The organism is Cupriavidus sp. 22TCCZM01-5 (assembly GCF_057798915.1).
Genome location: NZ_JBYOJR010000022.1, coordinates 1 through 57,671, shown reverse-complemented (window position 1 = coordinate 57,671; position 57,671 = coordinate 1). Strand labels below are relative to the sequence as shown.

At 65.1% G+C, this 57,671-nt stretch carries 48 protein-coding genes; 30 read left to right on the top strand and 18 right to left on the bottom strand.

Annotation, left to right across the window (positions count from 1 at the left end; all coding sequences use genetic code 11):
- Positions 1-39: 39 nt before the first annotated feature.
- Positions 40-1,596, top strand: coding sequence for a histidine ammonia-lyase (gene hutH, locus AC3FNH_RS20155; RefSeq protein ID WP_488721343.1), 1,557 nt, complete (start codon positions 40-42; stop codon positions 1,594-1,596).
- Between the two features lie 90 nt (positions 1,597-1,686).
- Positions 1,687-3,069 carry an amino acid permease gene (locus tag AC3FNH_RS20150; protein WP_276102138.1) on the top strand — a complete coding sequence of 461 codons (1,383 nt, stop codon included), beginning with the start codon at positions 1,687-1,689 and terminating at the stop codon, positions 3,067-3,069.
- A 351-nt stretch (positions 3,070-3,420) separates the two neighbouring features.
- On the opposite strand, the gene dmpG is transcribed toward AC3FNH_RS20150, so the two are convergent.
- The 5 genes from dmpG to AC3FNH_RS20125 form a co-directional block, all read right to left on the bottom strand.
- A complete protein-coding gene (gene dmpG, locus AC3FNH_RS20145) occupies positions 3,421-4,446 on the bottom strand; it encodes a 4-hydroxy-2-oxovalerate aldolase (protein WP_488721342.1) in 1,026 nt (341 codons plus the stop codon).
- An 11-nt stretch (positions 4,447-4,457) separates the two neighbouring features.
- Positions 4,458-5,360 carry an acetaldehyde dehydrogenase (acetylating) gene (locus AC3FNH_RS20140; protein WP_488721341.1) on the bottom strand — a complete coding sequence of 301 codons (903 nt, stop codon included), beginning with the start codon at positions 5,358-5,360 and terminating at the stop codon, positions 4,458-4,460.
- A gap of 35 nt (positions 5,361-5,395) precedes the next feature.
- Positions 5,396-6,178 carry a 2-oxopent-4-enoate hydratase gene (gene dmpE / locus AC3FNH_RS20135; protein ID WP_488721340.1) on the bottom strand — a complete coding sequence of 261 codons (783 nt, stop codon included), beginning with the start codon at positions 6,176-6,178 and terminating at the stop codon, positions 5,396-5,398.
- A gap of 74 nt (positions 6,179-6,252) precedes the next feature.
- Positions 6,253-7,815 carry a DUF1302 domain-containing protein gene (locus AC3FNH_RS20130; RefSeq protein ID WP_276102134.1) on the bottom strand — a complete coding sequence of 521 codons (1,563 nt, stop codon included), beginning with the start codon at positions 7,813-7,815 and terminating at the stop codon, positions 6,253-6,255.
- Between the two features lie 136 nt (positions 7,816-7,951).
- Positions 7,952-8,740: an SDR family oxidoreductase gene (locus AC3FNH_RS20125; protein ID WP_488721339.1), complete on the bottom strand. Its 789-nt coding sequence runs from the start codon at positions 8,738-8,740 to the stop codon at positions 7,952-7,954.
- A 125-nt stretch (positions 8,741-8,865) separates the two neighbouring features.
- Between AC3FNH_RS20125 and AC3FNH_RS20120 the strand changes: the two genes are divergently transcribed.
- The 5 genes from AC3FNH_RS20120 (at position 8,866) to AC3FNH_RS20100 (ending at position 11,900) form a co-directional block, all read left to right on the top strand.
- Positions 8,866-9,738, top strand: coding sequence for an alpha/beta fold hydrolase (locus AC3FNH_RS20120; RefSeq protein WP_488721338.1), 873 nt, complete (start codon positions 8,866-8,868; stop codon positions 9,736-9,738).
- Between the two features lie 36 nt (positions 9,739-9,774).
- A complete protein-coding gene (locus AC3FNH_RS20115) occupies positions 9,775-10,560 on the top strand; it encodes an SDR family NAD(P)-dependent oxidoreductase (protein ID WP_488721337.1) in 786 nt (261 codons plus the stop codon).
- 17 nt (positions 10,561-10,577) lie between these two features.
- Positions 10,578-10,955 carry a nuclear transport factor 2 family protein gene (locus tag AC3FNH_RS20110; RefSeq protein ID WP_276102130.1) on the top strand — a complete coding sequence of 126 codons (378 nt, stop codon included), beginning with the start codon at positions 10,578-10,580 and terminating at the stop codon, positions 10,953-10,955.
- Positions 10,956-10,976: 21 nt separating this feature from the next.
- On the top strand, positions 10,977-11,600 hold the full coding sequence (locus AC3FNH_RS20105; protein ID WP_276102129.1) for a TetR family transcriptional regulator: 624 nt from the start codon (positions 10,977-10,979) through the stop codon (positions 11,598-11,600).
- Positions 11,601-11,687: 87 nt separating this feature from the next.
- Positions 11,688-11,900 (top strand): hypothetical protein, encoded by a 213-nt coding sequence (locus AC3FNH_RS20100; protein ID WP_488721336.1) that lies wholly within the window; start codon positions 11,688-11,690, stop codon positions 11,898-11,900.
- 12 nt (positions 11,901-11,912) lie between these two features.
- On the opposite strand, the gene AC3FNH_RS20095 is transcribed toward AC3FNH_RS20100, so the two are convergent.
- Positions 11,913-12,392, bottom strand: a complete 480-nt coding sequence (locus AC3FNH_RS20095) for an SRPBCC domain-containing protein (RefSeq protein ID WP_276102127.1) — start codon at positions 12,390-12,392, stop codon at positions 11,913-11,915.
- A gap of 541 nt (positions 12,393-12,933) precedes the next feature.
- Here AC3FNH_RS20095 and AC3FNH_RS20090 point away from each other — a divergent pair.
- Positions 12,934-14,118, top strand: coding sequence for a helix-turn-helix transcriptional regulator (locus AC3FNH_RS20090; protein WP_488721335.1), 1,185 nt, complete (start codon positions 12,934-12,936; stop codon positions 14,116-14,118).
- 234 nt (positions 14,119-14,352) lie between these two features.
- Complete coding sequence (locus AC3FNH_RS20085; RefSeq protein WP_276102125.1) at positions 14,353-16,032, top strand: FAD-binding protein; 1,680 nt, start codon at positions 14,353-14,355, stop codon at positions 16,030-16,032.
- A 77-nt stretch (positions 16,033-16,109) separates the two neighbouring features.
- Here AC3FNH_RS20085 and AC3FNH_RS20080 read toward each other — a convergent pair whose 3' ends face one another.
- Positions 16,110-16,907: an SDR family NAD(P)-dependent oxidoreductase gene (locus AC3FNH_RS20080; protein WP_488721334.1), complete on the bottom strand. Its 798-nt coding sequence runs from the start codon at positions 16,905-16,907 to the stop codon at positions 16,110-16,112.
- A gap of 219 nt (positions 16,908-17,126) precedes the next feature.
- Positions 17,127-18,296, bottom strand: a complete 1,170-nt coding sequence (locus AC3FNH_RS20075; RefSeq protein WP_488721333.1) for a helix-turn-helix transcriptional regulator — start codon at positions 18,294-18,296, stop codon at positions 17,127-17,129.
- Positions 18,297-18,607: 311 nt separating this feature from the next.
- Between AC3FNH_RS20075 and AC3FNH_RS20070 the strand changes: the two genes are divergently transcribed.
- The 7 genes from AC3FNH_RS20070 to AC3FNH_RS20040 all read left to right on the top strand — a co-directional run bounded on the left by AC3FNH_RS20070 (position 18,608) and on the right by AC3FNH_RS20040 (position 25,814).
- On the top strand, positions 18,608-19,696 hold the full coding sequence (locus tag AC3FNH_RS20070) for a 3-ketosteroid-9-alpha-monooxygenase, oxygenase component (RefSeq protein ID WP_488721332.1): 1,089 nt from the start codon (positions 18,608-18,610) through the stop codon (positions 19,694-19,696).
- A 13-nt stretch (positions 19,697-19,709) separates the two neighbouring features.
- Entirely contained in the window at positions 19,710-20,534 is an 825-nt protein-coding gene (locus AC3FNH_RS20065) for an SDR family NAD(P)-dependent oxidoreductase (RefSeq protein WP_488721331.1), read from the top strand.
- A gap of 47 nt (positions 20,535-20,581) precedes the next feature.
- Positions 20,582-21,412 carry an SDR family NAD(P)-dependent oxidoreductase gene (locus tag AC3FNH_RS20060; protein ID WP_488721330.1) on the top strand — a complete coding sequence of 277 codons (831 nt, stop codon included), beginning with the start codon at positions 20,582-20,584 and terminating at the stop codon, positions 21,410-21,412.
- A 32-nt stretch (positions 21,413-21,444) separates the two neighbouring features.
- Positions 21,445-22,098: a nuclear transport factor 2 family protein gene (locus AC3FNH_RS20055; RefSeq protein ID WP_488721329.1), complete on the top strand. Its 654-nt coding sequence runs from the start codon at positions 21,445-21,447 to the stop codon at positions 22,096-22,098.
- A gap of 33 nt (positions 22,099-22,131) precedes the next feature.
- Positions 22,132-23,244, top strand: coding sequence for an alkene reductase (locus tag AC3FNH_RS20050; RefSeq protein ID WP_276102118.1), 1,113 nt, complete (start codon positions 22,132-22,134; stop codon positions 23,242-23,244).
- Positions 23,241-24,851: a FadD3 family acyl-CoA ligase gene (locus AC3FNH_RS20045; protein ID WP_488721328.1), complete on the top strand. Its 1,611-nt coding sequence runs from the start codon at positions 23,241-23,243 to the stop codon at positions 24,849-24,851. The genes AC3FNH_RS20050 and AC3FNH_RS20045 overlap by 4 nt, the downstream gene beginning before the upstream one ends.
- A 165-nt stretch (positions 24,852-25,016) precedes the next feature.
- Positions 25,017-25,814, top strand: coding sequence for a class I SAM-dependent methyltransferase (locus AC3FNH_RS20040; protein ID WP_276102117.1), 798 nt, complete (start codon positions 25,017-25,019; stop codon positions 25,812-25,814).
- Between the two features lie 85 nt (positions 25,815-25,899).
- On the opposite strand, the gene AC3FNH_RS20035 is transcribed toward AC3FNH_RS20040, so the two are convergent.
- From AC3FNH_RS20035 to AC3FNH_RS20015, 5 genes are all read right to left on the bottom strand, one after another.
- Positions 25,900-27,753, bottom strand: coding sequence for a sensor domain-containing diguanylate cyclase (locus tag AC3FNH_RS20035; protein ID WP_276102116.1), 1,854 nt, complete (start codon positions 27,751-27,753; stop codon positions 25,900-25,902).
- A gap of 365 nt (positions 27,754-28,118) precedes the next feature.
- The gene (locus tag AC3FNH_RS20030; protein ID WP_488721327.1) at positions 28,119-30,569 is read right to left on the bottom strand and encodes a spermine/spermidine synthase domain-containing protein; all 2,451 of its coding nucleotides are present in this window, start codon (positions 30,567-30,569) and stop codon (positions 28,119-28,121) included.
- A gap of 32 nt (positions 30,570-30,601) precedes the next feature.
- Positions 30,602-31,384 (bottom strand): protein-L-isoaspartate(D-aspartate) O-methyltransferase, encoded by a 783-nt coding sequence (locus AC3FNH_RS20025; RefSeq protein ID WP_346348616.1) that lies wholly within the window; start codon positions 31,382-31,384, stop codon positions 30,602-30,604.
- A 145-nt stretch (positions 31,385-31,529) separates the two neighbouring features.
- Complete coding sequence (locus tag AC3FNH_RS20020; protein ID WP_488721387.1) at positions 31,530-33,521, bottom strand: thioredoxin domain-containing protein; 1,992 nt, start codon at positions 33,519-33,521, stop codon at positions 31,530-31,532.
- A 320-nt stretch (positions 33,522-33,841) separates the two neighbouring features.
- Entirely contained in the window at positions 33,842-34,561 is a 720-nt protein-coding gene (locus AC3FNH_RS20015; protein WP_488721326.1) for an SDR family oxidoreductase, read from the bottom strand.
- Between the two features lie 191 nt (positions 34,562-34,752).
- On the opposite strand from AC3FNH_RS20015, the gene AC3FNH_RS20010 reads away from it, so the two are divergent.
- The 11 genes from AC3FNH_RS20010 (at position 34,753) to AC3FNH_RS19960 (ending at position 44,461) form a co-directional block, all read left to right on the top strand.
- Positions 34,753-35,223: an SUF system Fe-S cluster assembly regulator gene (locus AC3FNH_RS20010; protein ID WP_276103299.1), complete on the top strand. Its 471-nt coding sequence runs from the start codon at positions 34,753-34,755 to the stop codon at positions 35,221-35,223.
- A gap of 30 nt (positions 35,224-35,253) precedes the next feature.
- Positions 35,254-36,702 carry a Fe-S cluster assembly protein SufB gene (sufB, locus tag AC3FNH_RS20005; RefSeq protein WP_133098054.1) on the top strand — a complete coding sequence of 483 codons (1,449 nt, stop codon included), beginning with the start codon at positions 35,254-35,256 and terminating at the stop codon, positions 36,700-36,702.
- Positions 36,703-36,753: 51 nt separating this feature from the next.
- Positions 36,754-37,524, top strand: a complete 771-nt coding sequence (sufC, locus tag AC3FNH_RS20000; RefSeq protein WP_488721325.1) for a Fe-S cluster assembly ATPase SufC — start codon at positions 36,754-36,756, stop codon at positions 37,522-37,524.
- On the top strand, positions 37,521-38,852 hold the full coding sequence (gene sufD / locus AC3FNH_RS19995) for a Fe-S cluster assembly protein SufD (RefSeq protein ID WP_488721324.1): 1,332 nt from the start codon (positions 37,521-37,523) through the stop codon (positions 38,850-38,852). The genes sufC and sufD overlap by 4 nt, the downstream gene beginning before the upstream one ends.
- Entirely contained in the window at positions 38,849-40,117 is a 1,269-nt protein-coding gene (locus tag AC3FNH_RS19990; RefSeq protein WP_488721323.1) for a SufS family cysteine desulfurase, read from the top strand. The genes sufD and AC3FNH_RS19990 overlap by 4 nt, the downstream gene beginning before the upstream one ends.
- Entirely contained in the window at positions 40,117-40,563 is a 447-nt protein-coding gene (sufU, locus tag AC3FNH_RS19985; RefSeq protein WP_488721322.1) for a Fe-S cluster assembly sulfur transfer protein SufU, read from the top strand. Before AC3FNH_RS19990 ends, sufU begins: the two co-directional genes overlap by 1 nt.
- Positions 40,564-40,567: 4 nt before the next feature.
- A complete protein-coding gene (locus AC3FNH_RS19980) occupies positions 40,568-40,936 on the top strand; it encodes an SUF system Fe-S cluster assembly protein (RefSeq protein ID WP_276102107.1) in 369 nt (122 codons plus the stop codon).
- A 1-nt stretch (position 40,937) separates the two neighbouring features.
- The gene (locus AC3FNH_RS19975) at positions 40,938-41,252 is read left to right on the top strand and encodes a Rieske (2Fe-2S) protein (protein WP_488721321.1); all 315 of its coding nucleotides are present in this window, start codon (positions 40,938-40,940) and stop codon (positions 41,250-41,252) included.
- A gap of 72 nt (positions 41,253-41,324) precedes the next feature.
- Complete coding sequence (locus AC3FNH_RS19970) at positions 41,325-42,404, top strand: TonB-dependent receptor (protein WP_488721320.1); 1,080 nt, start codon at positions 41,325-41,327, stop codon at positions 42,402-42,404.
- 267 nt (positions 42,405-42,671) lie between these two features.
- The gene (locus AC3FNH_RS19965) at positions 42,672-43,208 is read left to right on the top strand and encodes a hypothetical protein (protein WP_488721319.1); all 537 of its coding nucleotides are present in this window, start codon (positions 42,672-42,674) and stop codon (positions 43,206-43,208) included.
- A gap of 188 nt (positions 43,209-43,396) precedes the next feature.
- Entirely contained in the window at positions 43,397-44,461 is a 1,065-nt protein-coding gene (locus AC3FNH_RS19960; protein ID WP_488721318.1) for a VWA domain-containing protein, read from the top strand.
- Between the two features lie 226 nt (positions 44,462-44,687).
- Here the strand turns inward: AC3FNH_RS19960 and AC3FNH_RS19955 are convergent, their stop codons facing one another.
- The 4 genes from AC3FNH_RS19955 to AC3FNH_RS19940 form a co-directional block, all read right to left on the bottom strand.
- Positions 44,688-45,002 carry a hypothetical protein gene (locus AC3FNH_RS19955; protein WP_488721317.1) on the bottom strand — a complete coding sequence of 105 codons (315 nt, stop codon included), beginning with the start codon at positions 45,000-45,002 and terminating at the stop codon, positions 44,688-44,690.
- A gap of 98 nt (positions 45,003-45,100) precedes the next feature.
- The gene (locus AC3FNH_RS19950) at positions 45,101-46,261 is read right to left on the bottom strand and encodes a helix-turn-helix transcriptional regulator (RefSeq protein ID WP_276102102.1); all 1,161 of its coding nucleotides are present in this window, start codon (positions 46,259-46,261) and stop codon (positions 45,101-45,103) included.
- Between the two features lie 172 nt (positions 46,262-46,433).
- Positions 46,434-47,351: a helix-turn-helix transcriptional regulator gene (locus AC3FNH_RS19945; RefSeq protein WP_276102101.1), complete on the bottom strand. Its 918-nt coding sequence runs from the start codon at positions 47,349-47,351 to the stop codon at positions 46,434-46,436.
- Between the two features lie 221 nt (positions 47,352-47,572).
- Positions 47,573-50,326: a UPF0182 family membrane protein gene (locus tag AC3FNH_RS19940; protein ID WP_488721316.1), complete on the bottom strand. Its 2,754-nt coding sequence runs from the start codon at positions 50,324-50,326 to the stop codon at positions 47,573-47,575.
- 319 nt (positions 50,327-50,645) lie between these two features.
- On the opposite strand from AC3FNH_RS19940, the gene AC3FNH_RS19935 reads away from it, so the two are divergent.
- The 3 genes from AC3FNH_RS19935 to AC3FNH_RS19925 all read left to right on the top strand — a co-directional run bounded on the left by AC3FNH_RS19935 (position 50,646) and on the right by AC3FNH_RS19925 (position 55,984).
- Positions 50,646-53,906 carry an AfsR/SARP family transcriptional regulator gene (locus AC3FNH_RS19935; RefSeq protein ID WP_488721315.1) on the top strand — a complete coding sequence of 1,087 codons (3,261 nt, stop codon included), beginning with the start codon at positions 50,646-50,648 and terminating at the stop codon, positions 53,904-53,906.
- 120 nt (positions 53,907-54,026) lie between these two features.
- Positions 54,027-55,412, top strand: coding sequence for an FAD-binding oxidoreductase (locus AC3FNH_RS19930; protein WP_488721314.1), 1,386 nt, complete (start codon positions 54,027-54,029; stop codon positions 55,410-55,412).
- Positions 55,413-55,630: 218 nt separating this feature from the next.
- A complete protein-coding gene (locus AC3FNH_RS19925; protein ID WP_276102097.1) occupies positions 55,631-55,984 on the top strand; it encodes a hypothetical protein in 354 nt (117 codons plus the stop codon).
- Positions 55,985-56,313: 329 nt separating this feature from the next.
- On the opposite strand, the gene AC3FNH_RS19920 is transcribed toward AC3FNH_RS19925, so the two are convergent.
- Positions 56,314-56,844, bottom strand: a complete 531-nt coding sequence (locus AC3FNH_RS19920) for a tyrosine-type recombinase/integrase (RefSeq protein WP_488721313.1) — start codon at positions 56,842-56,844, stop codon at positions 56,314-56,316.
- Positions 56,845-57,671: the final 827 nt, after the last annotated feature.

The window sequence follows — 57,671 nt, the reverse complement described above, 5'->3', positions numbered from 1 at the left end:
GACCGGCGTGATGCGCCACGCTTCCCAGTGAATCTGAACATGTCTTATCAAGCAAACCTGTCGGCCACCGCCCTCCATCTGCAACCCGGTGAGCTGACGCTCGCGCAACTGCGTGCCGTGCATCAGCATCCGGTCAGGATCACGCTCGACGAGCGTGCCTTCGCGGCCATCGACCGCAGCGTGGCGTGCGTGGAGAGCGTCATCTCCGAGGGCCGCACGGCCTATGGCATCAACACCGGCTTCGGCCTGCTGGCGCAGACGCGCATCGCACGCGAGGATCTGGAAAGCCTGCAGCGCTCGCTGGTGCTCTCGCATGCGGCCGGCGTGGGCGAGCCGATCGATGACGCCCTGGTGCGCCTGATCATGGTGCTCAAGATCAACAGCCTGGCGCGGGGGCTGTCCGGCATCCGCCGCAAGGTCATCGACGCGTTGATCGCACTGGTGAACGCCGAGGTGTACCCGCGCATCCCGCTGAAGGGCTCGGTTGGCGCCTCGGGCGACCTCGCGCCGCTTGCCCACATGTCCCTGCTGCTGCTCGGCGAGGGCCAGGCGCGCCATCGCGGCAAATGGCTGCCCGCACGCGAAGCGCTTGCCCTTGCCGATCTGCAACCGCTCACGCTCGCCGCCAAGGAAGGGCTTGCATTGCTCAACGGCACGCAGGTATCCACCGCCTATGCCCTCCAGGGCTTGTTCCAGGCAGAAGACCTGTTCGCCGCGGCAAGTGTCTGCGGCGCGCTGACCGTCGAGGCGTCGCTCGGCTCGCGTGCTCCGTTCGATCCACGTATTCACGCGGCGCGTGGCCAGCGTGGCCAGATCGACTCGGCTGCGATCTACCGCCAACTGCTGGGGCCGACCAGCGAAATCGGCCAGTCCCATGCGAGCTGCGAGAAGGTGCAGGATCCCTATTCCCTGCGCTGCCAGCCGCAAGTCATGGGCGCCTGCCTGACGCAGATCCGCAATGCGGCGGACGTCCTTGGCGTCGAAGCGAACTCGGTTTCCGACAACCCGCTGGTGTTTGCGCAGGAAGGAGACATCATCTCGGGCGGCAACTTCCACGCCGAGCCGGTGGCCATGGCGGCGGACAACCTCGCGCTGGCGCTGGCCGAGATTGGCGCGCTGAGCGAGCGGCGCATTTCGCTGATGATGGACAAGCATATGTCGCAGCTGCCGGCGTTCCTTGTCGCCAATGGCGGCGTCAACTCCGGCTTCATGATCGCGCAGGTCACGGCCGCGGCTTTGGCGTCGGAGAACAAGGCGCTGGCACACCCCGCCAGCGTCGACAGCCTGCCCACCTCCGCGAACCAGGAAGACCACGTGTCCATGGCACCCAACGCCGGCAAACGGCTTTGGGAGATGGCCAGCAACGTGCAGGGCATCCTTGCCATCGAATGGCTCGCCGCCTGCCAGGGACTCGATTTCCGCGAGGGGGCAAAGACTACCGACGCGCTCGAGCGCGCGCGCGGGCTGCTGCGACAGTCAGTGCCGTTCTACGACAAGGACCGCTACTTCGCGCCGGACATCGAAGGTGCCAGCGCACTGATCGCCGAGCGCCACCTCACGGCCCTGCTGCCTGCGGGCATGCTGCCGAGCCTCTAAGAACAGGCCACCTATACCGGCGCGGAGCGGGCGAAGATCCGCGCGCCATGGGACCGTCGGTTCCCATCCCGATATCTTTCAGGAGACAGCTTGAAAAACCTGCAACGCAACCTCGGCGCGCGGCATATCCGCTTTCTTGCGCTTGGCTCGGCCATTGGCACGGGCCTGTTCTACGGCTCGGCATCGGCCATCCAGCTCGCTGGCCCCGCCGTCATTCTGGCCTATATCCTGGGCGGCGCAGCCGTCTACATGGTCATGCGCGCGCTCGGCGAAATGGCGGTTCGCGAGCCGGTATCAGGCTCCTTCGGGCGCTATGCAAGCGAGTACCTCGGCCCGCTCGCGGGCTTTCTCACCGGATGGACCTATATCCTCGAGATGATCATCGTCTGCCTCGCGGACGTGACCGCATTCGGCATCTACATGGGATTCTGGTTCCCCGAAGTTCCGCAATGGATATGGGTGCTCGGCATCGTCATGCTGATCTGCGGGTTGAACCTGTGCAACGTGAAGGTGTTCGGGGAACTGGAGTTCTGGCTTGCCTTGGTGAAGATCCTCGCCATCGCCGCGATGATCATCGGCGGCACCCTGATCCTGTTCCTCGGGGTCCAGATGAATGGCGAACACTCTCCGGGCCTGACCAATCTGTGGGCGCATGGCGGCTTCCTCCCGCACGGCGTTGGAGGACTGATTGCCTCGCTGGCCGTGGTGATGTTTGCGTATGGCGGCATCGAGATCATCGGCATCACCGGCGGTGAAGCCAAGAACCCGGAGAAGGTCATCCCGAGGGCGATCAACGCCGTGCCGGCGCGGATCCTGCTGTTCTACGTACTGACGATGACCGTGCTGATGGCAATCTTTCCGTGGACCGGCATTGGCGGTCAGGGCAGCCCGTTTGTACAGATCTTCTCCGGGCTGGGCATCAAGTCCGCCGCGGCGATTCTGAACCTGATCGTGATTTCCGCCGCCATCTCGGCAATCAACAGCAACATCTTTGGCGCCGGACGGATGATGTTCGGCATGGCGGAGCAGGGCCAGGCACCGCGCATCTTTGCGACCACCTCGCGTCACGGTGTGCCCTGGGTGACGGTGCTGGCGATGGCCGCCGCGCTGCTCGGCGGCGTGGTGCTGAACTACCTGATTCCCGAGCAGGTGTTCGTGATCATTGCATCGATCGCGACCTTCGCGACCGTATGGGTCTGGCTCATGATCCTGCTGTCCCAGGTTGCCATGCGGCGCCGCCTGTCGGCCGAGGAAGTTCGCGCCCTCAAGTTCAAGGTGCCGATGTGGCCCGTCGGTCCGGCGCTTGCGATTGCCTTCATGCTGTTTGTAATCGGCGTGCTGGGCTATGTCGAAGACACGCGCGTGGCGCTCTATGTCGGCATGGGTTGGGTTGCGCTGCTGTCACTCGCCTGGTATCTCCGGGCCAAGCCGCAGGATGACCGGATTCTTGCCCAGGAGACCAGCGCATCGTGATGCCGGTTTGACAGACATGATGTGTTCACGGTCTGGCAGGTCCGGCAGGGCGCTCACCTCCGGCGTCAAGTCGGAGGCGACGCCCGGCGACTGGGAATCGAATTCGTGCCTAAGGCGCTTTTTTGGGGCTTTCGGCGGATCGTGGGAATGGGGAAGGGTTGGGTTTTTCGTGCTTGGCAGGCGCCGCCACAAAACCCCCGCCGGCGACGCCGTCGAAACAGCAGCGCCCGCCAAGCACGCCAACCCCGTCATCCCCCATTCCCCGCAATCCAGCGAAGAACCTTTTTTCGTCTCGGATGCGCGGGATGGCGGTGCCCGGCACCGCATGGCCGCCGGGCAGGATCCCGCTACTTACGCCACCAACAGTCCACGCTCGCGCGCCAGCGTGATCGCCGTGTCCTCGATCATGTCTTCCTGTCCGCCCACCAGCCGCTGGCGCCCCAGTTCGACCAGGATCTCGCGCGCGGGAATGCGGTACTTGGCCTCGGCGCGCTTGGCGAACAGCAGGAAGGACGAATACACGCCGGCATAGCCCAGCGTGAGCGCGTCGCGGTCGATACGGATCGGGTGGTCCATGATCGGCACCACCAGGTCCTCGGCCACGTCGGCAATGCGGAACACGTCGACGCCGGTCTCAATGCCCATGCGCTCGCACACGGCCACCAGCACTTCCATCGGCGTGTTGCCGGCACCGGCGCCCAGCCCCGCGGCGGCGGCGTCGATGCGGTTCGCGCCGCACGCAATCGCGGCCAGTGAATTGGCCACGCCCATGGCGAGGTTGTGGTGGCCATGGAAGCCCAGCTCGGTCTCGGGCCGCAGCGCCTGCCGCACGGCGGTCAGCTTCTCGGCGACGTCGTGCGGCAGCATGTGGCCGGCCGAGTCGGTGATGTACAGGCAGTTGGCGCCGTAGCTTTCCATCAGCAGCGCCTGCTGCACCAGCGTCTGCACCGGCGCCATGTGCGCCATCATCAGGAAGCCCACCGTATCCATGCCCAGCTTGCGCGCCATGCCGATATGCTGCTCGGAGACGTCCGCTTCGGTGCAATGCGTGGCGACGCGGATGGTATGCACGCCAATCTCGTGCGCCATGCGCAGGTGGTCGACGGTGCCGATGCCGGGCAGCAGCAGCGCCGAGACGCGCGACTGCTTCAGCTCGCCCAGCACCGCGCGCAGGTATTCCTCGTCGCTGTGCGCGGGAAAGCCGTAGTTGACCGAGGCGCCGCCCAGGCCGTCGCCGTGGGTCACTTCGATCAGCGGCACGCCGGCGGCATCCAGGCCGCGGGCGATGCCCTTCATCTGTTCCAGCGAGATCTGGTGGCGCTTCGGATGCATGCCGTCGCGCAGCGTCATGTCGTGCAGGGTGATGCGTTGGCCCATGGCGTGGCTCCTCAGGCGGCAGTGGTTTCAGGGACGGCCAGCATCGCGGCGGCGATGCACTCGGCGGTGCGAGCCGCCGAGGCGGTCATGATGTCGAGGTTGCCGGCGTACTTCGGCAGGTAGTCGCCCAGCCCCTCCACCTCCAGGAAGATCGACACGCGCTGGCCGTCGAACACGGGGCCGTTCTTGAGCGTATAGCCCGGCACGTACTTGCGCACTTCGGCAATCATGTCGTGCACGGACGCGGTGATGGCGGCCACGTCGGGCGCGTCGTCGGTCAGGCAGTGGATGGTGTCGCGCATGATCAGCGGCGGCTCGGCCGGGTTGATCACGATGATGGCCTTGCCCTGGCGCGCGCCGCCCACGGCCTCGATCGCGCCCGCGGTGGTGCGCGTGAATTCGTCGATATTGCGGCGCGTGCCGGGACCGACCGAGCGCGACGACACCGTCGCGACGATCTCGCCATAGGCCACCGGCTGCACGCGCGACACGGCGTACACCATGGGGATGGTGGCCTGGCCGCCGCACGTGACCATGTTGACGTTCATCTCGTTGCTGCCGATATGGGCGTCGAGGTTGACCGGCGGCACGCAGAACGGCCCGATCGCGGCCGGCGTCAGGTCGATCACGCGCACGCCGCGCGCGGTGAGCCTGGCCGAGTGCTCGGCGTGGACGTAGGCCGAGGTGGCATCGAAGGCGATGCGGATATCGTCGGCTTCCAGGTGCGGCAGCAAGCCGTCGATGCCGTCGCTGGTGGTCTTCAGGCCCAGCTCGCGCGCTCGCGCGAGGCCTTCGGAGGCGGCTTCTACGCCCACCATCCAGACGGGTTCCAGGATGTCGCTGCGGCGCAGCTTGTAGAGCAGGTCGGTGCCGATATTGCCGGGCCCGATCAGGGCGCATCGGATCTTGTTCATGGTGCCTCGCCTCGCAAGTAGAGTGAATCGGAAAGTCAGCAGAACATGGCGCTGCAGCCGCCGATGCCGCTGATGCGCATGGACAGCCGGTCGCCGGCCTGCACGGGAATCAGTGCCGCCAGCGAGCCGGACAGGATGGTTTCGCCGGCCAGCAGCGGAATGCCGAAGCTGCCCAGCGTGTTGGCGAGCCACGCCACCGCGTCGGCGGGATGGCCCAGCGCGGCGCTGCCCAGGCCCGTGGCCACGCATTCGCCGTTCTTTTCCAGCACCATCTCGCATGCGGCCAGGTCCAGCGCCTGCGGGCTGACGCGCTCGTCGCCAAGTACGTAGACGCCGCATGAAGCGTTGTCGGCCACGGTGTCCTCGATGCGGATGCGCCAGTCGCGGATGCGCGAGTCGACGATCTCGAAGCACGCTGCCACCGACTCGGTCGCATCGAGCACGTCGTCGCGGGTCACGCCGGGGCCGCGCAGGTCGCGCCGCAGGAAGAAGGCGATCTCGCCTTCGGCGCGCGGCTGGATCAGCGTGTCCGTGGGGATGGGCTGGCCCGCGGCGTAGTGCATGCTTTGCAGCAGGATGCCGAAGTCGGGCTGGTGCACGTCCAGCATCTTCTGCACCACCTCGCTGGTCACGCCGATCTTCTTGCCGGTGACGCGGTCACCGGCGGCCAGCCGGTGCGCGACAAAGCCCTGCTGGATGCGATAGGCGTCGCGCACGTCCAGCGCCAGGCCGCGGCCGCTGAGAGGCGGCACGGGCGTTCGCGCGACGAGTGCTTGGTGGAGTTCGTTGCTGAGCGTGGAGATCAGGTCGGCATTCATGGCGGGAGAAGTCGGGTGGCGGTGCCGCGGCAACACGTGGTGATGTGCCGCGGCAACACGGGGTGATGCGTGCGTCAGAACGAGTACTTGGCGTTGAAGGCCACGTAGTCGCGGTCAGCCAGCGGGCGGTTGGCAATGCTCGCGCCGCCGATGAACGCGGCGTAGGTCAGGCCGAGTTCCAGGTTGTTCAGGTACTTCAATGTCACGCCCACGCTGGCGCGCTTGTCGCCATAGCCCATCAGCGTGCCGAAGGCGCCGGCCACGGACGACTGACCGCTGAACTGCTGCGCATAGGTGAGCGGCACCGTCAGGTCCCAGCCGTCGAACACATTGTTGTAGGTCAGCGACCAGCCGACCTGGAACGCCGCCGAATTGCGCGTGTTGGTCAGCTGGCTGAAACCCATCACCGAATCCACGCCCAGCACGTGCAGGTAGGCGATTTCACCGAGCAGAGACTGCGAGTTGGCCAGGAAGGTCGGGCCGATCGAGTAGATCGCCGACAGCTGCCCCTGCAGGGCACGTCCGGGCGACGCGGTGGGCGAGCCGGCCACGTTCACCAGCATTGGGATGCCGTCCTTGTAGCTGATTTCACCGGCGATATTGGCGCCAAGCACTTGCGTGGAGAAGCTGGCGCCGGTCAGGTTGATGCCGCTGAAGTATTTCTGCTGGTACTGCAGCGAGGGGAAGAGCGAGGTCACGACGCTCGGGTTCTTGTCGTGATAGCGCAGCTGGTAGAGCCCGATCTCGGTGTCTTCGAACACGCGGAAGCGCGTGCCGATGCCCCATTGTCCCCAGTCCGACGGACTGATGTCGGGGCCACGCGGGATACGGAAGCCGGGCCCGATAATGAATTCCGCGCCGGGGCCGACCACGTCGCTGGTGCTGAAGTAGCTGCCCGGTGCGAAGAGCTGGTTCGCCTTGTAGGTGAACTGGTAATAGCCCATCAGGCTGAACGACGGCGTGACCTGCAGCTGCAGCGATGCCTGTGGCACCGGCAGCAGGATGTCCTTGACCTCGGCGCCCGGCACGAAGGCCTTGGTGGCATCGGCGGGCCCCTGCGCACCGGCGATGTTGGCGAAGAACAGGCTCTCGCCCCATGCCACCACCTGGTTGCCCAGCTTGAAGCTCAGCTGCGAATCGCCGATCGGCGTGGTGCCGTAGACATAGGCGTCGAGCAGTTGCGCGCGCTGCTCGTGATAGTCGCGCGCCGAGCCGGTGAACTCGTTGAACGGGCCGCTGTGGTTGACGGTGAAGGGCGCATTGTTCGAGTTGGTGCCGCTGTAGGCCCAGTCGTAGAACACGCTGCCGCGCACCAGGGCACCGAAGGCGTCGTGCCTGACATGCGCCTCGCCCAGCAGCGAGACGCGGTTCGCGGTCATGTCGCCACGCTTGAAGTTGCGGTCGCCGTCGTCGCCGTTGATATTGGCGGGGCTCAGCAGCGTGTTGCTCTGGTGGCCGGTACGGACCGCCGCGCCATAGGATGCGGTTACGCTGTAGTCGAGCGTGGTGTCGTGGCCGAGATCGATGGTTTCGCCGGCGCGGGCGGCCGGCGCGAGCAACGTTGCCAGCGCCGCGGCGGCGGCGATCGGCCGTAGCATGCTGCGTCGTTTCACTGGGCCGCTTGGTGTTTGGTGCATGGTGGTCTCCCCTTGGTTTCGGTGGTGGTTCATGGCCTGGCACTTCGAATGGCGCGCATCTGGCCGCAAGCGTAGAGAGGGGGAGCCATGCACAAATCGGCAGAATGGACTAGGCGATTTCCCTACGGGAAGCCGTTCAGCCGCGATTGACCGACGCCGTGTCGAGGAAGGCCGGACGTTCGCCGCCGCCATCGAGCACGAGGTTGGCGCCGGAGACGTACGAGGCCTGTGGCGAGGCCAGGAACAGGCAGGCGCTGGCGATATCGTCAGGCTGTGCGAGACGGCCCAACGGCACCGTGGCGGCTGTCGCGCGCAGCGCCTCGGGGTCGCCGTAGTGCTGCTGCTGCGAGGTTTCGGTCAGCACCAGCCCCGGGCTGACCGCAGCCACGCGCACCTTGGGCGCCCATTCCACTGCGAGCGAGCGCACGGCATTGAGGATGCCGGCCTTGGCGGCACCATAGGCCGCCGTGCCCGGCGACGGGCGCAGCGCGCTGATGCTGCCGACGAACAGCTGCGTGCCGCCGCCGACCTGCTGCTGCATGCGTGCATTGGCGCGCTGCGCGAGTTGCAGGGGAGCCACCAGGTTGAGCCGGATCACCGATTCCAGCAGCCGTGGGGAGGCATCGGCCACCAGCGCATAGGGTGAGCCGCCGGCGTTGTGGACCACCACATCGAGCGTGGGGCTGTGCTGCGCAATCCGCGCGAGCATGGCGTCGGCCTGTTCGATGTCGCGAATGTCCGCTGCGATGAAACGGGCGGTGCGGCCCGCCGCGTGCGGCAACTCGCCGTCGTGCGCGGGCGCGGTGCGTCCGCAGACGAAGACCTGCGCGCCGGCGCGCAGGAAGGCTTCGCTGATGGCCCGGCCGATGCCGCGCATGCCGCCGGTGACCAGCACGGTCTGGCCGCTGTAGTCGAATCCTGTCATGGGTTCCCCTGGTGCATGGAGCGCCCATCGTAGGAGAAGTGGCGATGCCGTTCGTAGTCCGAATGAACGATGCCCGGCGTGCCGGCGCTGCGCAAGATGCGTCCCATCACACCGGAGACGCCCCTATGTCCGCTACGTCACAAACAACGCCATCCTCGCCGCATCCGAACCTGCCGGTCGGGCGCTTCATCACCACGTCGGCGGGCCTGCGGCTGCACTGCCTCGACTCGGGCAGCGGAGAACCGGTGGTCTTTATCCACGGCAGCGGGCCGGGCGCGAGCGGGCACAGCAACTTCCGCCATAACGCGCCGGCGTTCGAGCAGGCGGGCTTCCGCACGGTGGTGGTGGACCTGCCCGGGTATGGGCTGTCGTCCAAGCCGGATGATGTCGAGTACACGCTGGACTTCTTCGTCGCCGCGCTGCGCGAGCAGTTGCTGGCACTCGAGCTGCCGCGCTGCGTGCTCGTGGGCAATTCGCTCGGCGGCGCCATCGCGCTGCAGTACGCGCTGGACTTCCCGGAGCATGTCAGCCGCCTGGTGATGATGGCCCCGGGCGGCGTGGAGGAGCGCGAGACCTATTTCCAGATGGAAGGCATCCAGCGCATGGTGTCGCTGTTCACCGGCGGCCACATGAACCCGGACACCATGCGCCAGCTGCTGCAACTGCTGGTGCACGATGCCAGCTTGGTCACCGACGCGCTCGTCGACGAACGCATGGCGGTGTGCCGCGAGCAGCCGCGCGAGGTGCTGGCGACCATGAAGGTGCCCAACCTGACCGCGCGGCTGGGCGAGATCCGCTGCCCGGTGCTGGGCTTCTGGGGCACCGAGGACCAGTTCAATCCCGCCTCCGGCGCGATGAAGTTCCTGAGCGGTTGCGCCGATGCCCGCTTTGTCATGATCAACCGCTGCGGCCACTGGGTGATGGTCGAGCACGCGGCCTATTTCAATCGCGAATGCCTCGGCTTCCTGGCCGATACGGGGCAAAGCCGCGCGGCATAATTGGCACGCGCAACCAACAAGACAACAGGAGACATCGTGGAATACCCGTACAACCTGTTCGACCTGCGTGGCAAGGTAGCCGCCATCACTGGTGCCGCGCGCGGCATTGGCGCCGAGACCGCACGCGTGCTGGCTGCGGCCGGCGCGAAGGTCGCGGTGCTCGATGTGCTGGAAGCGGACGGCAAGGCCACCGCCGAAGCGATCCGCGGCGCGGGCGGCGAGGCGGCCTTCTGGAAGCTCGATGTCACCAGCGAAGGCGAGGTGGCACGCGTGCTCGACGAGGTCGCGGCCCGCTTCGGCGGACTTGGCATCCTGGTCAACAACGCCGGCATCGAAGGCCCGAACGCGCCCACCCACGAGGTGACGCTGGAGCAATGGCAACAGGTGATGGCGGTGAACGTGACCGGCACCTTCCTGTGCACCAAGCATGCGATCGCGCACATGGAGCGCGCGGGCAGCGGCGCCATTGTCAACGTGTCGTCGATGTACGGCATTGCCGCCGGCCCGGACGTACCCCCTTACCATGCGTCCAAGGCGGCGGTGCGGATGATGGCCAAGACCGATGCGATGCTCTACGCGGCCAAGGGCATCCGCTCGAACTCCATTCATCCTGGCTATATCCGCACGCCGATGCTCGAACACGTGGCCCAGGCATCGGGGCAGGGCGAAGCGCTGTTCGACTACCTCGGCGGGCTGACCCCGATCGGCAAGGTGGGCCAGCCGCGCGATATCGCGGCTGGCATCCTCTATCTGGTGTCCGATGCCGGACGCTACGTTACCGGCGCCGAGCTGGTCATCGACGGCGGCTACACCGCACGCTGAGGGACAAGGAGACACGCATGCCCGATAGCACAGCGATGAAAGCCACGCTGCTCGACTATGTCGAGCGCTTCAATGCCGGCGATGCCGAGGGCGTCGCCGCGCTTTACGCCGACGATGCCACGGTGGAGGACCCGGTCGGGGCGCAGCCGATCGCCGGCAAGCCGGCCATCCTGGCCTTCTACCGGCACGCCACTTCTCTGGGCGCGCGACTGGAGGTGGCAGCCCAGCCGCGCGGCTCGCACGGCAATGCCGCCGCGCTGACCTTCTCGGTCCACGCGCATCTGGAAGGCCGGCCGGCGCGCATCGACGTGACCGACATCATGACGTTCGCCACGGACGGGCGCATCCAGAGCATGCGCGCCCACTGGGGGCCGGACGACGTGCACTTCCTGTAACGCGCCGCCGCGAGCCCGCCGATGGTCCGGCGAACCCGCGACGATGCCGTGGCCACGCGCGCGCGCATCCTGGACAGCGCGCAGCAGCTGATGCACCAGCGCGGCCTGCATTGCGTCACGCTTGAAGACGTGGCCCGCGCCATCGGCATGACGCGCGGCGCGGTCTACGCCCATTTCCGCTCGCGCGCCGCGTTGCTGGGCGCGCTGCTGTCGTGCGCGGAGGCCGATTTCGCTGCGCGGCTCGCGCCACTGGCCGATGGGAAGCGGGCCCGGCCCGGCGCGCTGGAGCCGGCGCTGGCAGCCTTGCTCGATGGCGATGCCATCGCACGCCACGTCAGCCTGCTGGTGGCCCTGCTGCAACATAAATGCTGCACCGCCTGCGAACTGTGCCCGCTGCGCGAGCGTGTCCTGACAGGCATCGACCGACTGCGCGGCGCTTGCGCCGACCTGTTGCCCGAGCCGGCGCTGGCCGGGCTGCTGCTGGCGCACCTGTGGGGCCTGCTGAGCGCGCACGCCTTGCAGCTGACGTCCGCTGGCTTGTCGGGCGCGGCGCCGGCGCTGGCCACCCTGTACCTGGGAGCGGGTGTGCAACACGGTGCCTCTGTCCGGCAGGATGCACCCGAGTGCATTCGGGACACCCCCTAGTCTGGTCGGACGAAGAGGTCGCGGCAGCCCACGCCTACGATGGTGTCAAAGACCTTGACACCCGAAAAGGGGGCGGAGGAGACAGCGATGAAGCGGCTCGGATTTCGTTGGGTGGCCGCCCTGGCCGCGGTGCTCGCTGGCGCGGGCGTGTCCTGGATGTCTGTCGCGGACGGCGAGGATGATGTACCGGCTGCCGAGGTGTCCCTGTCCGGTGTCGCTGCCGACGGCTGTGACGATGCCTGTGCGCGCAGCCGCGGCGCGGCGGCCTTGCTGGTATTGAGCCAGCGCCCGCCGCAATGACCGTGCCGGCGGTCAGCGCCGGCCGGCCTGCCGCTCGACGTGGAGCGCCTCGGCGCGTGCCTTGACGTCCCGCGCCACCTGGTCGAAGCCCTGTTTTACCCAGCCGCCGTGCTCGCGCATGATGGTGTCCGCGTTCAGGCCGAGGAACAGGTCGGTGGTGAAGTAGCGGGTACGGTTCTGGCCGATCGCCTCGACATACTGGTCGCGGCGCGCGGCGTCCTTGTTGTCGTCGGTGGCTCGCTGTTCCCACGACAGCAGGCGTTCAGGTTCCCAGGCGATCAGGGTTTCATTGACGGGGATGATCTGCCCGGTGCCGGGAATGCGGACCTGCATGCAGACCATGTCGCCGAGCCGGCCGGTGGTCTCCAGTCCCGGGCAGAACGTGTTCCATGCCGCGTAGCGTGGAAAGTCGGTCAGCACCTCCCATACCAGCGATGCCGGCGCATCGATCTCTACGGTGATCGAGGTCACGAGGTTTTCCGCCTTGGCCATTGTTTGCTCCTTCCTGTCATTCATTTTGGGAGTCTCAACACTAGGGCCGGGAGCCTGGCCCGCGCATACTCCGAACGGACGAGTCTGCGTGGACGAAGCGGGTGGGGCGGCGATGGGGCATAGTGATGGCATGCTCAGCGAGTCTCCAGCTGCTGTGAGCTTGGTGCCGGCCGGCGGTGGTGGCCGGTATTTTTTTTGGTTTTTTGCCGGATTGCGGGGGATGGGGGATGGGGTTATGGTTCTTGGCAGGCGCCGCTGTTTCGCCGGCTACGCCGGCGAAACAGCGGCGCCTGCCAAGCACGACAACCCCACCCCTTCCCCCCTTTTTGAACTGCGACAAAGCCTCGGCCGTGCGCGCGTGTCCGACTCCTTTAGTCCGTTCGGATTACGTTCACTGGATTCTGTGAATTAAGCTCGCGCCGGTCGCGGGAATGAGGGAAACCGGCTCCTATAATCCACGACGACATAAGTGCCTGCAGAGCATCTGTATCAAGGCCAGGGCCTCCCCCGGCCGAGGTGAAAAAGACGGAGACAAGAGGAAATGCTGATGGAGGTGCCCCAGAATCCGGCGACCGCCGGACCCTTCGCGCAACTGGATCTGTCGCCTGCGGATTTCAGTGTGCTTCTCGGACAGATTTACCAGGGTCCGATGGAGAAGGTGCCGTGGGGAAAAGCGCTCGAGCTGATACGCCGGCAACTTCGCGCGAACTATGTCACGCTGATCTTGCGCTCGCCGGCCGCGGATCGTGCCGGCCTGATGGTGAATGCGTCCGAGCACGGTACGACGCAGCCCGGCGAGGCTTCCTACAACAGCTACTACTATTCGCTCGATCCCTTCGTCGGGCTGCCGTCCAATCGCGTGGTCACCATCGACGAGCACCTGGGGCCGGCTGCGTGGTGTAGCAGCGAGCTTTACCAGCAGTTCCTGCATCCTCTTGGCGTACGCTTCGTACTCGGCGCGGACTTGCGTACGGACGATGGCGTGGAGTGCCGATTGCGCGTCTCGCGCAATATGGACGCACCGGATTTCAGTCAATCCGAAAAGGCGCTGTGCACGGCATTGCTGCCACATCTGAAGCGCGCCGTGGACTTGCATTCGCGCATGGACATGGTCGAATCCGAGCGCAATGTCTGTGCCGGAGCCATCGACCGGATGCTGGTCGGCATGGTCATGATTGACGAGTCGGGCACTATCATCAAGACCAACGCCGCGGCGGACGAGATTCTGGCCGCGCGCGATGGCATCCGGATCGCCATGGGAACGCTGGAAGTGAACTATGGGCAGGAGAACCGGAAATTCCAGCGCCTGCTGCGCCAGTCGATGGCGGCGCACCGGGGCGCGGCGATGGCGGGGACGGAAGCCATGTCGGTCACGCGTCCGTCCGGCAAGGCCCGGCTGGGCCTGCTGATACGCACCGTACCGTTGAGCGAGTGGTCGGAAGACAACCGGCGCCGCCCCGCGTGCGTGGTCTTTATCCGCGACCCCGAGCGCAAGTCCCGGCCTTCGCGTGACATGGTGCGACAGTTGTTCGATTTCACGCCGGCCGAGACCGAGCTCGCCTTGCAGCTCGCCAATGGGCTGACGCTCGATGAGTCGGCGGAAGAACTCGGCATCAGCAAGAACACGGCACGCGCGCATCTGCGTGCGATCTTCTCGAAGACAGGTGTCACGCGGCAGGCGAAGCTGGTACGGATGCTGCTGGGCAGCGTGATATCGCTCGGCTGACCGGCCTGCCGTTTTCGGCTTCCGACCAAGCCATGCCGGGGGGCGGAAACTTGCGTGCAGGGGCGTCCATAGTCCCATCAGACGATGGCGCCCGCCCATACCGATGCAACCATGAATGCCGGTCAGGCACAAGCCACCATACAAGACACCAACGAGGAGACCGCAGTGCCGCGCCGGCACCGCTGCGTCCCCTGTGTGCAGGATCACGCCGCATCCATATGCGGGGAGAAAGTCATGACAACACTGGATGGATCCACTACGCCGATTGCCGCGCCACTGCGGCTCGCCAACCCGGACGCCTTCGCCTGGCAGGCACGCTGTGACGCGGTCATCGTCGGCTTCGGGGCGGCCGGCGCCTGTGCCGCGCTCGAAGCGGCGACTGGCGGGCGCAAGGTGATCGTGGCAGAGCGCTTTGAAGGCGGCGGTGCCAGCATCAAGAGCGGCGGCGTGGTCTATGCCGGCGGCGGCACGCCTTACCAGGCCGCGGCCGGCTATCACGACACGCCCCAGGCGATGGCGGACTATCTGCGCCAGGAGGTCGGCGACGTAGTCAGCGAGTCGGCACTGCAGTCATTCTGTGCGCGCAGCCGGGACATGCTCGGCTGGCTGGAGGGGCTTGGGGCGGAGTTCTCGGCGGCCATGCCGCCGCGCAAGACGTCGTACCCGGCGCAGCCGTATTACCTCTATTACTCGGGCAACGAGGCGGTGCCGGCCTACGCGCGCTTCGCGCAGCCCGCACCACGCGGACATCGCACCAAGGGGCGTGGCATGTCGGGACGCGCGCTTTACGGCGTGCTTCAGCGTGCGGTGCAGGGCAGCGCGAACGTCTCCGTGCTGCGCCATACGGCGGCGCGCAGGCTGATCACGGATGCCGCCGGCGCGGTGATCGGCGTCGAGCTGTGGCAAGTGCCACCCGGACGGCTGCAGCGCAGGCATGCGCGCCTCGCACGCTGGGCGGATCAGGTGCACAACATGGCGCCGGCGCTGGCCGATGCGCTGCGCGCGCGGCTGCTGCGGCTGGAACTGCGCCATGCCCGCCCGTACGCGGTACGCGCCGACGCGGTGGTGCTGGCCAGCGGGGGCTTTATCTTCAACCAGCAGATGGTGGCGCGGCACGCGAGCAAGTACCGTCTGAACTGGCGCCTCGGCGCTACCGGTTGCGACGGCAGCGGCATCCGGCTTGGCCTGTCGGCCGGAGGCGAGGCACGCCACCTGGAGCGTGTATCGGCATGGCGCTTCATCAATCCGCCCTTCGACTGGGCGCGCGGCTGCGTGGTTGACGCACGCGGCGTGCGCATCGGCAATGAAGAGGTCTACGGCGCCACGCTCGGACATGCGATGTGCGAGCACCACGAGGGCCGGGCCTGGCTGATCCTGAACCGCAAGCTGGCACGCGCGGCGTTGCGTGAATGCCTGAGCGGGAAGCTGTGGGCCTTCCAGGCCGTGCCAGCCGCGTTGCTGATGCTGGCCGGCGGCCATCGCGCTGCTTCGGTGGACGCGCTCGCGGATCGCCTCGGCATGCCCCGCGCCGCGCTGCAGGCAACGCTCGCCGACTATAGCGCCGCGGCGCGCGGTGAACGGCCCGACCCGGCAGGCAAGTCCTCCGCCATGTGCGCGCCGCTCGACGAGGGGCCGTGGCTTGCCGTCGATATTTCGGCGCACAGCCGCGTTTTCCCCTGCTCCTCGATCACGCTGGGCGGGCTGCGGGTCAACGAAGAGAACGGACAGGTGCTGTCCGCATCGGGAGCGCCGGTCGCCGGGCTGTATGCCGTGGGCCGCAGCGCGGTGGGACTGGCGTCAAACCATTACGTGAGCGGCTTGTCGCTGGCCGACTGTATCTGGTCCGGGCGCAACGCTGGCCGGCATATTGCCGCGTGTCAGCGTACGCAACCCTCGGAGGCGGTTTCGGCGTGAGCCGGCGCAAGGGCTGAGAGCCTGTCCTGCTGCACGCGCGAAGGCGCGGGCAGCAAGCCAGGGCGGGACGTTCCGATTCAGCGCTGCGAGGGAATGTTGCCACCGTCGACGACGAGTTCGGTGCCGGTGACGTAGCTGGCCTCGTCGGACATGAGGAAGCGAACCACGCGCCCGATTTCCGCGGGCGTGCCGAGGCGGCCGAGCTGAATGCGGCGCTCGAAGGTGCCCGCAGGCAGGGCGTCGATGGCAGGCTGGAGCATCGGCGTGTGGATCTGTCCGGGAGACACCGCATTGATGCGGATGCCGTCGCGGCCGAGGCTGTCGGCAAGCGAGCGCACGAGCGACAGCAGGCCGCCCTTGGAAGCGGAGTAGGCCGGGATCAGCGCGTTGCCCAGCGTGGCATTGATCGACGCGATGCCGACCACGGCGGCGCCGGCCTGGGCGCGCAGGTCAGGCAGCATGGCCTGCACCAGCAGTGCCATGGCGCGCAGGTTGACGTCAAGCACGGCGTCCCAGCGGGCCTGCGTCAGGCCGTCGATCCCGCTCTGATCCACCACGCCGGCGGCATGCACCATGCCGCCCAGCGCCGGCAGCGCCGCGCGGGTGCGTGCGAGCGCGTCGTCGATGCCGTCGGGGGCCCGCAGGTCGATGCCGATCCCGCAGGTCGGCACGTCATAGCGCTCGGCCAGCGTGGCGGCGACCGCACGCGCCTTGTCCTCCTGGATATCCCAGACGGCCACGGGCCGCCCAATGGCGGCCAGGGCCGCCGCGCAAGCCTCGCCGATGCCGGAGGCGCCGCCGGTTACCACGACCGCGCTGGCCGGTGTGTTGAGGGCCACGCGCATGTCATTCGCGGCAGGATGTTGGATGGTCACTTGGTATGTCTCCCGTCATGGTTGGTCAACCGCTGCGACAGATGCGATAGATCCGATAGATGCGACAAATGCGGCTGATGTGCGCATTGTTTCGGGTGACGCCGCAGGCAACATAGTCCGAACTGACTAAAACCGCGGCATCGGGGGCCAATTTCCCGTCATGGCGCCTGTGCGGCCGTCCCGTCGGCATGCCGGTGCGCCCGACACGCCGCACATGCCTCAGCCGAGCGGAATGATGCTGTGCAGGACGGTCTGTACCAGCGCCGCCTGCCGCGTCACACCAGTCTTGGCGAACACGGCGCGTAAGTGCGCGCGCGCTGTATTGCGGCGGATGTCGAGTTCCTGCGCGGCTTCGTCCAGCGACAGGCCCTGGGTCAGCAACAGCACCACGGATGCCTCCGCCCGGGTGAACTCGAACATATTGCGCAGCAGATCGGCTGACGCCAGCGCCTTTTGCTCCGGGTCGCGGATCAATACCGCCACGGCGGGCTGGCGTGGTTGCTGCGACCACGTTTGCGCGGCGATGGGGCGCACCAGCAGCCCCAGCTTGGCGCGGCCGCCCTTGCGCGGCACGGAGAGCCCGATCGGTATGCCCGGCTGCACCGACTCGCGCAAGGTCGTGGCCTGGCGGACCAGGGCCTGCAGCTTGCGGTTCTCCTGCGGAGAGTCGATGGCCAGCTGGCCATTGCAGACCAGGAGGCCGTCTTTCTCCGCGAGCAGTTCGTCAGCCATGCCGTTGGTGGTGAGGATCTGGCCGGCATCGTCCAGGACCACCGAGCCGATCAGCAGGCGGTCGACGGTGCCGGCGTAAAGGCGCCGTTCGGACTCGGTAGTGTTGAGGTTCGCGTGGATCCGCACCGCGCGCTGCAGGTGCGGCACGATGCGCTGGCAAAGTGCCTTGTCGGTATCCGAGAAATCCTCGCCTCCGTGCGGGCGGCATATCCGCAGGCGGCACTCCTCTCCCTGCTCGGCGCGAATGTCCACGCCCATGATCCGCAGGACATCGTAGGGCTTGTTGAAGAAGCGATAGATCTCACTCTCCAGCCACCTCGCTTCGCCGATCAGTTCATAAACCGTCAGGACGCGGCCGGTCGGCAGGTTGACAAAGGGATCGATTGCGTAGAAATGCTGCGCGTAGGCGCCAGTGCCGACCGTGGTATCGACCGCGCTCGAAGTGATCATCAGGCCGGGCGATGTGTCCGACGGCGGGCGCAGAACCAGCGTCACGTAGTTGGCGTCCAGCAGGTGTCGCAGGGCGTCGAGCAACGACTGCCACGGGATCTCGAGCAGCGGGCCCTCGTACACCAGGCCGATCAGATCGCTGATCTCGTCCATGTCGAGCGCGGACTGGCCGGGACGCCGGGCGTCGATCCAGGAGGGGCGTGTCATCGGTCTTGTCTCAAGTCTGCCGTGCAATGGCCGCTTCGGTGTCGCACCAAACCGGTCCTTCGGTGCCACCGCCCTGCGGTTGGCCGGAAATCATAGCGGCTTGTCGGTGCGGTCCGCAGTGGGTGTTTCCCCGGACCCCGGGCACGGCGACGCCCGTCGTGTAACGAAATGTCGTCCCAACAGACTAGCTTTGGGCCTGGCGGCGTCATGTCGATCGCAAATGCGTCGAATCTAGTCCGTCAGGACCATGCCCGCGGGCTGGCCCTGTCAAAACAATACGGCCGTGTGCAATCAGTCATCACGGAGCAGACATGGAAGCGCAGCAAACCTCGCAGACAACCCCGCCGGCCAGTCGCTATGCCCGCGGCTGGCATTGCCTCGGGCAAGCCTCGGACTACAAGGACGGCAAGCCTCACCGGCTGGAAATCTTCGGTACGCGCCTGGTGGCGTTCACCGGGGAGGACGGGCGCATCCGCATCCTCGACGCATGGTGCCCGCACATGGGCGCGGACCTGGCCCTGGGCGAAGTGAAGGGCAATGCCATCGTGTGCCGCTTTCATGGCTGGCATTGGAACGGCGAAGGTGGCTGCGAGCACGTGCCGTGCGCCAAGCGCATTCCGCCCAAGGCACGCACCCGTGCGTGGACAGTCTGCGAGCAGAACCACCTGCTGTTCATCTGGCACGACTCCGAAGGCGCGCCGCCGCCGCCCGAGGTCGCGGTACCGCGCATCAATGCCTGCTTCACCGGCGAGTGGACCGGCTGGACGATCCGCAAGATGGTGATCGGCAACCATTGCCGCGAGCTGGTCGACAACCTGGCGGACGTCGCCCATTTCGGGCCGGTGCACGGTTCGCCCGCCGTCTATTTCTGCAACACGTTCGACCGCCACATCGGCTACCAGATGTTCCGCGGCGAGCAGAGCGAACTGCTTGGCAGCGGCCTGGTTGCGGACAGTGCGTACTTCGGGCCGGCCTATCACGTGACGCGCATGACCGCGGAAGTGGACGGCGGGACCATTGACACCATCCTGCTCAATTGCCATGTGCCGATCGATGCGCAGAGCTTCGAACTGCGCTATGGCGTCATGGTCAGGAAGGTGCCGGGGCAGTCGGAGGAGCAGAACCAGAAGATGGCGCAGGCCTATGTCGAGCAGGCGCAGGCCTCCTTCTTCCAGGACGTGGAAATCTGGCACAACAAGATCCGCGTCGACCGCCCGGTGCTCAGCGACGCCGACGGTCCGGTCTATCAGCTGCGCGAATGGTATCGCCAGTTCTACACCGACGTGGCTGACCTGCCTGCCGACCTGGACCGCAAGAAGGTCTTCGAGCGGCGCGACGGCACCTGGCGCACGCTTGAAGAGGTGCCGCCGGAAGCCGTGAGCAAGCTGCACCTGATCTGATCAAGGAGCGTTCATGCGACTGGAAGGAAAGGTGGCGTTGGTCACCGGCGCCGGATCCGGCATGGGGCGAGCCATGGCCGAGCGCTTCGCAGCCGAGGGGGCGGCGGTAGTCGTCGTCGATCGCGATGGGGGGGCCGCGCAGGCGACGCTCGATCGGATCGGCAACGCGCATGGCATGGCGCGCGGCTGCGACGTCGCGGACAGCGCGGCGGTCGCGGCCCTGTACGACGCGCTCGCGCGGCGCTGGGGGCGGCTCGACATCCTTGTCAACAATGCCGGCATCGGGCAGGTGCCCGGAGACGGCTTCGAGCACTATCAGGCGCGCGCGGCCGAGCGCGGGCGGCAACTGGCGGCCGGTGAAACCCCCACGGTCTATACCGACATGATCGTCGACCTCAACGATGCCGGATGGCAGCGCGTGGTGGACGTGAATCTCAATGGCACGTTCTATTGCACGCGCGAGGCGGTGCGGCTGATGACGCGCGCCGGCGGTGGCGGCGCCATCGTCAATATCGCCAGTGTCTCCGCGCTGAGCGGAGAAGGTCCTCTCAGCTACTGCGCGTCAAAGGCGGCCGTGCTCGGCCTGACCCGATGCCTGGCGCGCGACCTGGGCCCGCGAGGGATCCGTGTCAATGCGATCTGCCCGGGCCCCACCCGCACGCCGATGATGCAGTCGATCAGCGAGGAATGGGCGCGCAGCCTGGAGCGTGCGATCCCCCTGGGCCGCATGGCCGAGCCAGAGGAGATTGCGGCGGCGGCACTGTTCCTGGCGAGCGGGGACGGCATGCAGATGACCGGCCAGACGCTGTCCGTCAGCGGCGGCATGGCCATGATTTGATGGCGCGGGCACGAGGACAACGCAGGAAGGATGCAACGGAGAAAAGCATGCAAGTAAATGGACGTTTGCAGGACAAAGTGGCGCTGATCAGCGGCGCCGGCACGGGAATCGGCGCCGCCACGGCAGCGCGCTTTGCGGCGGAAGGGGCAAAGGTGATGCTGTGCGGGAGGCGCGAGGCGCCGCTGCGCGCGGTGGCCGAGGAGATCCTGTCGCGCGGCGGCGAGGCCGCGTGGATTCAGGCCGATGCGACCAGCGAGGCGGACGTGGAGCGCGCGGTCGCACAGACCGTGGCTCGCTTCGGTGGCCTGCACATCATGGTCAACAACGCTGTCAACTATACCTGGGGCGTGCTCGACGAGGTCAGCACCGGGGCCTGGCGGCAGTGCCTGAGCGGAAGCCTGGACGTGGCCTTCTTCGGCACGCGGGCGGCGCTGCGCGTGATGAAGGCGGCAGGGGGCGGCGCCATCGTGAACCTGGGTTCCGTGGTGGGCCTGCTCGGCAGTCCGGGACTGTCGGCTTATGGCGCGGCCAAGGCCGGGGTGCTCAATTTCAGCCGCGCCGTGGCGCTTGAGGGCGCGGTCCACAATGTACGCGTCAACGTGGTGATTCCGGGAGTCGTCTGGAGCGAGGGCACGCGCGAGGCACTTGCCAGCGAGGAAATGGCCCGCGGCACCGCGCGCTCGGTGCCGCTGGGACGAGTCGGCGAGCCGCAGGAAGTCGCCGGCGCCATCCTGTTCCTGGCCTCGGACGAGGCATCGTATATCACCGGGCAGAGCCTGGTAGTCGATGGCGGCAAGACCTGCCGGCTCGATGTGGGGGCTACCGACTATGTGTCGCAAACCTCGGCCGAGCGGCGCGCCGAGCTGCAGGCAAGTTGAGCGTATCCCCCTGAATGACCTTGGAGATGCAAGTGACAACAGACATGGCGCTGGACCCGGCGCACACGCAATCGCTGCAGGCGCGGCTCGACCGGCTGGAGTCGATCGAGGAAATCCGCATGTTGCCGGCCAAGTATGCGCTGGCGCTCGACATGCGCGACCTTGACGCCTGGACCAGCCTGTTTCCGCACGATGTGGCGGTCGGCAAGGACCAGGTGGGCCGCGAACACCTGCGGCGCTGGATCGACGACACGCTGCGCAATCAGTTCACCGTGACGTCGCACCACATCGGCGGACACATCATCGAGTTCCAGGATGCGGGCCACGCGAGCGGCGTGGTGTACTCGAAGAACGAGCATGAGACCGGCCCGGAATGGGTCAATATGCAGATGCTCTACTGGGATGACTACGAGCGCATTGGCGGGCGCTGGTATTTCCGTCGCCGTCTGCCATGCTATCTCTACGCCAGCGACCTGAACAAGCCGCCCATCGGCGACAGGAAGATGCGCTGGCCGGGCCGTGAGCCATACGAAGGTTCCTGGCATGCGCTGTGGCCGTCGTGGAAGGCGTTCTGGAATGCCAAGCCGGGCGAGCTGATGCCAGGCGTCGCGGAGCCGGTGCCGCTGGATCAGTTTCTTGCCGCGATGCGCCGAGGATCTTCGCTGCCGAAAGTGCGCACGCGCTGACGCCATGCCGATACCGAAAGAGGAGTTTCAGAGATGAGCGCCAGCCTGTTCGAGCCGCTCCGGCTCGGCGACATTGCCCTCGCCAACCGTATCGTGATGGCGCCGATGACGCGCAGCCGCGCCGGCGCGGGCGATCTGCCCACCGATCTGCACCAGGCCTACTACGCACAGCGTGCCGGAGCCGGGCTGATCGTCGCCGAAGGCACCTATCCGAGCCGGCATGGCAAGGGGTATTGCCGCACTCCGGGCATCGAGACCGTGGCGCAGATCGATGCCTGGCGCGAGGTGACCGGCGCGGTGCGGAGCCAGGGCGCGGCGATGGTGTTGCAACTGATGCATGTGGGGCGCATCGCGAGCCGCCATAACAAGGCGGCGGACGCGCAGACGGTGGCGCCTTCGCCGATCCGCGCGCGCGGCACCATCTATGCCGACGGCCATGGCCTGGTTGAGATGGACACGCCGCGGACGCTGGCTGGGGACGAAATCGCGGCCGTGATCGACGAGTACGGTCAGGCGGCCGCCAATGCGATGGCGGCCGGCTTCGACGGCGTTGAACTGCATTGCAGCAGCGGCTACCTGCCGATGCAGTTCCTGCTAGCGTGCGCCAACCAGCGCAACGACGGCTACGGTGGTTCGCTGACGGCGCGTCTGCGCTTCGTGGTGGAAGCGCTGGAGGCCATGGCCGGGACGATCGGCGCGGGGCGCGTGGGCTTGCGCATCTGTCCCGGCAACCCGTTCAACGACATGCACGATGATGACCCGGCCGCCACGTATGGCGCGCTGCTCGATGCGGTTTCGCCGCTCGGGCTGGCCTACCTGCACGTGAGCCGCTCGCCCGATCGCGCGCTCGATGCCTTCGCGCTGGCGCGCCGGCATTTCGCTGGCGCGCTCATCGTCAATGATGGCTTCGACGGCGCGAGCGCCGCGCGCGCGCTGGCCGGGGGCATTGGCGATGCGGTTTCGTTCGCGCGCCATTTCATCGCCAATCCTGATCTGCCTGCGCGCCTGCGGCACCATGCTGCGCTGGCAACGTTTGATCGCACGCTGCTTTATACGCCCGGCGCGCGTGGCTACACGGATTACCCGGCCGCCGCGGAGCTTGCCGCATATGGCCAGACTGTTCGCGAAGGAGGCCTGCAACGATGAGCGATTGCTTGCCACAGTTTCCCGCCATGTCGGCCGATGCGGCGATTTCCACCATTCCCGGCGCCATCGCGCACACGGCCCGGCTGTATCGGGATGCGACAGCCATCGAGGAAGACGGCCATCCCATGCGCTACGGCGAACTGCACGAGGCCGCCCGCGTCGCCGGGCGAGCGCTGATGGCGCTGGGCCTGGAGCGGGGCGAGCGCGTCGCCGTCTGGGCCCCCAACCTGCATGAGTGGATCGTTGCGGCGCTCGGTATCCACATGGCCGGCGGCGTGCTGGTGCCGCTCAATACGCGGTTCAAGGGCAGCGAGGCGGCCGACATTCTCGCCAGAAGCGGAGCCAGGCTGCTGTTCACCATCGGCGAATTCCTTGGCATCGACTATCCCGGAATGTTGCGCGGGCATGCGCTGCCTGCGTTGCGCCACCAGGTCATCTTGCGCGGCGAGCGCGAAGGCTGCCTGTCCTGGGGCGATTTCCTCGCACGCGGCGCTGACACGCCGGTGGAAATGCTCGACAAGCGCGTGGCCGCGCTGACCGCTGACAGTCCGTCCGACCTGCTATTCACCTCCGGCACCACGGGCAAGCCCAAGGGGGTCATCAGCACGCATGGACAGAATCTTCGCGCCTTCTCCGAGTGGTCTGCGATCGTCGGCCTGCGTGCCGGCGACCGTTATCTGATCATCAATCCGTTCTTTCACGCGTTCGGCTACAAGGCCGGCTGGCTCGCGGCCGTGATTCGCGGCGCCACCATCCTGCCGCTGGCGCAGTTCGACGCCGCAGCCGTGCTTGCCTGCGTCGAGCGCCACCGTGTCAGTTTCCTGCCGGGATCGCCAACGCTCTACCTGAGCCTGCTGGCCCATCCGCGGCTGGACGCATACGACTTGTCGTCGCTGCGGGTGGCCGTCACGGGCGCGGCATCGATCGCGCCAGAGCTGATCCGCCGCATGCGCAAGGTGCTTGGCTTCGATGTCGTGCTGACCGCTTACGGACTGACCGAGTGCTGCGGACTCGCGACAGTCTGCCGGCTTGGCGATGCCCTGAACACCATTGCCAATACCAGCGGGCGGCCGCTTGGCGGCGTGGAGATTCGCTGCGTCGACGCCCTAGGCAAAGATGTCGCTGCCGGGGAGCAGGGCGAAGTATGGATCCGCGGCTACAACGTCATGCGCGGCTATTTCGGCGACGAAGCTGCTACAAGCGAGGCCGTCGACGACGCTGGCTGGCTGCACACAGGCGACATCGGCAAACTGGACGCCGCCGGAAACCTGTCGATCACGGGGCGGCTCAAGGATATGTTCATCGTCGGCGGCTTCAACTGCTATCCGGCGGAAATCGAGCACCTGATCGGCACGCATCCGGCGGTGGCGCAGGTCGCCGTCGTCGGTGTGCCCGATGCGCGCATGGGGGAGGTTGGCCGGGCCTTCGTGGTATTGCGCGAAGGCGAGAGCCTGAGCGACGAGGCTTTGCTGGAATGGTGCCGCTCGCGCCTGGCCAACTACAAGGTGCCGCGTTCCGTGGCCTTTATGGCGGCGCTGCCACTGAGCGCCGCGGGCAAGGTAGTCAAGCACGAGCTATTGGCGGTGCAGGCGCGGGCTGGCAAGTGAGCTAGCCGGACCCCCCCTGACGCAAATCAGACGGTGTCCTTCCCCGGGCGTCGCAACCGTGGTGCAGTCGATTTGCACTTTCCTCCACCACGACCTACTCTGACGAGGAAATTGCTAATAAGCGTCCCCCGTCCCCCGCTGTCCCCCTGTCCTGTCGAGGCCTCCATGTCAGACGATCCCTTTGCCCACCTGAAGGCAGTACAACGCGAAGCTTGGGCAGTGTTTGCGCCGTTGGAAGCGGTGACGACGATGCCGGCGGCAGAGTTGGTCCGCCATGCACGAGTGCTTCCACAACAATCGGTGCTCGACGTTGGTTGCGGCACTGGCGTGGTAGCGCTGACCGCGGCGCGCCTCGGAGCCCGGGTACGTGGCTTGGATCTGGCACCGGCGCTGATTGAGCAGGCGAAGAGGAATGCCGCACTGGGCGGCGTCGAGATCGATTTTCAGGAGGGCGACGTCGAGGGGCTGCCCTATGGCAATGCCACCTTCGACGTAGTACTCAGCCAATTCGGCCATATGTTCGCACCACGGCCCGAAGTAGCGATTGCGGAAATGCTGCGCGTACTAAAGCCGGGCGGCACCATCGCCTTTTCGACCTGGCCACCGGAACACTTTGTTGGCCAGATGTTTGCACTGGTTGGCAAATACCAGCCGCCGCCCCCGGGTGCGGCGCCGCCGCCGCAATGGGGAGATCCGAGTATCATTCGCGAGCGCTTGGGCAAGGCGGTCACGGACATTATGTTCGACCGCGGCGTGATGTGCTTCCCGGCACTAAGTCCGCAGCACTACCGAAAGGTTTTGGAGGAGACGCTTGGGCCAGTGGTAAATCTGGTGCAGACCTTGCAAGGTGATGCGTCCACGCTGGCGAGCTTCCGCGCCGAACTGGACGGCTTCGTCGGCCGCCATCTGGAAAACAATATGCTGCGGCAACATTATCTGATGACGCGCGCAATCAAGTGCTAATTGCCGGGTCGTTGCTTTAGAGCGGAAGGGCAAGCTCGTCACTGACAATCACCGAACGAGATGGCATAACCGTCGCTGCAACCCGCTAATGGGTTGGGCTGAACACCACATACCTGCCTTTGCCGCCGCGCTTGGCGGTATAGAGCGCCGTGTCCGCCTGCATAAACAGGTCCCCAATCGATTGGTCGTGTTGCGGATGTCGGAGTGCGACACCAACCGTTGCGCCAGCAATGATGTGATGGCCGTCGATGGCATAGGGCGCTGACGCGAGTTCTACGATGGTTTGCGCGACGCGTTCCACCGCATCGGGGTTCGAGATGTGTTCCATGACAATGGCAAATTCGTCGCCGCCTATCCGCGCCACCGTATCGGATTCGCGCACGCACGACGCAAGACGCTCCGAAAACGTCCTCAGAAGCTTGTCGCCGACGGCGTGACCACAGGTGTCGTTGACCGGTTTGAAGCCATCAAGGTCGATCAGCAGCAGACCCATCTGGCGGCCGTTCGCGCTCGCTCGCTCGATGGCCAGCCTCAAGCGCCGGTCGAAGCCCTTTCGGTTGAGCAGGCCCGTCAGGTGGTCGAGAAGCATCTGCTTTTCAAGGTGCCTTATCTTGAGGCGCTCCGTGGTCACGTCTCGGACAAAGATGTGCAGCCCCAGGACCGTGTTCTTTGCCTCGTTCCATGCGGGCTGGTAAGTCACCTCAAGGCACTCGCTACCATCTCCTGAGTCCCGGTCGAAGGCCACGGAAGCGCCTGCAAATGCTTCGTCGAGGTAGGGCTTGACTTCGGCATAGGCAGTGGCGCCCCAAAGCTCCTGGATGGACAGGCCAACTATCTGTTCCGATGCAAGTCCAAACCGGCGCTCATAGGCCTCGTTCACGAACACATAACGCTCGTCGCGTCCGACATAGCTGGCAAGGTCCGGAAGGTGATTGGCGATGGCCTGAATGCGTCTTTCACTTTCCCGCGCCTCGTTCTTCGCGCGTTCCAGGGCAGCTTCCCTTTCGGCGAGCTGATGCATGAACTCCGAGAAAGTCGTGGTGAGGTCACTGATCTCATCACCAGTTGTCATTGGCACAGGTGAATGCATAAGCCGGCCTTTCGCATTCTGCTGCACCAGCCCATGTAACCGAATCAATGGAACCATCAGTCGGTGTGAAACGATCCACATAAGAATGGCTGCAAGGGCTATGGCGATTCCAGCTGCCAGAGCCAGCTTCCTTCTTACGTCATTCAGCGGCGCGTAGGCCTCAGCCGCAGGAAAGTTGGCAACTAGTTCCCAACCATTGGTGTCGAGCAGGTAGCGCGAGACTATAGGCTGCTTCGGGTGAATAAACTCCAGGGCAGCAGGATCGGTGTCCGCCTCACAAGACTCTCCAGTCGCCTTCGCCCCTTTCAGCAAATTCGACAAGTCGGTGTGCATGACATATCGCGGGTTGTCCCCTGACGATATCAGGCAGAAGGTACCTGTTGCGCCGATCCGGTTGCGTGTCAGCTCCTGCAGGAAGTTCTCCCGCAGCAGGTTCAGGCTACCTGCCACGATTGCGCGCAGGCTGCCATCAGAGGAACGCAACCCGACGGCCATAACGATGCCAGGCGCGCCATTGTTCTTCCCCACCAAGGGTTCGGAGACGGCAACGGATGCGCCTCGGACAATTTCACGAACATAGTCGCGGTCGGCCAGGGATATGTGTTGACCCAAAGGCGTGGCGCTGTTGAACGCCAGTTCGCCGTCTGGCCAGATGAGTGAGACTGCGTTGAATGCCTCGGGAATGGAAACCGCCTGCGTCGCGAAGGCCCGAAGCTCATCCGGGCTCCGGTCGAGCATTGGCGCCAACTGCCGTGCCAGGCGGCGCAACACGATGGCTCGGCCTTCAAACTTCTCGTCGAGCTGTTCGGCCACCAGCTTGACGAGAGTGTCTTGCTGGTTCTGCAGCAAGTCTCTCAGGCTCAAGTACGCGTAATACTGAGCGACAACAGCCAGTGCGAAGATGACAACTGCTACGACGAACCCGGTCGCGAGTGCCGCTCGAAATTTCAGAGAACGCCGCACTGATATGTTCCTCCCTTTCCACTTCGCGCCAATTATCGCCGCTACATGCTCACAAGCCCCCCGAATGGGTGACTCTGAGCCTTAAAAGGTCCTATTGGAGCACAAAATGGGTGGGTTGCAGTTTGAGCAGCGCCCGCCAAGCCCGACAACCCCAACCCTTCCCCATTCCCGCAATCCGGCGAAGAACCTTTTTTCCGGGCCCAGCAGACTGTCGGAAGAGCGGCAGGCGGTGCTCACCGCCGCCCCACCGTTCACGGGAACGCAACCGCGGCGCCAGCGTACAGAAGCAGCGCCACCAACACCACAGCGGTGAAGCCGACGTGGATCGCGACCAGCGTGGCAAGGACCGCCGCCACCACCGAGGCGCAGGCGTTGATACCCCATGCCCACGGCACGAGCGTTTCGTCGCGGGCCGCGACACGGGCCAGGCCGAGCGGGAACGGCATCCCCATCAGGAACGCCAGCGGCGCGATCAGCAGCGCTGAGATGCCAATCCTGGCCGGATCCGCCAAGGCGATCAGCAGCCTGAAGACCGCCGGCAGCGCCACAAGGTAGATCAGCGAGGCCACCCAGATACCGCTGACGGCTAGCGCCGCCTGCCGCCTGCCGCGATCATCGCCACCGCGCGCGGGCATGCGCTGGGCGTATCGGCTCCCCAGTCCCGCAAAGCAGAGAAAGGCACACAGCACCACCGCGACCGCATAGAGCGGGTGGCTCAAGAACAGGATGAATTTCTGGATGAAGGCGATCTCCACGAACATGAAGCCGAGGCCGACCGCCAGGAAGTAGAAGCCGGCTCGCCATTCGAGCAAGCGCTGCACGGCTTCGCCATGGCAGCCAGGCTCCATGGCAGGCAGCGGCCTGGGGCGGCGCCGCAGGTTCCAGAGCGGGACCACGATCAGCAGCAATGCCGCGGCGGTGGCCTGCAGCAGCGTGGCCACCAGCACCGGATAGCCCCATTCCAGCAAGGGCAGGCCGCCCTGCGCCCTCAGCGACAGCAGTTCAGGCAGCGTGCGCCATTTGAAGAAGTGGAAGAAGTACGGCCTGTCATCGGTGGCGGGTCGCACGTCGAATTTGTAGCGGGACAGGAACCGGTCACGATCGGGGCCGAGCAAGGCAAGCGCGGCGTCGAAGAAGTAGGGCTTGTCCAGCACGTTGTAGCGATTCGCCTGACCGGGCTGGATGCCGGGATAGTACTCGACGTCGAACGAACGGGTGCGGCAGAAGTCGAGCAGGGCGGCAAGGTCCGCTGCGCTGAACTCCCCGTTCTTGACGACCAGCGTGGCCGTCTTCCAGCCGCGGACCAGCGCCAGGCGTCGTGACGGCTCGGGCATGCCCGAGCCTTCCATGGCCGCCACGGCGGTAGCGAGCAGTTTCGGTATGTCACGGGGCGGCAGCGTGACCCAGCGCGTGATCGCGAGCAGGCCGCCAGGCCGGAGATGGCGCAGGTAGCCTTGGAAGGCTTCCACGGTATAGAGATAACTCTCGGAGAGCGCGTACAGTCCCGCCGACGACGTGCTGAATGAATCCAGCAGGGCCACCTGGATGAGGTCATAGCGTGCATTGCTGGCCGCCAGGAATCCGCGCGCCTCGCCGACAAAGGCACGCACGCCGGCCGCACTGTACGGCTTGCCGGAAAACGCGGCGAAACGGCCCTGCACCAGTTCAATCACCTGCGGATTCAACTCCACGGCATCGACCGCGCCGGCCCCGTGATAGAGCGCCTGCAAGACGTCCGCCCCCGCACCGCTGCCCAGCACCAGCACCGTTGGATTCCGCAGCAAGTGGTAGGGTAGGGCAGAGGTGAGGTCGCCCAGGTAGGCAAGCGGTTCGCGCCGGCCGTCATAGCGGTTGAGCGCGCTGAGCCCGTCGCCATCGGTGAACACGGCCAGTTGTGATGGCGGCTCCCGGCTTGCATTGAGGCTCAGTCCCGGCGCGTACCGCAACGGGATCGAGGCGCTCTCGACCACCGTGACCAGGCCGAGGGGACTCGAGCGCTCCGCCACCACGCGCGCGTTGCCGATGCGCAGGGCCTGGCTCAGTTCCTTGTACTCGGACGGACGCAGCGCAATCCAGTCGCCTGGCACGCCGGCCGGCACGATTGCCGCCGACAGCAGCAGCGCCGGCAGCCAGGGCGGATGCCAGCGGCATTCCACGCATGCCAGGGCGGCCGCTGTCATGCCTGCCGTACTGACCAGCCGCAGCGCATCGACCGGGTTCAGCACGAACAGCGCCACGATGATGCCCAGGCAGCCCAGCCCGGCGCCAAGGATGTCGAAGCTGTAGATGCGGGGAACCTCCTGGTTGAAGCGGGAAAAGCTCAGGCAGATACTCGTGGCGGCGCAAAGGAACGGCACGAACAGCAGCAGGTAGATCAGCAACAGGCGCAGCGGCTGCGATGGCTCCCACAGGATTTCCAGAGGGTTGAACGCCACGTGCTGGGCGAGCGCGAAGCAGGCCATCGCGCCGACGCCGAACAGCACGGCGCCGCCGGCGAAGACCGGCACGAAATGGCGGATCAGCGTTTGCCGCGCCAGTGCCACCAGCGCACCCGCCGCGCCATAGCCCAGCAGTGCCACGCTGATCATCATGTAGGCGAAGTGATGCCACTGGATGATGGAGAGCAAGCGCATCAGCAGGATCTCGTAGCCAAGCGCTGCGGCAGAGAGCAAGGCCAGGGCGAACAGTGGCGGTCGTGGCATGAGGTCAGCTTGCAGGGGCCGATGTTCCGCCCTCAGTGCGCGCCAGCCAGCGGCACGAACCTGACCGGCAGGATCTGCCTGGTGGTAACGGTGCCGTCCCCGGACTTTTCGACCAGCAGCAGATACTGCGTCAGGAACTGGGCGCCCACCGGGATCACCATCCGGCCGCCAGGCTTCAGTTGCCGGATCAGCGGCGGCGGAACGTGGCTGGCCGCCGCGGTGACGACGATGGCGTCATAGGGCGCGTGCTCGTCCCAGCCGTAGTAGCCGTCGCCCACCTTGCACGTCACCTGCCGATAGGCCAGTCGCTGCAGGCGGTCGCAGGCCTGCCGCCCCAGCGGCTCAATGATCTCGATCGTGTATACCGCGCGTGCCAGCCCGGCCAGCACCGCCGCCTGGTATCCGGAGCCGGTGCCGATTTCAAGCACGGTGTCGTTGGGCTTGACCATCATCAGGTCAGTCATCAGGGCGACGATATAGGGCTGCGAAATCGTCTGGCCATGGCCGATCGGCAGCGGCCGGTTCTCATAGGCGTGTGGCTTCTGCTCATCCGGCACAAACTCGTGGCGAGGTACCTGCCCCATCACGGCCATGACGCGCGGGTCGATGGCATGCCTGCCCTTCTCGGCGCCGGCGACTGCGGCGACTGCGGCGACCGCGGCGATCTCCCTGACCATGTCGGCACGCTGTGGGGCAAGGGCGTCGGCGGCGACGGCGGTCTGGCAGAGTAAGGCCAGCGCCATGATGGCGATGGAGAGGGGTGGGCGGGGTGCCGATTGCTTCACGAGTGGGACAGGCAAAGAGCCTACGGTCATCGTAGATCATCGGTCTGACTGGCGCAGGCAAGCGACAAAAGAGGTTCCTGCAAATCTGCTAACGACCAGAGCGCGGTCGCCGCCAATCCAGTTTGGTCTGCGGATCCTCAGGAATCGCGGCAAAGGCCGGGTCGCATCGTGACAGTCACGCCGCGCAGCGTTCAAGGAGCGCCTGGGCGGTGGTTACCGGCGCGGTACAGGTGCGATGTCGGCACACGTAGGCTGCCGGCCGGCCGTCGACCGGTTGCCGCCCCTGGCCGACCGGAACGTCTTCGGCGAATGCCAGGACGCGTGCCGGCAGGTAGGCGCGGTGAACGCTTTTCACCAATGGGGCGGCAGCCGCCTTATCGCCGGCAAACAGGATCCCGAGCGCGCCGCGCTGCGCGAAGTCCCTGGCGGCAAGGAGGTGCACGAAGCCGGCCGGGGCCGCGGTGGCGGCAGCCCCATATCGCTGGAACTCTTGCTCGGCGAAGTCACGGTAGCGATCCTCGCCGGTGAGTTCATGCAAGCGCAGGAAGGAGAACACGCTGGCTGAAATGCCCGACGGCCAGGCGCTGTCGTATGGCGCGCGAGGCCTGTGCACCAATGGCTCGGCATCGTGGGACGTGAAATACAGCCCTTCTTCCCAGAACTTATCCAGTATCCGTGCCACGAGTTCGGCTGCGCGATCAAGGTATCGCCTGTCGAAGCAGGATTCGTAGAGATCGATCAGAGCGTTGGCCAGGAAGGCATAGTCTTCCAGGAACCCTGGCACCTTGACTGTGCCGTCCTTCCAGCACCGGTACACGCCGCCGTCCGGCATGGTGAGCTTGTCCTCGATAAAGCCGGCGGCACGCCGTGCGGCGGCGAGGTGTGCGGGGTTGCCCGCCGCCTGGTAAGCCGTGCAAAGCCCCTGGATCATGAGACCGTTCCAGCCGGCGAGAATGTTGTCGTCACGGCCGGGGCGCACACGCTGGGCGCGTGCTGCCAACAGCCGCTCGCGCCAGCCTTCGAGTCGCGCCTCCTCCACGAGGGGCGGCGTGAGCGCACGGTGGAGCACCGATCTGCCGGGTGCAACGTTCCCGCCGTCGGTCACGCCGTAGGCGCGACACGCCAGGGCCCCCTCAGAGTCGCCCAGGACCGCCTTCACCTCGGCCGGCGTCCAGACATAAAAGCGGCCTTCCTCGCCTTCGCTGTCGGCATCTTCGCCAGCATAAAAGCCGCCATCGGGGTGCGTCATGTCCCGCAGAATGTACGCGATAGTCCCCTCGAATACGCGGCGCCAGGCTTGCTTGCCGGTCAGGCGATAGGCGTCCGCGTACAGTTTGACGAGCTGGCCGTTGTCGTAAAGCATCTTTTCGAAGTGGGGCACGGCCCAGCGTTCATCGACACTGTAGCGGGCGAACCCACCACCGAGCTGGTCATGGATGCCGCCGGCCGCCATGCTGTCGAGCGTGCGCTCCAGCGCTTCAAGCAGCGCGGGTTCACCAGTTCGCTGATAGATGCGCAGCACGAGGTCGTAGGCGCTTGCGTTGGGAAACTTGGGCGCTCCGCCCAACCCGCCGTGGATCGGATCCGTATTACGCGCGAGGGCGAGGGCTGTCTGCGCGGGCAGGTCCTCGACTTCCGCGGCTTCACGGCTCAGGTCCGCGTCTTCCAGCAGCCGGAACCCCTGCTGAAACTGCGCGATGGTATCGCGCAGTTCCTGGCGGCGATGCGTCCAGGCTTCGCTCAGGCTCAGCAGCACACGCTCCAACCCGGGGCGCCCGTAGCGGTCCTCCGGCGGAAAGTAGGTGCCACCAAAGAACGGCTCTCCTTGCGGTGTCAGGAACACCGTGAGCGGCCAGCCGCCGCCCTGTCCCATCATCTGGGGGACTTTCTGGTAAATGTCGTCGAGGTCGGGACGTTCCTGCCGGTCAACCTTGATGCTGATGAAACGCTCGTTCATCAGGCCGGCGATCCGGGGATTCTCGAACGATTCGTGCGCCATGACGTGGCACCAATGGCATGTGGCATAGCCGACGGAAAGCAGCACCGGCTTGTCCTCGTCGCGCGCGCGGCGAAACGCCTCTTCGCACCAGGGATACCAGTCGACCGGATTCTCCGCGTGTTGCCGGAGGTAAGGCGAGGTTTCTGTGGCGAGCCGGTTCCTCGTCATGATCTTCAGGCAGGCCAGCGGGACAGCTGTGGCGCAGAACAAGGCGCGCGGCAAGCGCGTGGCTCCCCGGCATACCTCAATGAGCCATACAAAAAAGCACCTTCTGCAGGTGCTCAGTGCTTCCAACCGTGGGCGTCTGCGTCCGAACCGGGTCAGCAACTCATGATCCGGTTCGGACCTGCAGGCTTGTGAGGCCTGCACGATCACGCTTCATATAGGAAGCACGATCGTTTCGCTGACCTACCTCCGCTTTGTCAAGGCGTGTCTCAGTCAGCACTTAAATTATAGGACAGGCGACAATCAGGTCAATCCGAATCTGGCTACCATGGAATCGACTGGCGATCGCGGAAGAAGCCACCGGTGGGGCCATCGTCGGGCAGCGTTGCCAGCCACACCACGGAGTCGATGCCCTGCTCGGGCGAGCGCGGCGCATCGGGGCCGCCCAGGTCGGTGCGACACCAGCCGGGGCACACTGAGTTGACCTTGACGCCCGCATTGCTCATCTCGACGGCCAGGATGCGTGTGACGGCGTTCAGCGCCGTTTTCGAGATTCGGTAGGCTGGCACGCCGCTCCCCATTTCCGCCAGCTGTCCCATGCCCGAAGCCAGGTTGACCACCCGGCCGGCGCGGCTGGCGCGCAACAGCGGCGCCAACGCCTGGGTGACCCGCAGCACGCCGAAAAGATTGATATCGAGGGTGCGGCGCAGGGTCTCGAGCGGCAGTTCGAGCAGGCTGGTGTCGTAGTGGTCGAGCGAAACACCAGCGTTGTTGATCAGCGCGTCCACGCGACCGAAGCGTTCGGTCAGCCAGTTGGCCAGCGCAGCCACCGAGCTGTCTTCCGTAACGTCGAGGGAGTGGCAAGCGATCGGGTGACCCGCAAGCCGGAGCTCTGTCTCCAGCAACTCGAGGTCCGTCGGCCTGCGCGCCGTGGCGACGACCAGATGGCCTTCCACGGTGGCCAGCCGGCGCGCGGCGGCGCGGCCCAAGCCGCGGCTCGCGCCAGTAATGACGGTAACAGGTTGGTTGGGTTGGTTGACCATATCCGGGTCTCCTCGCCGCTCGCGGGGTTGGCATGCCCCGAGCTGCGGCTATTCATCTATACACCGTCGACGGAGACCTGGTGGCAGCGGTTCCCCATGTCCTGGCCTGGCGCGAGACAGGGATGCGAGACAGGGATGCAGGAACAAATGAGGACCGGATTGGTTCTAATTTGCGAATACTGGTGGCGACGATGCTCAGACTCAGCAAGCTGACCGACTACGGCACGGTGATCATGACGCACCTGGCGCGAAACCCGGGCCGGATCTACAGTGCCGCCGAGCTCGCCGGCGCGATCGGCGTGCCGGTACCGACGGCAAGCAAGATCCTGAAGACGCTGGCAAGGCACCACTTGCTGCAGTCTTTGCGCGGCGCCAATGGCGGTTATCTGCTGGCACGGCCGCCGGAACAGATTTCGATCGCACAGGTGATCGACGCCATGGAAGGCCCGGCCGGCGTGACCGAGTGCAGCGTCGCTGCCGGTCTGTGTGCGCAGGAAGGTCTGTGCGCCATCCGCGCCAACTGGCAATCGATCAACAGAGTGATCTTTATGGTGCTTGACGGCGTGACACTGGCAGATATGGCACAACCGGTACTGCACGCGGTAGATATTGGCGCCTTGCACGCCCGACGCGCACACGGGCCGCAAGCTGGCATTTCGTGATGTCGATAACAGTGGCAAGTGAAGCAGAACATGGCAACCCCGGCACGCAAGCTCGATGAACTGATCAGCCAAGGCTATAAGCATGGCTTCTACACGCCCGTGGAGACGGACACGGTGCCGTGCGGGCTGAATGAGGACGTGATCCGCATGATCTCGGCCATCAAGGGCGAGCCGGAATTCATGCGCGAGTGGCGTCTCAAGGCCTTCCGCCACTGGCTGACGATGTCCGAGCCGCACTGGGCGACGGTCAAGCACCCGCCCATCGACTACCAGGCGATTGCTTACTATGCCGCGCCGCGCTCCCAGAAAGCGGGACCAAAGACGCTGGACGAAGTCGATCCGGAGTTGTTGCGTACCTACGAGAAGCTGGGCGTGCCCCTGCACGAGCGTGAACTGCTGGCAGGCGTGGCGGTGGACGCGGTATTCGACAGTGTCTCGGTGGCCACCACCTTCAAGCAGAAACTGGGCGAACTCGGCATCATCTTCTGCTCGTTTTCCGAGGCGGTGCGGGAGCATCCGGCGCTGGTGCAGCAGTATCTCGGCTCGGTCGTGCCCTATACCGACAACTTCTTCGCCTCGCTTAACTCCGCCGTGTTCAGCGACGGATCGTTCTGCTATATCCCGCCAGGGGTGCGCTGCCCGATGGAGCTGTCGACCTACTTCCGCATCAATGCCAGCAACACCGGCCAGTTCGAGCGCACCCTGATCATCGCCGACCAGGGCGCGTACGTCAGCTATCTGGAGGGTTGCACCGCGCCAATGCGCGACGAGAACCAGCTGCATGCCGCAGTGGTCGAGCTGATCGCGCTGGAAGATGCACAGATCAAATACTCGACCGTGCAGAACTGGTATCCGGGCGACAAGGAAGGCAAGGGCGGCATCTACAACTTCGTCACCAAGCGCGGCGACTGCCGCGGCGCGCGCTCGAAGATTTCCTGGACCCAGGTGGAGACCGGCTCCGCCATCACCTGGAAGTATCCAAGCGTGATCTTGCAGGGCGACGACTCGGTCGGCGAGTTCTATTCGGTCGCGCTGACCAATCACTACCAGCAGGCGGACACCGGAACCAAGATGACCCACCTTGGCAGGAATACCAGGAGCACCATCCTTTCCAAGGGCATTTCGGCCGGTCACGGCCAGAATGCCTACCGCGGGCTGGTGAGGATGGCCAGGAGCGCAGTCGGCGCGCGCAACTACTCGCAGTGCGATTCGCTGCTGCTGGGCGACAAATGCGCCGCCCACACCTTCCCTTATATCGAGGTGAAGAACGCCACCGGGCAGGTCGAGCACGAGGCATCGACCTCGCGCATCGGCGAGGACCAGCTGTTCTATTGCCAGAGCCGCGGTGTCAGCGCCGAGGATGCGGTGTCGATGATCGTGAACGGATTCTGCAAGGAAGTCTTCAAGGAGCTGCCGATGGAATTCGCGGTGGAAGCCCAGAAGCTGCTGGGCGTGAGCCTGGAAGGCAGTATCGGGTAACGGTGGCGCGCACGGGGCGCGCTGCGGGCGCATTGGAGAAAGAGGCCAGCCATGCTTGAGATTCGCAAGCTGCACGTCAGCGTCGACGACAAGCCCATCCTGCACGGCATCGACCTCAGCGTGAAGGCCGGCGAGGTGCACGCCATCATGGGCCCCAACGGTTCAGGCAAGAGCACCCTGGCCCATGTACTGGCCGGGCGCGACCGCTTTACCGTGACTGCGGGCGAAGTCCTCTACGACGGTACGAACCTGCTTGGCATGCCGCCTGAAGAGCGCGCCCGCGCTGGCATTTTCCTCGCCTTCCAATATCCGGTGGAGATCCCCGGCGTTTCGAATATCTACCTGCTCAAGGCTGGGCTCAACGCGATTCGCAAGCACCGCGGCGAGCCGGAGCTGGACGCCATGGATTTCCTCGCCCTGGTCAAGGACAAGCTCCAGCTCATGGAGATGGACCAGGACCTGCTTTACCGCTCGGTGAATGAAGGCTTCTCCGGCGGCGAGAAGAAGCGCAACGAGATCCTGCAGATGGCGGTGCTGGAGCCCCGGCTCGCCATTCTGGACGAGACCGACTCCGGTCTCGACATCGATGCGCTCAAGATCGTCGCCAGGGGCATCGAAGCCATGCGCAGCCCGCAACGCGCCATTGTGCTGGTCACGCACTACCAGCGCCTGCTCGATTACATCGTGCCGGATCAGGTTCACGTGCTTGCGCAAGGCCGCATCGCCAAGTCCGGCGGGCCCGAGCTGGCGCGCGAACTGGAGCGCAGCGGCTATGCCGCGATAGAGGCGCAAGCCGTCATCGGGATGGAGTCCTCAGCATGAGCGCAAGCGGACTGGAGCACTATCTCGCCGAGTTCGACCGCGTCGAGGCTGCGCTGCCCGGCCGCCGCCTGGGCTGGCTCGCGCACGCGCGCCGCCAGGCGCTGGATCATTTCGCGCAAGCCGGGTTTCCCACGCTGCGCCAGGAGGACTGGAAATACACCAGCGTGGCCGCACTCGAGAGAAGCCGCTTTGCCGTGGCACTGCCGCAGGCCGGCGACGGCCTGGACGCTGCGGTGGCAGCGCGGATCGAGGCGTTCGCCCTGGCCGGCGCGCACCTGATGGTGTTCGTCAATGGCGTGCACCAGCCGCAATGGTCGCGCATCGGTGCCTTGCCTGCGGGGATTGAGCTCGCCAGCCTCGCCGCGACGCTGGAGCACGCACCGGACTGCCTGGAAGCGCCGCTGCTGCGCGGCGCAAGCCATTACCCGTCCGGTTTCGCCGCCCTGAACATGGCGTTCATGACCGATGGTGCCTGTATCCGCGTGGCGGCCGGAACCGTCGCGGAACAGCCGATCCACTTGCTGTTCCTTGTCACCGCCGGCGAGCTGGCAACCCATGCGCGCAATGTGGTGGTGGCGCAAGCCGGCAGCCGGGTCTGCATCGTCGAGCACCACTCGGGCCTGGATGGCCTGGGCTATTGCACCAATACCCTCACTGACATTGTTGCCGAACGCGATGCGCAGGTCGAACATCACAAGCTGCAGCAGGAGAGCCTCAAGGCCTTCCATCTTGCCGGCGTCAATCTGGACCAGCAGCAGGGTAGCCGCTTCGCCTCCAGTTCCATTGCGCTGGGCAGCGCCCTCGCGCGGGTCGACATCGAAGTCGGGCTGAATGCCGAGCATACCGAATGTTCGCTGGACGGGCTGTATATGACCGCCGGGCGGCAGCATATCGACCACCACACCCGCATCGACCACGCCAGCCCGCACAGCAAGAGTCGCGAGTTGTACAAGGGCGTGCTGGCGGGCGCCTCGCGCGCGGTCTTCAACGGCAAGGTGGTGGTGCATGCCGACGCCCAGCACAGCGACGCCCACCAGTCCAACCGCAACCTGCTGCTGTCGGACCAGGCCGAGGTGGACACCAAGCCGCAGCTGGAGATCTATGCCGACGACGTCAAGTGCGGCCACGGCGCCACCGTCGGCCAGCTCGATGCCGAGCAGATCTACTACCTGCGCTCGCGTGGGATGGACGATGCCGCGGCGCGTGCCCTGCTGACTTTTGCCTTTGCCGAAGAGATTGTCAGCCGGCTCGGCCCCGCCCCATTGCGCACGCGGCTGGAAGCGCTCCTGCGCGGCAAGCTGCCGGAGCCTGTGAAGGAGTTGCCATGAACACGGCAGCGCATGAACTGACGGCCGTGGAACGCGCGGTGCCGCCCGCCGGCCTGGAAGCAGAGCGGCTGCGCCAGGATTTCCCCATCCTGCGCCAGACCGTCAACGGCAAGCCGCTGGTCTATCTGGACAACGCCGCCACCACCCAGAAGCCGCAAAGCGTGATCCATTGCGAAGCGCGTTACTACAGCGCGCTCAACGCCAACATCCACCGCGGCCTGCACACCCTGAGCCAGCGCGCCACCGATGCCTACGAAGCCGCACGCGACGCCGTGCGTGACCTGATCAACGCGGCCGGGCGCGAGGAGATCGTGTTCGTGCGCGGCACCACCGAGGCGATCAACCTGGTGGCGGCAAGCTTCGGCCAGCGCCTGCGCCCGGGCGACGAGATCCTGATCAGTGCGATGGAGCACCACTCCAATATCGTGCCGTGGCAACTGGCGTGCCAGCGCACCGGCGCCTTGCTGCAGGTGGCGCCGATCAACGATGCCGGCGAGCTGATGCTGGAACAGTTCGCGCAGTTGCTCGGCCCCCGCACCAGGCTGGTCGCGTTGGCGCACCTCTCCAACGCGCTCGGCACGGTCAACCCGGTGCGAGACATCATCGAGCTGGCGCATGCCCGGGACATCCCGGTGCTGATCGATGGCGCCCAGGCGGTGCCGCACCTCAAGGTCGACGTACAGGCGCTCGATTGCGATTTCTACGCCTTCTCCGGGCACAAGCTCTACGGCCCCACGGGCGTCGGCGTGCTCTATGGCAAGGCTGCGCTGCTCGATGCCATGCCGCCTTACCAGGGCGGCGGGGACATGATCCGCGAGGTCACGTTCCATAAAACCACTTACAACGATCTTCCCTACAAGTTCGAGGCCGGCACCCCCAATATCGCCGGCGTCATCGGCCTTGGCGCGGCCATCGGGTATGTGCGCGCGGTCGGCCTGGAGGCCATCGCCGCCCACGAGCATGCGCTGCTCGCCTATGCCACCGCGCGGGCGGAGCAGGTCGCCGGGCTGCGCATGATCGGCACGGCAACCGACAAGGCGAGCATCCTCTCGTTCACCCTGGACGGCATCCATGCCCACGATGTCGGCACCATCCTCGATCAGCACGGCGTGGCGGTCCGTGCCGGCCACCATTGCGCCATGCCCGTGATGGAGCGCTTCGGCGTGCCTGCTACGGTGCGCGCGTCCTTCGCGCTGTACAACACGCGTGAAGAAGTGGATGCGCTGTTTGCTGCCGTGCGCGCGGCACAGGAGGTATTCGCCTGATGTCTGACCTGCGCAACCTCTACCAGGAAATGGTGGTCGACCACAGCCGCTCGCCGCGCAATTTCGGGCGGCTGGCGGTAGCGAATCGCAGCGCCGAGGGCTTCAACCCGCTGTGCGGCGACCGGCTGACGCTGTACCTGAGCATCCGCGGCGGAGTGATCGAGGACGCCAGCTTCGAGGGCTCGGGCTGTGCCATCTCCACCGCCTCGGCCTCGCTGATGACAGAAGCGCTCAAGGGCAAGACCGAGGCGGAGGCACGGGCCTTGTTCTCGGGCTTTCACGCGCTGGTGACCGGAGAGCCGGGGCTGGCCAGCTCTCCGATGGGCAAGCTGGAGGTCCTGGCCGGCGTGCGCGAGTTCCCGGCACGCGTGAAGTGCGCAACCCTGGCCTGGCACACCATGCAAGCGGCTTTGGAGAACAGCGCCAGGCCGGTCTCGACGGAGTGAAGCAATGAGCATGATCGATTGGCTGCGCAAGGCCGAGGAACACGAAGACAGGTTCGAGCCTGAGCCGGACAGCCTCGAAGGGCGGGTGATAGCGGCCTTGCGTACGGTGTACGACCCCGAGATCCCGGTCAACATCTACGACCTTGGCCTGGTCTACCAGTTATCGGCGGACGAAGCCAGCGGCAAGGTGGGCATCCGGATGACGCTGACCGCGCCGGGCTGCCCGGTGGCACAGGCCTTCCCGAGTGTGGTGCAGGAGGCCGTGATGGAAGCCAGCGGGGTGAACGAAGTCGAGGTTGAACTGGTATGGGACCCGCCCTGGTCGAGAGCACGAATGAGCGAGGCGGCCCGCCTGGAACTGGGGCTGATCTGAGATGAGCGAGTGGATCGATGTCGCCCGCGCCGAGGACTTCGCGCCGGGCACTTGCCGCAATGTCGATGTCGATGGGGTAGAGGTCGCGGTATTCAATGTGGATGGCCATTACTACGCCATCGAGGCCCTCTGCTCGCACGAGGCCGAGCCGCTTTGCGGCGGCGACCTGGAAGGCCAGGAAGTCGTGTGCCCGCGCCACGGCTCGCATTTTTCCCTGCTGACGGGCGAGGCGCTGTGCCCGCCCGCATACGAGCCGGTGGCGACCTTTCCGGTCCGGGTGGAGGACGGCAAGGTGCAGGTCAGGGACGAGCGCTGAGACAAGCCGGCAATCGCGTCGTCGACCTCCCGTTCCGTCGTGTCAATAGTGTTGCGTTGGCGCTGTGGGGGCTTGAAGCGCTTCGATGAACACAGCATCATGGGCACCTGGCATGCGCAACCGGGAGCCCCGCCTATGCAATATCGCCTTGTGTCCGGCCGGACCCATTGGGACGGCCTGCGTCACCTGGTGTACGCCGCGCTCTGCGCAGTGTCGCTGATGGCCATCCACCCTGCAGCCAGCGCCCAGGAGTTCTATGTACTTGGCGGGCTGCAACAAACGCCGTCGCTGGGAGAGAAGACATATGGCTACACTTATGAATACGCCCATAACCTGACCGACAACGTCTACGCATCCTTCTCTTATCTGAACGAGGGGCACGTTAGCAACCACCATCGCGACGGCCACAGCGCGCAGTTGTGGGGGCGGTGGCTGTCGGCGGACCGGCGCTTTGCTTTCTCGCTTGGCGTCGGTCCGTACCGTTATTTCGATACCACCGTGAAGACCGCCGAAGGCGGCGTGAATGACCAGCATGGGTGGGGCATCCTGATTAGCGCGGCAGGCGCCTGGTATATCAATGGTGGTCCGTGGATCCTGCAGGCGCGATACAACCGTGCGCAGGCATTCGGTAGCATCGACACCAATACCTTCCTGATCGGCGTGGGCTACCAGCTCGATCGGGGGAGCAGGGATGGCCCGGTTGTGCCTCCGCCTTCGTACAGCAGACTGACGACCCACAATGAGTTCACCGTCTTCGGCGGTACCACCATTGTCAATAACTTTGACTCCCCAAGCGGCATAGCCTATGCGGCCGAGTACCGGCGCGGCATCCTGCCGTACGTGGACCTCACGGCCACCTATCTGAACGAGGGCGATGCCCGGGTCGTGCGCCGGCAGGGGCTGGCAGCGCAAGCCTGGCTGGTGCGGCCATTCTTCAATGACCACCTGACGCTTGGTATCGGTTTTGGCCCCTATTTCGCGCGGGACCATGACGACGGTGGCGGCGTCACGCGTACTCTGGGCCTGTTCACCATGTCGGCGAGCTATCGCATCAGCCCGTCCTGGACCACGCGCTTTTCCTGGCATCGCACCGTGACGACCAATAGCCGGGATACCGATGTGATGGTGTTGGGCCTGGGGTATCGGTTCTAGCCTGCCGGAGCATGCGGCCGTGTTCCGCCCACAAGGCCCTGACAGCGGCTTCCGCGGGAAACTCCGTTGTGCTCTCTTGAACACTTGGCGCTACATGCGCCGGATTAACAATCCGGCGAGATCGTTCCACACCCGTACCCGCATTGGATTGAGGAGCGTTGGCTGGCGCTTGGCGCGTGCACATTCCATACTGGAAACGACCAGCGGTGGTGACGGTCGCGTCCTTGACCACCGGCTAGGCCCAGCACGCAACGGGGCGGAGTTAGTATGAAAGCGCTAGGCTTGCTTCTCGCCATGTCAACGGCGGTAGGGTTTGCTCCCTACGCCAGTGCAGATGGATGCCAATATGACATGCAGTGCAAAGGGGAGCGAATTTGCGAGAAGGGGCGGTGCGTCTCGGAGGACCAGAACGCGGAGCAGGCCCCCAAGGCTGTTTCAGCCACGAAAAACGTTCCGACACCCGAGCAACCCACCAAGGTTGCTCCGGCGACGAGAAATGTGCCGGCACCAGGCCAGCCCGCCAAGCCCTTCCCGGCGATGAAGAATGCCCCGGCACCCAAGCACGCCGCCAAGGCCCCCTCGGGGACGAAAAGTGTCCTCACAGATGAGCAAGCCGACAGGGCTTCCCCTGCGATGACGGATGTCCCGGCACCGTCGATCGAGTTTCGTTTTTGCTGCACCAAGGTCGGAAAATTTCCGCTCGACCGGGAACTGGACTCGGACGGCACTTCCGTCAACCAAAGCGGTAGCTGTCATGGGATAACCAGTTACGGGGCGTCTCTCCCAGGTATGCTGTGCAATTGATTGGCGGACCGTTCTGCGGGCCCCACCGTCGTTGAGAGGTCAATGAGTGGTGGCCTAATCCGCAGCCGCCCGAAGTGACGCTCGAAATGCCCGAAGCGGCCAGTGGGGTCGCGCAGGCAAAAGACCGCCCGAGGGCGGTCCTTCCATGTACGGTACTATCGTCTTACTGATGCGCCAAGGAGCAAGGGATGCGGTTTCTCTGGCCCCAAATGCTCTGGCTGCTGGCTTCGCTCCCCCTGCTGGCAGCCGCTTACCTGTACCTGATTACGCGACGCAAGAAAATCGCCCTGTTGTATGGCAGTCTTGCGCTGCCGCGCGCCGCGCTGGCTCGCCATCAACGGCTGCGGCGCCACATCCCGCCGCTGCTCTTTCTCGTCGCGCTGGGCGCGGCCCTGCTGGCTTGCGCCCGTCCTGTCGCGCCCATCACGCTGCCGTCTGACACCATCACCCTGGTGCTGGCCATGGATGTCTCCCGCAGCATGGCGGCGGCCGACGTCGCGCCAACCCGGATCAGCGCCGCCCAGCAAGCTGCACGGGATCTCATCATCGGGCTACCGGCCAGCGTGCGCCTGGGCATTGTCTCCTTTGCCGCCACGGCAATCGTAGTGCTTCCCCCCACCTACAACCGGCTGGACATGCTCGACGCGGTCGATCGCTTCCAGTTGCAGCAGGGCACGGCAACAGGCAGCGGGCTGATCCAGGCGCTGGCGGTATTGTTGCCCGATGATGGCATCGACCTGGAAGCTATCCTCTTCGGCGGCGAGTCGCTTGCGCCCGGCACGGGCGGGAGATCGCTGACGGAGGCAGCCGCGGCGGAAGCCGTCCGCAAGCGCGAGCAGGAGCGGCAGGTGGCGCAGCCGGGCTCTTACCGGCACGGTGCGGTGATCCTGCTCAGTGACGGTCGCCGCACCACCGGCCCGGACCCTCTGGATGCCGCGCGCATGGCTGCTCAGCGCGGCGTGCGCGTCTATACCGTGGGCTTCGGCACGTCACAGGACGCGGGTGCGGCAGTGTCGAGCCTGGATTACACCATGCAGCCGGATGAACCCACCTTGCGCGCGGTCGCGACGCTCACCGGCGGCGAGTACTTCGAGGCTGGCTCGGCCGCGGACCTGACGCGGGTGTATCGCCAGCTGAGCGCCCGTTTCGCACTTGAGCGCAGGGAAATCGAGATCAGCGCATTGCTGGCGGCAGCCTCGTTCGTGCTGCTGGTGGCGGCGTGCGGGCTGTCGCTGCTGTGGTTCTGGCGGTGAACCGAGCGCGCCAGCGATCGGCTCGGCACCAGGCTGGATATCCCGTCAACGCCGTTGAGTCGTGCCTCCCGGCAGTCCGTAGTGGCTAAGAGTCGGTCATGGACCTCTCTTGCGATTTTTAAATCCATTCTTAAAAATCTTCAATTGTCTTTGATGCGGCAGCCGGATAAATTGACTTCGGAGGCCGTGTCCTCTTCTTCCAGAACGCTCCCCGTATCTGGTACGGTTATTCAAAAGCGCGGTATTTCCGCGCTTCTTTTTTTTGCTTCTCTTCATGCTGGATAAAACCGCTGCGCCTGTCGACTTGCAAGCACAGGTTACGCTCGAACGCTGGCGGGTCCGCGAGACAGCGCGAGGTGATCGATTCTTCGTCGGATTCTGTGTAGAGACCCAGACCGGACGTGTGAGTACGGCCATCCGGTCCTTTGACGTTGACACCGGCGTCGGTACCACCGCAAGCGGACGGCGTTACTTGCTGTCGGGCTGGCCATGCTTCGATGCTGAGGCTGAACGCATTTGGGCCCGATTGGCGCATCAGCATGCAATTACCGAAACCAATGATGTCAGTACGGAATACTTGCGCGCCCAGAAAGGCTGACAAGCAAGGTAGGCGCGGGTGCGGATTCCAGGCCGTTGGAATTAGCTTGTTTCGCTGGCCGGACGACGGCCCCCTCCCGATCCAACGCACGTACCCAGTTCAGTCAGCAGATGAGCGAGCCTTGCCTGGGAACCCGTCTCGGTCTTGTTGAAAATCATCTTGAGCTGGCTGCGAGCGGTCTCGTGCCCGATGGACAGCCGCGCACTGGCCTCGGGCAATCCGACTCCCGTTGTGAGCAGGGTCGCCAGGCGAATTTCGGATGGCGTGAGACCAAACAGTTCGCGCAACACGCCCGACAACATGGGCGGCGCAGTGCCGGCCTCGCGTATGGCGACGAGCGCGGCGGGACGCTGCCATTGCCTGGCCAGGCGATGCGCCGGCGGCAACGGCAGCACAATGACGCTTGCGCTTTGTCCGCTGTCGTCGCAGGCATGCGTGGCCTGGGCCGCGACGGCCGCGCCCGGACTGCAAGCCGCGCTCAGCATCTCCGGGAATGACTTTCTCAGGCGCCAACCGTCATGGCGCACCTGCCCCAATGACGCCCCCTGGCTGCCTGGCAACAACCGCCTCACCCAGCGCTCGCCGGAGCCATTGCTGAGCAGCACCTTGCCGTCAGGTGCGAAGACGATCAGGCCGAAGGGGAACTGCTCCAGCACTCGCGCGGACAGTTCGTCCAGCACGCTGGCGTCCTGTGTGCGCTCCCTCAGGCTCAGTGCCTGGCGCAGGTGAGGGATCGCCCAGCCTAGCCTGCGCGCATCGGTAGCCTGGTAGGGCCGGCATCCAATGGGCTTCTGCAGGGAAAAATAGATATCCTGATATGGCTTGCGCTCGACCAGGCAACCCATGACGGAGCCCAGCCTGAACCTGTGCATGAAGTCGCGGTAGAAGGGCAGGCGGATCATGCCGGCCTGGCCCAGGTCGCGCGAGTCGATATACCAGTCCCCCACGGCCATTTGGCGCGTGTATGTCCGCGACGGGTCTTCAGCCTGGTAGTGGCCATTGTAGGCATCGACCAGTTCCTGGTTCAGGTCATGGATCTCGTTGACCCGGAACCGGTGGTTGAGAGGCGTGTACTCGACCAGCGAGGCATGCATGCTTTCACTGGCGTCGCGCAGGCGGGCCAGACTGGACCGCCAGGCGGTCTCGTCAAGAATGCCCTCGTACAGGCCGCGTATGGTCTGGTGCACGGCTTCATCGTTCATTGCCTTCCCCCCTGGATGGCATCGGCTGCGGACCTGCGGGCGCTTGCTTCGCGCGGCCCGTGGCCCGTCTTGCCCTGTCTGGCGCTATCCCCCATTCAGGGGAATGTTCGGACAATACGGGATACGCCGCGCTGCCACTTGCGGTTTCTTGCGCAAATTTTCGGGGGACTGGTCAGGCCTGGCTGGCCGGCGCACCAGCATGGCCCCGAAAGTCGCTTGGTGACGTCCGGCTGAACTTACGGAAGGCGGCGAAGAACTGGGTGTAGGAATCGAATCCGCTGGCGGTTGCCACATCGGCCAGAGGCATATCGGGGTGTCGCCGGATCAGCTTGCGCGCATACTCGATGCGGCACATCAGCACATACTGCCAAAGACTGACCTGGCGCGTCTTGCGGAACATCCGGCACAGATGAAAGGGGCTGATATGGACCGCCGCCGCGATCGCCTCGATGGTGAGCGGCTGGGAGAGGTGGGCGAAGATGAAATCATCCAGCCGCGCGAGCGTATGCCTCGGCAAAAGGCCCCGCTGCGGCGCGACCGCGGGAGTCGTTGTGTTCCGCCCGTTGGCGCCATATAGAAGGCCCACGCGCAAACTGATTGCCAGCAGCAGGGATTGCTCGAAAAGACTACCGCCAACGCTGCCGCCCTTGACGTGGGCGTCCAGGGTCAGGACCAGCTGCACCAGGCCACTGTCGGCCGCTCCGGCGAAGTCGGAGCGCAGATCCTGCGCGCGGCGTTCGTGCGTCTGCTCATGAGCCAGGACAACGGCATCAGGCTGAACGGAAAAATAGACAGCATCCAGCGGGGCTGACCAGGCGCTCGAAAGTGCGTCGCCGGCGGCGCGGAAATAGACCCGGTTTGGCGCCATCGCGCCGTCCAGGCGCCTCCCGTTGAGGTGCCAGCGGATCGGGACGGGATGCCGGTTGACGGGGATGGCCAGGCAGTGCACAGGCATCACCGTGGTGTCCAGGGTGCCGGCGGCCAGGAGATGACGCTCCAGGACAAAGCCGTCCCAGTGAAAAGCACCGCTGCCATAGCGCGGTGTACTGGGAATGGCAGGCACGGTGCCGCTGACCGTAGTGGCCAGCAACTGGGTTCGTGAAGGTGTGTGACCCATCGGATTGGCTCGATTCCACCCGCTTCCGGCGCCATGGCGCGGCGAGTTATTCTGTCTTCGGCATCTGCTGTGCCGTTACCAACTGCCTTTGCTTCAGGCCATATGTATTTGATCCGCGAGTATATACATCCTCAGGCCGCCACAGTCTGTCCTGCCGCCCTCCGACCATCAAGGCCAGACCGCGAACAGATGCCTCACCTGCGATCTTCGGGGTGACCAGCGCCCAGATTTTCCAGCAGGGGCCTGAGTGCATCGATTTCCGAGCCGAAGCCGTTCCAGTCTCCTGCTTTCAGTCGCTCCATCGCGCGGTCATAGTGCTTGAGAGCGTCCCGGGCCTGCGCATTCTCCGAGCCACGGGCGGGTGAGGCCAAGGGGCCGGCCTCCTTGAAGAGCGCCGCGATGGCTTCGTCCAGAGTGTTTTCCATCACCACACGATCACCATAGGCAGCGATGACGCGCTTCAATTCGGGCAGCTGGCCGGACGCCGCACGCAGGTAGAGCGGGGACAAATACAGAATTGAGTTCTCGATCGGCACCACCAGAAGATGCCCGCGGATGACGCGGGAACCCATTTGGTTCCATAGCGAGATCTGCTGCGAGATTTCCGTATTCTGCTGGATGCGTGCCTCGATCTGGAAGGGACCGAAGACCAGTTTTTCCTTGGGGAAAGCGTAGACGACGAGTTTGCCGTACTCGGGCGGATCGCATCGCGCCACCAGCCAGGCGATCATATTGTCGCGTTGACTCGGCACCATTGGCAGCATGAGGATAAACTCGGCCTGGGCTTCGCCAGGGAGCCGCATGATCATGTAGTAGGGAGCCATCGGCGGCATTGCCGCGCCGGGGGCCTTGCCGCCGTCGATGCCGGCCAACCCCCGGGGAAATTGCCAAAGATCCTCGCGGTTGTAGAAGACCTCGGGCGCGTCCATATGGTAGGCGCCGTAGAGCCTCGCCTGGATCCGGAAGAGGTCCTCGGGATAGCGAATGTGCTGCATCAGGTCCGGCGGCATGGCTGCCAGAGGCTTGAACAGGTCCGGGAAGATGCGCTGGTACGTCCGCAGGATCGGGTCGGCGGGATCACTGACATAGAAGCCGACGGCGCCGTCATAGGCATCGATCACCACCTTGACTGCATTACGAATGTAGTTTGCGTCGGCGCCGAAACCTGGTTGGGAGTAGGGGAACCAGCGACTGGTGGTATAGGCGTCCTGAATCCAATAGAGTCTTCCACCGCTGGCAACGATATACGGGTCCTGGTCCAGGCTCAGAAATGGGGCGATGGTGTGTACCCGATCCTGGATATTGCGACGAATCAGGATCCGGCTGTTGTCCGTGACATATCCGGTAAGCAGGATGTTGGGATCGTCGAGCTGCCAGGCAAACAGGGTCCGTTGCGCAATGCTGCCGATCGCCATCCCGTCGCGACCCGTGTAGACCGTGTAGGTATTGTCCTTTCCCTTCGGGTAGTCAAATTCCGGCACACGGCCTTTTACGATGACATAGTCGAGCCGGCCTTCACCGAAGTAGATGCGCGGTTCCCCGATGATCGGGCCGCCACTGGCGACTGGTGGAATGTCCCGCAGGTAAAGGGAAGGCAGACCTTCCGTCGATTTCTCGTTGACCGGCGACATGACGATGCCACTGCCGTGGGTGAACAGCAGGTGCAGGTTAACCCAGGTCTTTGCATTCGCCGGAAGCATCGCTGGTTCCAGTTCGCGGGCGGACAGCATCACCTGCCGGTAGCCGCTTTCAAGCCGGTAGCGGTCGATGTCCAGGGCGAGGAACTTGTAGTAGGTCCTGATCTCCTGCAGCTGTGCATAGGTATCCAGCAGCGGCTCCACGTCCCATAGGCGGATATTGTCGATGGTCGCCCGATTGGACTGGATCGAGGCGAGATTCAGTGCCTGCTCGGCCGGGAACGGCTTTACCTCGATTTGCTCGAGGCCATAGGCCCTCCGGGTCAACGCGATATTGTGCGCAATATATGGCGCTTCCAGCTCCAGCTCGCTCGGCTTGACATAGAAACGCTGGAACAGCATCGGGTAGATCAGGCCAAGCAGGAATGAGCCACCCAACACAGCGAAGGCCGCGGCGACCGGGACTCTATAGTCGCGCAGGCGAATATTGGCCCACACGACGATGGCTGCGGCGATTGCGGCGCCCATGAGCAGCCATAAGACTGGCAACTCTACGTGGAGGTCCGTATAGCTGGCGCCAATCACGACACCGTTGTCGCCGTAAAGCAGCAAATAGCGATCGAGCCAGTAGGACCATGCCTTCAGCACGAAGAACAGGCCGAGGAGGACAGAGCCATGCGCCGCGGCGGCGGGGGAGAGCCTTGGGGCGGGCGGTGCGAGCGCAATGTCGCCGTACAGCCCATAAATCATGCCTGAGATGGCCGCGCTGCAAAGCAGCAGCCAATACAGCCAGCTCTTGAGCGCAATATAGACGGGCAACGAGAAGAGATAGAAGCCGATGTCCTTGCCGAAGATCGGATCCCGCTCGCCGAAGGGCACTTGATGCAGGAAGCGAAGCGCCATGTCCCATTGCGGGATTTCACTGCCGGCGATGACCAGTCCGAGGATGACAGCAGCGCTGGCGATGCTGGTGCGCCACGGGATGCGCGCTGCGACGTCGCCGGGCTCGCCAAAGAATTGCGGTCTTCCGGAAGGTGCTGCCAGCAGGCGAGGGCCGCTCGCATAATGATGCGCCAGGAATCCCGTCACCCATATGGTGCCCGCCGAGATAACAAACACGGCAACAAAAATGAGCACCTGGGCGGACAGTTTGATCCGGAAAACGCTGGCGTAACCGACCGAGGAGAACCATAGCCAATCGACCAGAATGTCGGCAAAGCGCCCAAGACCAATCAGGCCGACGGCGGCGGCTACAGCGGCGATTGCATAGAATTTCAGGCGCATGCCGGATTCCCCCGTGCTGACACGCATCGCCCCCGTGAGGCAGGGAAGTATCTTGGGATCAACTTCCTCCCCGCCTCGAAATGTATTGGCAAAACGGCTTTATCGCACTAAGCCTCGGCTTGGGTCGGTCAGAGACGACACCATTGACTTCTTGCTGCGTCCTGACAGAGAGTGAGTACGGATTCTCGGCCTGTTCTCCGGCTGCTCTCGCCAACGCGAGTATAGTCACGAATGGCTCTCGCGCGGGCGTGGGTGTGGGAGAGTTCCCGCACAAGCGCTGACGCAGTGCGACCGCACGCTGCCCACAGGAGTCCCCCCATCGCTCTGTGCCGCATTGCGCTCCAGCATGATTTCGCAGGCCCGCTTCTCCGTCCGTTTATTTGGCGAGTTCCAGCTCGACGGCGCCGACGCGCCCCTGTTCAACGCAAATGCCTCCCGCTTGCAGGCGCTGCTCGCCTGCCTTGTCCTGCATCGCGACGCACCGCAGACGCGGCAGCAGCTCGCCGTGTTGTTCTGGCCTGATTCCTCGCAGGCACAGGCGCGCAATGCCCTGCGTCAACTGCTGTTTCAGCTGCGCAAGACCTGGCCGGAGGCAGATCAGTTTGTCCATGCCGATGCGCAAACGGTGCGATGGCTGCCAGATTCGGCGCTCGACCTCGATGTAGCGCAGTTCCAGTCCGCGCTTGGGGCTGCGGCAAGGTCATCAAGGCACGGCGACGCGGGCGCGGAAGAAGAGTGGCTGACGCATGCCGCGGATCTCTATCGCGGTGACCTGCTGGCCAACTGCTACGACGAGTGGATCCACCCCGAGCGCGAAAGGTTGCGCGAACAGTGCATCGCGGCGCTCGCGCGCCTCGGTCAACTGAGTGAGGACCGGCGAGACTATGCCAAGTCGTTGAAGTACACACAGCAGCTGCAGCGGCTCGACCCGTGCCGCGAACCCACCTGCCTGGCGCTGATGCGCCTGCATGCGCTGAACCACGATCACGCATCGGCCATGCGCGCCTATCGCAGCTGCGTGGAAACACTCGCTCGCGAATTGGGTGTCCTGCCCGGTGAACTCATGCGCGAAGCCTATGCGCGGCTGGCTGCGCAGGCCGCGTCAATGCAGCGCCAACGTCCGCGCGATGCGATGTTGCCAATGATTGGCCGGCAGGGGGAATGGCGCCGGCTGCTTGAGGTCTGGCAGCGTGCCCAGCTGGGCGACAGGCAATTTGTCCTGGTCCTGGGCGAAGCCGGCATCGGCAAATCGCGCCTGGCGGAGGAACTGCTCGTCCATCTGGCCGAGCAAGGCATCACCGTGGCGCATTCGCGCGCCTATGCGGCCGAGGGACAGCTCGCCTTTGCGCCGGTAACCGGTTGGCTGCGCAGCCCTGCCCTGAGTGGCGCGATCGGCAAGCTCGACAGTCTGTGGCTGACCGAGGTCACGCGCCTGTTGCCCGAACTCCTCACGCAGCAATCCGGACTGTCGCCGCCGTCGCCGCTTACCGAATACTGGCAACGCCAACGGTTCTTCGAGGCGCTTGCGCGAGCGGTGCTTGCAGCAGGCGGGCCGCTGCTGTTGCTGCTCGACGACCTGCAATGGTGCGACGGCGAGACGCTCGAATGGCTGCGCTTCCTGATGCGTTTCGACGCGACGGCAAGGCTCATGGTCGTCGCAACCGCGCGGCCCGAGGAAATCATGCCGCGACACGCGGCGAACCGGCTGCTGGACGCACTGCGCCGCGACGACCAGTTCATCGAGATCTCATTGGGGACACTCGACGCCGCCGAAACGGCAAAGATAGCGGCCCAGATCCTGGACCGGCCGCTGGCCGACACGGAGGCGACCCGGCTGTTCGAAGAGAGCGAAGGCAACCCGTTGTTTGCGGTTGAAATGATGCGGGCACGCTCCGACGCCATGCCGGTCGGGGACGCACAGGGCGGAATGGCGCCGAGGTTGCCGCCCAAGGTTTACACCATCATCTCGAACCGGCTGGCACAGCTTGCTCCGGGCGCCCGCGATATCGTCGGGGTTGCGGCAATCATTGGACGGGCATTCACGACCGACATTCTCGCCCAGGCCAGCGACCTCGGCGAGGATGCCCTGGCAGGCGCGCTGGACGAGTTGTGGCAGCGGCGCATCGTGCGCCAGACCGACGGCGGCGGCCTGGCGTTTGACTTCAGCCATGACAAGATCCGCGACGTGGCATACGCCGAAGTGAGCCCGCTGCAGCGCCGCCGCCTGCATTTGCGCGTGGCGCGAGCGCTCGAACAGGCATCAGGCGATGCGCCCGACGCGGCCAGCGCGCAGATCGCCTCGCACTATGAGCAGGCGGGCCTGGCGGCCCAGGCGGCGGCATTCTATCGGCGTGCGGCCGGCGTTGCGCAGAGTGTTTATGCCTATGACGATGCCATTGCATTGCTGACGCGCGGGCTGGTGCAAGCGGACCGGATTGCCGATCCGCAGGAGCGCGCCAGTCAATCTCTGGCCCTGCAGCTCGACCTTGCGCCACCGATTCGCATCGCGCGGGGCTGGGCAGCCCCGGAACTGGAGGCGCCGCTGCGACGCGCGGTGGAACTGAGCCGGCTGGCGGGTGACACCAGTCAGCAGGCACGCGCCCAGGCCAGCCTTTCATTCTTCCTGGCAGTGAAGGCGGAACTTGCACAGGCACGTAGCCTGAGCGAAGAACTGATTGCGGGATTGGGGCCGGCGGGCTCCGATACTTACTCTGTGATGGCATGGACCAGCGTCATGGGTAGTCTGGTCCAGCAAGGCGACTGGATGGCTGCCGAGCCCGCGTATCAACGCGCGCACCGCGCCTATGACGAAGCCCAACACGCCGAGCATGCGTCGCTGATGGGCGCTAACTTCGGCGTGCTGGCCGCCGCGTGGTCGGCGCACGCATTGTGGTTCAGGGGGCTTGCCGATCAGGCCCTGCGGCGTGGACAGGAAGCGCTGGAGATGGCCAACCGGCTAGCACACCCGTTCTCCCAGGCGCTCGCGCTGTCATATCTCGCGACGCAGCATGCGCTGCGACATGAGCACGGTCTCACGCTGCACTATGCCCGGCTGGCACACGAGATCGCCGAGCAGTACCACGTAGGTTACTACCTCGCCTGGGCGGGCATGCTGCTCGCCTGGGCGAACGCGAAACAGTCGCCCGGTGCCGATGCCGTGGTGGCGATGCAGGCGGCGATCGAGGGTTTCCACGCGACGGGCGCACGCCTGCGTCTGCCGCTCTATCTGGCCATGCTGGCTGAATGCCTGGGCGACATAGGCGAGACCGAGGCAGCGCTGGCGGCTTTGGACCAGGCGTTCGAATGTGCCGGACGCACTGGCGAGCACTGGGTGGACGCCGAGCTGTACCGTCTGCGCGGTGAATTGCTGCTGCGCAGCAGTGCCAACCTTGCCGAAGCCGAGTCATCGTTGAGCAAGGCGATCGAAATCGCCACAGCCCAACGCGCGCTCCCGCTTGAACTGCGTGCCGCCCTGTCATGGGCAACGCTGCGGGCTTCGCAGCGGCGCGCAAATCCGCATGAGGTGGTCGAAGCGTCGCTTGCGCGATTCACCGAGGGCTTTGATCAGCCCGACATCGTCAAGGCACGGGCGTTACTCGCGCGTTAGTTCCGGCTCGGCCGCCGCGCGCCGTCGGGAGGCGGGATTCCCCATGTAACGGCTCACCTAACGCTTTCGAAACGCCGAGGTTGCTAAAACTCCTGCATACCAGCCGGACAGGAGGCGATCATGGAAACTTCGTTGAGCGAACCCGTCGCAACCGCGCTCAAGGCGCATTTTCGGGGACAACTGATTCAGCCGGGCGATGCGGCCTACGACCAGGCGCGTGCTGTCTACAACGGCATGATCGACAAGCGCCCTGCGATCATCGCGCGCTGCGTCGATGTTGCGGACGTCATGGCGGCGGTGAACGCCGCGCGCGACGGCGGGATGCTGCTGGCCGTGCGTGGCGGCGCGCACAATGGCGCCGGGCTCGGCACATGCGATGGTGGGCTGGTGATCGACCTGTCGCCAATGAAGGGCGTGTTTGTCGATGCCGGACGCAAGACGCTGCGGGTTGGCGGTGGCTGCACCTGGGGCGATGTAGACCACGCCGCCAGTGCCTACGGGATGGCGACACCGAGTGGCTTCATCTCGACCACTGGTGTGGGCGGACTGACGCTCGGCGGCGGCATCGGCTACCTCAGCCGCGCCTACGGCCTGACGATCGACAATCTGCTCAGCGCCGAGGTCGTGCTGGCCGACGGGCGCATCGTCACCGCAAGCGACGACGAAAACGCCGACCTGTTCTGGGCGTTGCGCGGCGGCGGCGGCAACTTCGGCGTGGTGACGTCGTTCGAGTTCAAGGCTCATCCCGTTGCCACGGTCTATGGCGGCCCGATGCTGTGGCCGATGGAGCAGGCACGCGAGCTGATGAAATGGTGGCGCGACTTCATCCTGGGCGCGCCGCAGGACATCAATGGCTGGTTTGGTTTCGTCACGGTGCCGCCCGCAGCGCCCTTCCCGGACGAAGTCCACCTGCAGAAGATGTGCGCCGTGGTGTGGTGCTATACCGGCCCGCTCGATCAGGCCGAAACGCATTTCCGTCCGATTCGCGAGGCCATGCCGCCAGCCGTGGACTTTGCCGGGCCAGTCCCCTGGCCAGTCCTGCAGAGCCTGTTCGACGGACTGTATCCGGCGGGCTTGCAGTGGTACTGGAAAGCCGACTTTGTCAGCGACCTGAGCGACAAGGCCATCGATCTGCACATCAAGTACGCGCAGCAGTTGCCGTCGATGCACTCGACCATGCACCTGTATCCGATCAATGGTGCGGCGCATCGCGCCGGATGCGATGAAACGGCCTTCAGCTACCGCGATGCCAGCTTTGCCAGCGTGATTGTCGGCGTGGATCCCGACCCGGCCAACAACGATCGCATCGTGCAGTGGGCGAAGGACTACTGGCTGGCCCTGCATCCGTACTCTGCTGGCGGCGGCTACCTCAACATGATGATGGACGAGGGCAATGACAACGTGAAGGCGTCCTATCGCGACAACTATGCGCGGCTGGCGCAGATCAAGCGCAAGTACGACCCGGCCAACCTGTTCCGTGTGAACCAGAACATCAGGCCCGCCTGACGCAACACGCTTGCGATTCGGGGCGCAGGTACACGTTGCGCCCCGATCCAGAAGTCCGGCGCGGGGCTGCTGCCACGATGGGATGGCAGCCGCCCCGCGCCAGGCAATGGCTTGCACGGCAGAGGCGATCCCGTGCGCGCCGTGCCGTTCCGTGGATGATCGCCTGCACGAGGAGTGCCGTCGCGGCAACGCCGCTGACACGCCTGTTGGAGATAGCAATGCACAAGACTCTCGCCAAGACCCTGCTTGCCGCTGCCGCACTTGCCGCCGGGCTCAGCCAGGCCGCCCACGCCGGTGCCTATGCTGATGCGCTGATCGTTGCCGCGCCGGGACACAACGGCCAGCGCGACGCCTTTACCGATGGCGCGCACCGCCCGGCCACCGAGGCCACACTGTTGCCCGTGGTCGCGCAGCAGGGCCGGTCCGTGTGCGTGGTCCGTGGCTTTGATCCATACCAGGACGGCACGCGCAAGCCTGATCCTTACACCGATGGCGGCCGCATCAGCTCGCGCGATGGCTTCACCGACGGCGCGCGCAGCGATGTGCGCGACAGCGGGGTATGCCTGTCCTGAGCAGGGCAGGGCAACGGGGCGATTCTTAAAGGCCGTCAGCTTGCCAGGAGCCGACGTTCGAATGACCGAGGGAGCGCGGGAGCAACGGCGCTTCATGGCCGGGTACGGCCCAATGCCGTGCGCAACCCGATTGTTTCTCCTGGATCGGCTGCGTAGGGCAGAAGCCGACCACAAGGGACATTCGGGTTTTCTGGATAGCAGCCATTCGTTCTAGATGCCCCGCTCGGCCTTTCCCGGAGTTCCGCAGACAGCGCTCTTAACGTTCCTTGGTTAGACTTTCGGCCTGTCGCCGGACCCTGGCAAGACCGCTAGCCGGCCAAGCCCCCTAGTTACACTTCGGTCTGCTCAGCCATCTCGAGCGCATCGTCCACTTCGATGCCAAGGTGGCGCACTGTGCTCTCAAGCTTGGTATGGCCGAGAAGCAGTTGAACGGCTCGCTGATTCTTTGTACGCCGGTAAATCAGCGCTGCTTTGGTGCGCCGGATGGAATGCGTTCCATAAGCTGAATCGTCTAGGCCAATGGAGGCGATCCAGCGATGCACGATCCTCGCATACTGTCGCGTTGACAGGTGCGGCGATGCGTGCAAACGACTCGGAAAGAGATAGTCGTACAGCTTAAGTCCGCGAGCCTGAATCCAACACTGAACGCTTTGGCGAGTTTGTTCTGTGATTTCGAACTGCACTGGCCGCTGAGTCGTACGGATTGCCGGCCCATCAGAGGCGATCTTCCCAGCGTACATTCCTACGATCTCATTGACGGCACCGGCTACTTTCACCACGTCGATGCGGCGCTTGACTATGGAGAGGCAAAGGCTCGCGATGACATTGCTACCTTGTCGCAAAAAGTAAATTGGAGACATTCGCCCGTAGAAGCGGACGTTTCAATGCGAGTGGCATGGCTGCTTGAAGATCCTGCACAATCCGAGCTTTCCCACCGTAGTCAATGAAACTCTACCGCTCGAATCTGCAAGCGGTCCGACCCAAGGCGGCGTGATGTTGTTCCTCGCACTCGGATCGAAATGAAGCTGTCTTGTAAGGAGGGCCGCTCAGGAGCGCCATGTCCTGGGGAGCGGTTGCCATGAGCCTGCAGATCACGCGCAGGACCGGCGGCGGAGCGACGGTTCGCACCAGGGTTGGATATCGCTACACGGTAACGCCCGGTACGATTGCGAAGGCGTGCTGGCTCACGTGGATATTCCGCCAGAACAGCCATTCCGCGCGTCGCTCAGTCACCCACTAGGGTGTCAGGCTGGCGTCTGCTCGATCGTGGCCGTTCCACGTCAGGCGCCACGCCATATTTGGGGTTTTCTCAACCAGCCCATGGTCCTGCAGGAGCAGGAGATGGTGGGCTAGCCTGGAAGGATCGACATTGCCAAGGGCCTTGCCAAGCTGAAGATCGGTCATCGAGGCCTGGACCCCGGCCCGTAGCGCCAGGAGGATTCTGTCCAGCAAAGACTTGTCTCGCTGCATCTTGCACCTCGGATCTTATTGGCTTGCGCCGTGTATTGTCGCTTCGTGGATGGGAGTGCTATGTGGAGCCAAAGCTTGTACTCTCGTTCGGACCTGGATGAAGAGGAAGATGGCCCATTCCACGGTGGCGTCAACAGTGGTCGCTATTTCGGGGGCGCGGAAACGCCGGATTCGCTCAGGACTTGTGACGATAGTTGATGCGCCCCTTTGTCAGATC

Coding starts and splice junctions, on each gene's coding strand:
- AC3FNH_RS20050 (WP_276102118.1), top strand. CDS start 22,132: ATGAGCGCCAGCCTGTTCGAGCCGCTCCGGCTCGGCGACATTGCCCTC.
- AC3FNH_RS20010 (WP_276103299.1), top strand. CDS start 34,753: ATGCTCAGACTCAGCAAGCTGACCGACTACGGCACGGTGATCATGACG.
- AC3FNH_RS20085 (WP_276102125.1), top strand. CDS start 14,353: ATGACAACACTGGATGGATCCACTACGCCGATTGCCGCGCCACTGCGG.
- AC3FNH_RS19955 (WP_488721317.1), bottom strand. CDS start 45,002: ATGCTGATGCGCCAATCGGGCCCAAATGCGTTCAGCCTCAGCATCGAA.
- AC3FNH_RS20105 (WP_276102129.1), top strand. CDS start 10,977: ATGGTCCGGCGAACCCGCGACGATGCCGTGGCCACGCGCGCGCGCATC.
- AC3FNH_RS20090 (WP_488721335.1), top strand. CDS start 12,934: ATGCTGATGGAGGTGCCCCAGAATCCGGCGACCGCCGGACCCTTCGCG.
- dmpE (WP_488721340.1), bottom strand. CDS start 6,178: ATGAATGCCGACCTGATCTCCACGCTCAGCAACGAACTCCACCAAGCA.
- AC3FNH_RS19935 (WP_488721315.1), top strand. CDS start 50,646: ATGATTTCGCAGGCCCGCTTCTCCGTCCGTTTATTTGGCGAGTTCCAG.
- AC3FNH_RS20140 (WP_488721341.1), bottom strand. CDS start 5,360: ATGAACAAGATCCGATGCGCCCTGATCGGGCCCGGCAATATCGGCACC.
- AC3FNH_RS19940 (WP_488721316.1), bottom strand. CDS start 50,326: ATGCGTGTCAGCACGGGGGAATCCGGCATGCGCCTGAAATTCTATGCA.
- AC3FNH_RS19950 (WP_276102102.1), bottom strand. CDS start 46,261: ATGAACGATGAAGCCGTGCACCAGACCATACGCGGCCTGTACGAGGGC.
- AC3FNH_RS19975 (WP_488721321.1), top strand. CDS start 40,938: ATGAGCGAGTGGATCGATGTCGCCCGCGCCGAGGACTTCGCGCCGGGC.
- AC3FNH_RS20060 (WP_488721330.1), top strand. CDS start 20,582: ATGCAAGTAAATGGACGTTTGCAGGACAAAGTGGCGCTGATCAGCGGC.
- AC3FNH_RS20045 (WP_488721328.1), top strand. CDS start 23,241: ATGAGCGATTGCTTGCCACAGTTTCCCGCCATGTCGGCCGATGCGGCG.
- AC3FNH_RS20020 (WP_488721387.1), bottom strand. CDS start 33,521: ATGACGAGGAACCGGCTCGCCACAGAAACCTCGCCTTACCTCCGGCAA.
- sufB (WP_133098054.1), top strand. CDS start 35,254: ATGGCAACCCCGGCACGCAAGCTCGATGAACTGATCAGCCAAGGCTAT.
- AC3FNH_RS20070 (WP_488721332.1), top strand. CDS start 18,608: ATGGAAGCGCAGCAAACCTCGCAGACAACCCCGCCGGCCAGTCGCTAT.
- AC3FNH_RS19965 (WP_488721319.1), top strand. CDS start 42,672: ATGAAAGCGCTAGGCTTGCTTCTCGCCATGTCAACGGCGGTAGGGTTT.
- AC3FNH_RS20120 (WP_488721338.1), top strand. CDS start 8,866: ATGTCCGCTACGTCACAAACAACGCCATCCTCGCCGCATCCGAACCTG.
- hutH (WP_488721343.1), top strand. CDS start 40: ATGTCTTATCAAGCAAACCTGTCGGCCACCGCCCTCCATCTGCAACCC.
- AC3FNH_RS20110 (WP_276102130.1), top strand. CDS start 10,578: ATGCCCGATAGCACAGCGATGAAAGCCACGCTGCTCGACTATGTCGAG.
- AC3FNH_RS19920 (WP_488721313.1), bottom strand. CDS start 56,844: ATGTCTCCAATTTACTTTTTGCGACAAGGTAGCAATGTCATCGCGAGC.
- AC3FNH_RS20075 (WP_488721333.1), bottom strand. CDS start 18,296: ATGACACGCCCCTCCTGGATCGACGCCCGGCGTCCCGGCCAGTCCGCG.
- AC3FNH_RS19990 (WP_488721323.1), top strand. CDS start 38,849: ATGAACACGGCAGCGCATGAACTGACGGCCGTGGAACGCGCGGTGCCG.
- AC3FNH_RS19980 (WP_276102107.1), top strand. CDS start 40,568: ATGAGCATGATCGATTGGCTGCGCAAGGCCGAGGAACACGAAGACAGG.
- AC3FNH_RS20100 (WP_488721336.1), top strand. CDS start 11,688: ATGAAGCGGCTCGGATTTCGTTGGGTGGCCGCCCTGGCCGCGGTGCTC.
- AC3FNH_RS20040 (WP_276102117.1), top strand. CDS start 25,017: ATGTCAGACGATCCCTTTGCCCACCTGAAGGCAGTACAACGCGAAGCT.
- AC3FNH_RS19930 (WP_488721314.1), top strand. CDS start 54,027: ATGGAAACTTCGTTGAGCGAACCCGTCGCAACCGCGCTCAAGGCGCAT.
- dmpG (WP_488721342.1), bottom strand. CDS start 4,446: ATGGGCCAACGCATCACCCTGCACGACATGACGCTGCGCGACGGCATG.
- AC3FNH_RS20130 (WP_276102134.1), bottom strand. CDS start 7,815: ATGCACCAAACACCAAGCGGCCCAGTGAAACGACGCAGCATGCTACGG.
- sufC (WP_488721325.1), top strand. CDS start 36,754: ATGCTTGAGATTCGCAAGCTGCACGTCAGCGTCGACGACAAGCCCATC.
- AC3FNH_RS20030 (WP_488721327.1), bottom strand. CDS start 30,569: ATGCCACGACCGCCACTGTTCGCCCTGGCCTTGCTCTCTGCCGCAGCG.
- sufU (WP_488721322.1), top strand. CDS start 40,117: ATGTCTGACCTGCGCAACCTCTACCAGGAAATGGTGGTCGACCACAGC.
- AC3FNH_RS20095 (WP_276102127.1), bottom strand. CDS start 12,392: ATGGCCAAGGCGGAAAACCTCGTGACCTCGATCACCGTAGAGATCGAT.
- AC3FNH_RS19925 (WP_276102097.1), top strand. CDS start 55,631: ATGCACAAGACTCTCGCCAAGACCCTGCTTGCCGCTGCCGCACTTGCC.
- AC3FNH_RS20065 (WP_488721331.1), top strand. CDS start 19,710: ATGCGACTGGAAGGAAAGGTGGCGTTGGTCACCGGCGCCGGATCCGGC.
- AC3FNH_RS19960 (WP_488721318.1), top strand. CDS start 43,397: ATGCGGTTTCTCTGGCCCCAAATGCTCTGGCTGCTGGCTTCGCTCCCC.
- AC3FNH_RS20025 (WP_346348616.1), bottom strand. CDS start 31,384: ATGACCGTAGGCTCTTTGCCTGTCCCACTCGTGAAGCAATCGGCACCC.
- AC3FNH_RS20125 (WP_488721339.1), bottom strand. CDS start 8,740: ATGACAGGATTCGACTACAGCGGCCAGACCGTGCTGGTCACCGGCGGC.
- AC3FNH_RS20015 (WP_488721326.1), bottom strand. CDS start 34,561: ATGGTCAACCAACCCAACCAACCTGTTACCGTCATTACTGGCGCGAGC.
- sufD (WP_488721324.1), top strand. CDS start 37,521: ATGAGCGCAAGCGGACTGGAGCACTATCTCGCCGAGTTCGACCGCGTC.